General features: G+C 38.7%; 56 protein-coding genes (2 of these 56 cut by a window edge). 26 read left to right on the forward strand and 30 right to left on the reverse strand.

Annotation, left to right across the window (positions count from 1 at the left end; genetic code table 11):
• Nucleotides 1-1,004: the 5' portion of a 3-phosphoserine/phosphohydroxythreonine transaminase gene (serC, locus tag ACSVDJ_RS16815; protein WP_439167411.1), read on the reverse strand. 79 nt of this gene lie to the left of the window's left edge; only the first 1,004 of its 1,083 coding nucleotides appear in the window; the start codon lies at nucleotides 1,002-1,004; the stop codon falls past the left edge of the window.
• A gap of 577 nt (nucleotides 1,005-1,581) precedes the next feature.
• Between serC and ACSVDJ_RS16820 the strand changes: the two genes are divergently transcribed.
• From ACSVDJ_RS16820 to uraA, 3 genes are all read left to right on the forward strand, one after another.
• Entirely contained in the window at nucleotides 1,582-2,976 is a 1,395-nt protein-coding gene (locus ACSVDJ_RS16820) for an alanine/glycine:cation symporter family protein (protein WP_439167916.1), read from the forward strand.
• Between the two features lie 32 nt (nucleotides 2,977-3,008).
• On the forward strand, nucleotides 3,009-3,209 hold the full coding sequence (locus tag ACSVDJ_RS16825; protein ID WP_439167412.1) for a hypothetical protein: 201 nt from the start codon (nucleotides 3,009-3,011) through the stop codon (nucleotides 3,207-3,209).
• 142 nt (nucleotides 3,210-3,351) lie between these two features.
• A complete protein-coding gene (gene uraA / locus ACSVDJ_RS16830; protein ID WP_439167413.1) occupies nucleotides 3,352-4,620 on the forward strand; it encodes a uracil permease in 1,269 nt (422 codons plus the stop codon).
• A gap of 93 nt (nucleotides 4,621-4,713) precedes the next feature.
• On the opposite strand, the gene ACSVDJ_RS16835 is transcribed toward uraA, so the two are convergent.
• Nucleotides 4,714-5,574, reverse strand: coding sequence for a CvfB family protein (locus ACSVDJ_RS16835; RefSeq protein ID WP_439167414.1), 861 nt, complete (start codon nucleotides 5,572-5,574; stop codon nucleotides 4,714-4,716).
• Between the two features lie 306 nt (nucleotides 5,575-5,880).
• Here ACSVDJ_RS16835 and yxzF point away from each other — a divergent pair, with 306 nt between their 5' ends.
• The gene (gene yxzF / locus ACSVDJ_RS16840) at nucleotides 5,881-5,973 is read left to right on the forward strand and encodes a small protein YxzF (RefSeq protein ID WP_518620692.1); all 93 of its coding nucleotides are present in this window, start codon (nucleotides 5,881-5,883) and stop codon (nucleotides 5,971-5,973) included.
• A gap of 41 nt (nucleotides 5,974-6,014) precedes the next feature.
• On the opposite strand, the gene ACSVDJ_RS16845 is transcribed toward yxzF, so the two are convergent.
• Nucleotides 6,015-7,508 carry a S8 family serine peptidase gene (locus ACSVDJ_RS16845; RefSeq protein ID WP_439167416.1) on the reverse strand — a complete coding sequence of 498 codons (1,494 nt, stop codon included), beginning with the start codon at nucleotides 7,506-7,508 and terminating at the stop codon, nucleotides 6,015-6,017.
• A 272-nt stretch (nucleotides 7,509-7,780) separates the two neighbouring features.
• Here ACSVDJ_RS16845 and ACSVDJ_RS16850 point away from each other — a divergent pair, with 272 nt between their 5' ends.
• From ACSVDJ_RS16850 to ACSVDJ_RS16865, 4 genes are all read left to right on the forward strand, one after another.
• Nucleotides 7,781-7,939 (forward strand): hypothetical protein, encoded by a 159-nt coding sequence (locus tag ACSVDJ_RS16850; protein WP_439167418.1) that lies wholly within the window; start codon nucleotides 7,781-7,783, stop codon nucleotides 7,937-7,939.
• Between the two features lie 157 nt (nucleotides 7,940-8,096).
• Nucleotides 8,097-8,777 (forward strand): response regulator transcription factor, encoded by a 681-nt coding sequence (locus ACSVDJ_RS16855; protein WP_439167419.1) that lies wholly within the window; start codon nucleotides 8,097-8,099, stop codon nucleotides 8,775-8,777.
• Entirely contained in the window at nucleotides 8,774-10,780 is a 2,007-nt protein-coding gene (locus ACSVDJ_RS16860; RefSeq protein WP_439167421.1) for a sensor histidine kinase, read from the forward strand. Before ACSVDJ_RS16855 ends, ACSVDJ_RS16860 begins: the two co-directional genes overlap by 4 nt.
• Nucleotides 10,781-10,868: 88 nt before the next feature.
• On the forward strand, nucleotides 10,869-11,153 hold the full coding sequence (locus tag ACSVDJ_RS16865; RefSeq protein WP_439167423.1) for a late competence development ComFB family protein: 285 nt from the start codon (nucleotides 10,869-10,871) through the stop codon (nucleotides 11,151-11,153).
• Nucleotides 11,154-11,206: 53 nt separating this feature from the next.
• Here the strand turns inward: ACSVDJ_RS16865 and ACSVDJ_RS16870 are convergent, their stop codons facing one another.
• Nucleotides 11,207-12,577 carry an aspartate kinase gene (locus ACSVDJ_RS16870; protein WP_439167424.1) on the reverse strand — a complete coding sequence of 457 codons (1,371 nt, stop codon included), beginning with the start codon at nucleotides 12,575-12,577 and terminating at the stop codon, nucleotides 11,207-11,209.
• A 261-nt stretch (nucleotides 12,578-12,838) separates the two neighbouring features.
• Here ACSVDJ_RS16870 and ACSVDJ_RS16875 point away from each other — a divergent pair, with 261 nt between their 5' ends.
• The 6 genes from ACSVDJ_RS16875 (at nucleotide 12,839) to ACSVDJ_RS16900 (ending at nucleotide 17,463) form a co-directional block, all read left to right on the forward strand.
• Nucleotides 12,839-13,564: a hypothetical protein gene (locus ACSVDJ_RS16875; RefSeq protein WP_439167426.1), complete on the forward strand. Its 726-nt coding sequence runs from the start codon at nucleotides 12,839-12,841 to the stop codon at nucleotides 13,562-13,564.
• 14 nt (nucleotides 13,565-13,578) lie between these two features.
• A complete protein-coding gene (locus ACSVDJ_RS16880) occupies nucleotides 13,579-13,965 on the forward strand; it encodes a GntR family transcriptional regulator (RefSeq protein WP_439167427.1) in 387 nt (128 codons plus the stop codon).
• 2 nt (nucleotides 13,966-13,967) lie between these two features.
• A complete protein-coding gene (locus ACSVDJ_RS16885) occupies nucleotides 13,968-14,870 on the forward strand; it encodes an ATP-binding cassette domain-containing protein (RefSeq protein WP_439167429.1) in 903 nt (300 codons plus the stop codon).
• Nucleotides 14,871-15,064: 194 nt separating this feature from the next.
• Nucleotides 15,065-15,523 carry a competence protein ComK gene (locus ACSVDJ_RS16890; protein ID WP_439167430.1) on the forward strand — a complete coding sequence of 153 codons (459 nt, stop codon included), beginning with the start codon at nucleotides 15,065-15,067 and terminating at the stop codon, nucleotides 15,521-15,523.
• Between the two features lie 242 nt (nucleotides 15,524-15,765).
• Nucleotides 15,766-16,308 carry a sigma-70 family RNA polymerase sigma factor gene (locus tag ACSVDJ_RS16895; RefSeq protein WP_518619466.1) on the forward strand — a complete coding sequence of 181 codons (543 nt, stop codon included), beginning with the start codon at nucleotides 15,766-15,768 and terminating at the stop codon, nucleotides 16,306-16,308.
• 171 nt (nucleotides 16,309-16,479) lie between these two features.
• Nucleotides 16,480-17,463, forward strand: coding sequence for an S-layer homology domain-containing protein (locus tag ACSVDJ_RS16900; RefSeq protein WP_439167433.1), 984 nt, complete (start codon nucleotides 16,480-16,482; stop codon nucleotides 17,461-17,463).
• 25 nt (nucleotides 17,464-17,488) lie between these two features.
• Here ACSVDJ_RS16900 and ACSVDJ_RS16905 read toward each other — a convergent pair whose 3' ends face one another.
• The 3 genes from ACSVDJ_RS16905 to ACSVDJ_RS16915 all read right to left on the reverse strand — a co-directional run bounded on the left by ACSVDJ_RS16905 (nucleotide 17,489) and on the right by ACSVDJ_RS16915 (nucleotide 20,783).
• Nucleotides 17,489-18,310, reverse strand: a complete 822-nt coding sequence (locus ACSVDJ_RS16905) for a YihY/virulence factor BrkB family protein (protein ID WP_439167434.1) — start codon at nucleotides 18,308-18,310, stop codon at nucleotides 17,489-17,491.
• Nucleotides 18,311-18,331: 21 nt separating this feature from the next.
• On the reverse strand, nucleotides 18,332-19,258 hold the full coding sequence (locus ACSVDJ_RS16910; RefSeq protein WP_439167918.1) for an alpha/beta hydrolase: 927 nt from the start codon (nucleotides 19,256-19,258) through the stop codon (nucleotides 18,332-18,334).
• Nucleotides 19,259-19,406: 148 nt separating this feature from the next.
• Entirely contained in the window at nucleotides 19,407-20,783 is a 1,377-nt protein-coding gene (locus ACSVDJ_RS16915) for an O-antigen ligase family protein (RefSeq protein ID WP_439167435.1), read from the reverse strand.
• A 300-nt stretch (nucleotides 20,784-21,083) separates the two neighbouring features.
• Between ACSVDJ_RS16915 and ACSVDJ_RS16920 the strand changes: the two genes are divergently transcribed.
• Both ACSVDJ_RS16920 and ACSVDJ_RS16925 read left to right on the forward strand, forming a co-directional pair.
• On the forward strand, nucleotides 21,084-22,361 hold the full coding sequence (locus ACSVDJ_RS16920) for an AAA family ATPase (RefSeq protein ID WP_439167437.1): 1,278 nt from the start codon (nucleotides 21,084-21,086) through the stop codon (nucleotides 22,359-22,361).
• Between the two features lie 321 nt (nucleotides 22,362-22,682).
• Entirely contained in the window at nucleotides 22,683-23,009 is a 327-nt protein-coding gene (locus ACSVDJ_RS16925; protein WP_439167439.1) for a helix-turn-helix domain-containing protein, read from the forward strand.
• Between the two features lie 87 nt (nucleotides 23,010-23,096).
• Here ACSVDJ_RS16925 and ACSVDJ_RS16930 read toward each other — a convergent pair whose 3' ends face one another.
• Nucleotides 23,097-23,228, reverse strand: a complete 132-nt coding sequence (locus ACSVDJ_RS16930) for an anti-repressor SinI family protein (protein WP_439167441.1) — start codon at nucleotides 23,226-23,228, stop codon at nucleotides 23,097-23,099.
• Nucleotides 23,229-23,615: 387 nt separating this feature from the next.
• On the opposite strand from ACSVDJ_RS16930, the gene relB reads away from it, so the two are divergent.
• Both relB and ACSVDJ_RS16940 read left to right on the forward strand, forming a co-directional pair.
• Nucleotides 23,616-23,927: a type II toxin-antitoxin system RelB family anti-toxin gene (gene relB / locus ACSVDJ_RS16935; protein ID WP_439167442.1), complete on the forward strand. Its 312-nt coding sequence runs from the start codon at nucleotides 23,616-23,618 to the stop codon at nucleotides 23,925-23,927.
• 540 nt (nucleotides 23,928-24,467) lie between these two features.
• On the forward strand, nucleotides 24,468-25,613 hold the full coding sequence (locus ACSVDJ_RS16940; RefSeq protein ID WP_439167444.1) for a response regulator: 1,146 nt from the start codon (nucleotides 24,468-24,470) through the stop codon (nucleotides 25,611-25,613).
• Between the two features lie 66 nt (nucleotides 25,614-25,679).
• Here ACSVDJ_RS16940 and ACSVDJ_RS16945 read toward each other — a convergent pair whose 3' ends face one another.
• Together ACSVDJ_RS16945 and ACSVDJ_RS16950 are read right to left on the reverse strand one after the other, a co-directional pair.
• Nucleotides 25,680-28,697, reverse strand: a complete 3,018-nt coding sequence (locus tag ACSVDJ_RS16945; RefSeq protein WP_439167446.1) for a hybrid sensor histidine kinase/response regulator — start codon at nucleotides 28,695-28,697, stop codon at nucleotides 25,680-25,682.
• 124 nt (nucleotides 28,698-28,821) lie between these two features.
• Nucleotides 28,822-29,289, reverse strand: coding sequence for a hypothetical protein (locus ACSVDJ_RS16950; RefSeq protein ID WP_439167448.1), 468 nt, complete (start codon nucleotides 29,287-29,289; stop codon nucleotides 28,822-28,824).
• Nucleotides 29,290-29,517: 228 nt separating this feature from the next.
• On the opposite strand from ACSVDJ_RS16950, the gene ACSVDJ_RS16955 reads away from it, so the two are divergent.
• Together ACSVDJ_RS16955 and ACSVDJ_RS16960 are read left to right on the forward strand one after the other, a co-directional pair.
• Nucleotides 29,518-30,546, forward strand: a complete 1,029-nt coding sequence (locus ACSVDJ_RS16955) for a YARHG domain-containing protein (protein ID WP_439167450.1) — start codon at nucleotides 29,518-29,520, stop codon at nucleotides 30,544-30,546.
• Nucleotides 30,539-31,393 carry an N-acetylmuramoyl-L-alanine amidase family protein gene (locus ACSVDJ_RS16960; protein ID WP_439167452.1) on the forward strand — a complete coding sequence of 285 codons (855 nt, stop codon included), beginning with the start codon at nucleotides 30,539-30,541 and terminating at the stop codon, nucleotides 31,391-31,393. Before ACSVDJ_RS16955 ends, ACSVDJ_RS16960 begins: the two co-directional genes overlap by 8 nt.
• Before the next feature lie 23 nt (nucleotides 31,394-31,416).
• Here ACSVDJ_RS16960 and ACSVDJ_RS16965 read toward each other — a convergent pair whose 3' ends face one another.
• Nucleotides 31,417-32,379, reverse strand: coding sequence for an S-layer homology domain-containing protein (locus tag ACSVDJ_RS16965; protein ID WP_439167454.1), 963 nt, complete (start codon nucleotides 32,377-32,379; stop codon nucleotides 31,417-31,419).
• Between the two features lie 228 nt (nucleotides 32,380-32,607).
• On the opposite strand from ACSVDJ_RS16965, the gene ACSVDJ_RS16970 reads away from it, so the two are divergent.
• The 6 genes from ACSVDJ_RS16970 to ACSVDJ_RS16995 all read left to right on the forward strand — a co-directional run bounded on the left by ACSVDJ_RS16970 (nucleotide 32,608) and on the right by ACSVDJ_RS16995 (nucleotide 39,130).
• The gene (locus ACSVDJ_RS16970) at nucleotides 32,608-33,402 is read left to right on the forward strand and encodes an ABC transporter ATP-binding protein (protein WP_439167455.1); all 795 of its coding nucleotides are present in this window, start codon (nucleotides 32,608-32,610) and stop codon (nucleotides 33,400-33,402) included.
• Nucleotides 33,399-34,427 (forward strand): FecCD family ABC transporter permease, encoded by a 1,029-nt coding sequence (locus tag ACSVDJ_RS16975; protein ID WP_439167457.1) that lies wholly within the window; start codon nucleotides 33,399-33,401, stop codon nucleotides 34,425-34,427. Before ACSVDJ_RS16970 ends, ACSVDJ_RS16975 begins: the two co-directional genes overlap by 4 nt.
• Nucleotides 34,420-35,451: a FecCD family ABC transporter permease gene (locus ACSVDJ_RS16980; protein WP_439167459.1), complete on the forward strand. Its 1,032-nt coding sequence runs from the start codon at nucleotides 34,420-34,422 to the stop codon at nucleotides 35,449-35,451. Before ACSVDJ_RS16975 ends, ACSVDJ_RS16980 begins: the two co-directional genes overlap by 8 nt.
• An 11-nt stretch (nucleotides 35,452-35,462) precedes the next feature.
• On the forward strand, nucleotides 35,463-37,016 hold the full coding sequence (locus ACSVDJ_RS16985; protein ID WP_518619479.1) for a helix-turn-helix domain-containing protein: 1,554 nt from the start codon (nucleotides 35,463-35,465) through the stop codon (nucleotides 37,014-37,016).
• Nucleotides 37,017-37,133: 117 nt separating this feature from the next.
• Nucleotides 37,134-38,090 carry an ABC transporter substrate-binding protein gene (locus ACSVDJ_RS16990; RefSeq protein WP_439167461.1) on the forward strand — a complete coding sequence of 319 codons (957 nt, stop codon included), beginning with the start codon at nucleotides 37,134-37,136 and terminating at the stop codon, nucleotides 38,088-38,090.
• Entirely contained in the window at nucleotides 38,090-39,130 is a 1,041-nt protein-coding gene (locus tag ACSVDJ_RS16995; protein ID WP_439167462.1) for a serine hydrolase domain-containing protein, read from the forward strand. The genes ACSVDJ_RS16990 and ACSVDJ_RS16995 overlap by 1 nt, the downstream gene beginning before the upstream one ends.
• 108 nt (nucleotides 39,131-39,238) lie before the next feature.
• Here ACSVDJ_RS16995 and ACSVDJ_RS17000 read toward each other — a convergent pair whose 3' ends face one another.
• The 19 genes from ACSVDJ_RS17000 to ACSVDJ_RS17090 form a co-directional block, all read right to left on the reverse strand.
• Nucleotides 39,239-39,487, reverse strand: coding sequence for a hypothetical protein (locus ACSVDJ_RS17000; protein ID WP_439167464.1), 249 nt, complete (start codon nucleotides 39,485-39,487; stop codon nucleotides 39,239-39,241).
• A gap of 51 nt (nucleotides 39,488-39,538) precedes the next feature.
• Nucleotides 39,539-39,751 (reverse strand): hypothetical protein, encoded by a 213-nt coding sequence (locus tag ACSVDJ_RS17005; RefSeq protein WP_439167466.1) that lies wholly within the window; start codon nucleotides 39,749-39,751, stop codon nucleotides 39,539-39,541.
• Between the two features lie 108 nt (nucleotides 39,752-39,859).
• Entirely contained in the window at nucleotides 39,860-40,381 is a 522-nt protein-coding gene (locus ACSVDJ_RS17010; RefSeq protein WP_439167468.1) for a VanZ family protein, read from the reverse strand.
• A 111-nt stretch (nucleotides 40,382-40,492) separates the two neighbouring features.
• Nucleotides 40,493-41,521: a UDP-glucose 4-epimerase GalE gene (gene galE, locus ACSVDJ_RS17015; RefSeq protein ID WP_439167470.1), complete on the reverse strand. Its 1,029-nt coding sequence runs from the start codon at nucleotides 41,519-41,521 to the stop codon at nucleotides 40,493-40,495.
• Complete coding sequence (gene rfbB / locus ACSVDJ_RS17020) at nucleotides 41,518-42,561, reverse strand: dTDP-glucose 4,6-dehydratase (RefSeq protein ID WP_439167471.1); 1,044 nt, start codon at nucleotides 42,559-42,561, stop codon at nucleotides 41,518-41,520. The genes galE and rfbB overlap by 4 nt, the downstream gene beginning before the upstream one ends.
• A complete protein-coding gene (locus ACSVDJ_RS17025; protein ID WP_439167472.1) occupies nucleotides 42,562-43,635 on the reverse strand; it encodes a DegT/DnrJ/EryC1/StrS family aminotransferase in 1,074 nt (357 codons plus the stop codon).
• Nucleotides 43,636-43,641: 6 nt separating this feature from the next.
• A complete protein-coding gene (gene rfbA, locus ACSVDJ_RS17030; protein ID WP_439167919.1) occupies nucleotides 43,642-44,511 on the reverse strand; it encodes a glucose-1-phosphate thymidylyltransferase RfbA in 870 nt (289 codons plus the stop codon).
• Nucleotides 44,512-44,536: 25 nt separating this feature from the next.
• Nucleotides 44,537-46,093 carry an oligosaccharide flippase family protein gene (locus ACSVDJ_RS17035; RefSeq protein WP_518619485.1) on the reverse strand — a complete coding sequence of 519 codons (1,557 nt, stop codon included), beginning with the start codon at nucleotides 46,091-46,093 and terminating at the stop codon, nucleotides 44,537-44,539.
• The gene (locus ACSVDJ_RS17040; RefSeq protein ID WP_439167475.1) at nucleotides 46,048-47,016 is read right to left on the reverse strand and encodes a glycosyltransferase; all 969 of its coding nucleotides are present in this window, start codon (nucleotides 47,014-47,016) and stop codon (nucleotides 46,048-46,050) included. Before ACSVDJ_RS17040 ends, ACSVDJ_RS17035 begins: the two co-directional genes overlap by 46 nt.
• On the reverse strand, nucleotides 46,979-48,280 hold the full coding sequence (locus ACSVDJ_RS17045) for a glycosyltransferase family 4 protein (RefSeq protein WP_439167477.1): 1,302 nt from the start codon (nucleotides 48,278-48,280) through the stop codon (nucleotides 46,979-46,981). Before ACSVDJ_RS17045 ends, ACSVDJ_RS17040 begins: the two co-directional genes overlap by 38 nt.
• Complete coding sequence (locus ACSVDJ_RS17050; RefSeq protein WP_518619488.1) at nucleotides 48,277-49,617, reverse strand: hypothetical protein; 1,341 nt, start codon at nucleotides 49,615-49,617, stop codon at nucleotides 48,277-48,279. The genes ACSVDJ_RS17045 and ACSVDJ_RS17050 overlap by 4 nt, the downstream gene beginning before the upstream one ends.
• Nucleotides 49,618-49,627: 10 nt before the next feature.
• Nucleotides 49,628-50,857 carry a glycosyltransferase gene (locus ACSVDJ_RS17055; protein WP_439167479.1) on the reverse strand — a complete coding sequence of 410 codons (1,230 nt, stop codon included), beginning with the start codon at nucleotides 50,855-50,857 and terminating at the stop codon, nucleotides 49,628-49,630.
• Nucleotides 50,858-50,864: 7 nt separating this feature from the next.
• Nucleotides 50,865-51,941, reverse strand: coding sequence for a glycosyltransferase (locus tag ACSVDJ_RS17060; RefSeq protein WP_439167480.1), 1,077 nt, complete (start codon nucleotides 51,939-51,941; stop codon nucleotides 50,865-50,867).
• A 5-nt stretch (nucleotides 51,942-51,946) separates the two neighbouring features.
• Nucleotides 51,947-53,074 (reverse strand): non-hydrolyzing UDP-N-acetylglucosamine 2-epimerase, encoded by a 1,128-nt coding sequence (gene wecB / locus ACSVDJ_RS17065; RefSeq protein ID WP_439167481.1) that lies wholly within the window; start codon nucleotides 53,072-53,074, stop codon nucleotides 51,947-51,949.
• A gap of 2 nt (nucleotides 53,075-53,076) precedes the next feature.
• The gene (locus tag ACSVDJ_RS17070; protein ID WP_439167482.1) at nucleotides 53,077-54,186 is read right to left on the reverse strand and encodes a capsular polysaccharide biosynthesis protein CapF; all 1,110 of its coding nucleotides are present in this window, start codon (nucleotides 54,184-54,186) and stop codon (nucleotides 53,077-53,079) included.
• Entirely contained in the window at nucleotides 54,119-55,204 is a 1,086-nt protein-coding gene (locus tag ACSVDJ_RS17075) for a polysaccharide biosynthesis protein (RefSeq protein WP_439167484.1), read from the reverse strand. The genes ACSVDJ_RS17070 and ACSVDJ_RS17075 overlap by 68 nt, the downstream gene beginning before the upstream one ends.
• A 1-nt stretch (nucleotide 55,205) precedes the next feature.
• Entirely contained in the window at nucleotides 55,206-56,411 is a 1,206-nt protein-coding gene (locus tag ACSVDJ_RS17080; protein ID WP_439167486.1) for a glycosyltransferase family 4 protein, read from the reverse strand.
• A gap of 438 nt (nucleotides 56,412-56,849) precedes the next feature.
• Complete coding sequence (locus tag ACSVDJ_RS17085; RefSeq protein WP_439167921.1) at nucleotides 56,850-57,551, reverse strand: CpsD/CapB family tyrosine-protein kinase; 702 nt, start codon at nucleotides 57,549-57,551, stop codon at nucleotides 56,850-56,852.
• On the reverse strand, nucleotides 57,544-57,671 hold the 3' portion of the coding sequence (locus ACSVDJ_RS17090) for a YveK family protein (protein WP_439167487.1). It continues 616 nt past the right edge of the window; 128 of the gene's 744 nt are visible here — the last part of the coding sequence; the start codon falls outside the window, past its right edge — the gene reads right to left on this strand; the stop codon is at nucleotides 57,544-57,546. The genes ACSVDJ_RS17085 and ACSVDJ_RS17090 overlap by 8 nt, the downstream gene beginning before the upstream one ends.

The following is a 57,671-nucleotide window of genomic DNA, read 5'->3' on the forward strand; positions in this document are numbered from 1 at the left end:
CTTGCTCTCATTCCACCGACCGAACGATGACCTTTTAACGTTTCTAAACCTGCTGCTTTTGCTTCCTTCACAAACGCCGCATCTAATTCCGCGGATGGTGAAACGAAAGGAATGTTCATGAGTGAACGGCTATCTTTTTTCACCGGAGAAGTGAACATCTCAGACTCTTCTAAGAAGCTGTATAGAATCTCCGCCTTTTCTCGGTTGATCTTCTCCATTGCTTTCAAGCCGCCAAGCTCTGTTAACCATTCAAACACAAGCTTTGCCATATAAATGCCGTAAGTCGGAGGCGTGTTGTATAAAGAGCCGCTCTCACTATGCGTTTTATAATCAAGCATCGTCGGAACGCCTTCTTTCGCAAAGCCAATTAAATCTTCACGAATAATGACCACTGTTAATCCAGCTGGACCGATGTTCTTTTGTGCACCCGCATAAATTAAGCCAAACTTCGACACATCGATTTCTTCCGATAAAATATTAGAAGACATATCTGCTACAAGAGGAACATTTCCTGTATCAGGAATTTGTGTGAAAGCTGTTCCTTCAATTGTGTTGTTAGTTGTGATATGTACATAATCAGCCTCTGGATCGATCATGCTTGTATCCATCGCTGGAACATAGCTGAAGTTTTCGTCTTCAGAGGAAGCGATGACACGAACTTCACCATACTTCTTCGCTTCTTTAATCGCCTTTTTAGACCAAGATCCTGTGTTCACATAATCAGCTTTTCCACTGTTACGTAACAAGTTCATTGGAATCATCGCAAATTGTTGAGACGCTCCCCCTTGGATAAATAGCACCTTATAATTCTCTGGAATGCTCATTAGTTCACGAAGTAGTTGCTCCGCTTTCGTAATAATATCTGTAAATAAGCCCGAACGATGGCTTAACTCCATTACAGACATACCGGAATCAGCATAATTGACCAATTCTTTTTGAGCTTTTTCCAACACTGGTAGCGGAAGCATAGAAGGTCCCGCTGAAAAATTATACACTCTTTCCATGTTAACACCCTCATTCGTTTCTTATTTGTATATCAGAAAATTTCACGTATTAATATCAATGAATTATAAATTATAAACACCTACTTATCAAGAGGAAGAAAACTAAGGTCAAAGCCGAATTCCACCTTGTTAACGCTTACAAAATTGATTTTATCGCATTCCATAAAAGCGAACATTTTTTATTTTTATTTATTATTCGTTCGTATTTAACGTTTTTTTCTTACATTTCATCGAAATAATATTTATTGTTTGAATAATATTATGTGAAATAGTGAACAAATACTTCGAGAGAAAAAAATCAATTTTCCGTCCAGTACTAGCAAAGTTTTTTTCATTATTGAATCTTGCTAATTTTATAACTTCTATCGTTTTTGTGGCAGGATTTTAACATTTTGATATAATAAAAGAGCTTTAATTGTTGATTTCGACAAAACTAAATGTTTTCTTTTTTACTTTTCGACAATTGTCTAGTTTTTTCAAAATGTTAAAATATATTTATCAATAACAGTGAAAACGTTTTCAATTATCGCAATCTTAGAAAAACATCTCAATGAGGAGGGGATGAAAGGTGTTAGAAATGTTACAAAAGATCAACAGTGTGCTCTGGGGAACACCAAGTTTAATATTACTAGTCGGAACCGGTGTCTTTCTTACTTTTTTTCTGAAAGGACTACAGTTCCGCCGCCTACTTTACGCTTTCAAGCTAGCATTTTCTAAAGAGAAAGAAGAGGATGCAAAGGCGGAAGGTGACGTAAGTAATTTCAAAGCCTTAATGACGGCACTTGCTGCGACCATCGGAAACGGAAATATCGCTGGGGTAGCCACTGCCGTTACACTTGGTGGACCAGGGGCAATTTTTTGGATGTGGGTCGTTGGCTTATTAGGAATGGCAACGAAATATGCGGAAGCTTTATTAGCAATGAAATACCGTGTCAAAAATGCTAATGGTGAATACTCCGGCGGGCCGATGTACTATATCGAACGAGGGCTCGGTCGGAAATGGAAATGGTTAGCGATGGCCTTCGCCATGTTTGGTGCATTCGCTGCCTTAGGAATCGGAAACAGTGTACAATCTAACACAATCGCTGATGTCATGTCGAAAAGCTTTCATATCAATGGGTGGATCACTGGCATCATCCTTGTCGTATTAACGACTTTAATTATTTTCGGTGGAATTCAACGCATTAGTACGGTAGCTGGATTTTTCGTACCAATTATGGCGGCGCTTTATATCGGTGGATCTTTATTAATTATCGCTATTAACTACGATCAAATTATTCCTTCTTTTCAATTAATCTTCCATTATGCTTTTAATCCCATTTCTGCTGTTGGCGGTTTCGCCGGAGTCGTTGTAGCTGAAGCGGCTCGCAACGGAGTATCAAAAGGGATTTTCTCCAACGAAGCAGGTCTTGGTACGGCGGCACTTATCGCTGGAAATGCTCGTGCTGATCACCCAGTGAAACAAGCACTTGTAGCGATGACTGGGACATTTATTGTGACGATTGTCGTTTGTACGATGACAGGCCTCGTTCTTTTAATGACCGGCTTTTGGGACCCGACAGGCGGAACACTTTCCGGTGTCACTCACAATGCAAGCCTTGAAGGTGGAGCATTAACAACTGCAGCCTTTGGTTCTGTCCTTGGTACGGCTGGTGAATGGATTGTGTCTCTATCCGTGATCTTCTTCGGATTCTCAACGATCGTTGGCTGGTACATGTACGGAGAAAAATGCTTCGAATACATCGCTGGATTAAAATACATCTCTGCTTACCGTATCGTCTACGTAACAGCAACAGGAATCGGAGCTGTTGCAAGCTTAACAACCGTTTGGGCATTCGCCGACATGGCTAACGCTCTTATGATGATCCCAAACTTAGTCGGTATCCTACTCCTTTACAAAGTCATCGTCAAAGAAACAAACAACTTTTTCCAAACAAAAGCGTATAAAGAAGAAAACAAAAAAGTAAGTTAAATCGAAAAGCGGAAGGCGCTGATCAGCGACGTATGGACTGGAACATTCCGATCGAGATAAAGGAAAACGAAATGCGAAGCCAACTTGGTCAGCCGCGACAAGCAAAAGACGAGCCGTCCAAAAGGTTGTTCTTTAACCTTTTGGACGGATTGGCTTTTGACCTCGAGCGGCTAGTTGGCGGAGCTAGACAATTAGAAATGCGGATGCAGGAATTTCTGAATATTAATCAATAACAAGAACAGCGTTGTAGAGCTTTAGCTTTCGCAACGCTGTTTTTATTTTTTTAAAATTAATAAATTTATGTAGAAAGCTGTCGGACATTGCTGTATAATATGATCAATTTGTGTTCAATATTACGTTTAAAGGAGAGTTTGTATGCGCACTTATCAAGTTGATGAACGACCACCAGCGTTAGCGATGATTCCGCTTAGTTTGCAGCATTTGTTTGCGATGTTCGGCTCAACGGTTCTTGTACCGATTCTTTTCGGTGTGAACCCAGCAACGATTTTATTAATGAACGGCATTGGAACGTTGATTTATCTCGTGCTATGTAAAGGTCAAATTCCTGCTTATCTTGGCTCTAGTTTTGCTTTTATCTCCCCCGTTACGATTGTGTTAGCGGATAAAGGCTATGGTGCCGCTCTCGGTGGATTTATCGCTGTCGGAATTATTTTTATTCTCATCGCTTTACTCATTCGCTTTGTCGGGACAAAATGGATTGATGTCGTGTTCCCTCCTGCGGCAATGGGAGCAATTGTTGCCGTTATCGGACTCGAACTTGTCCCGGTTGCTGCTCAAATGGCAGGTCTCATTACCCCAGATCCAACAAAACCGTGGACACCTGATTCAGCTACAATTACTGTTTCACTATTGACACTCGGTATTACGATTATCGGAAATGTAATGTTTAGAGGTTTTATGAAAATTATCCCCATTTTAATCGGGATTGTTTCCGGCTATATGATTGCTTATTTTTACGGACTAGTAGATTTCCAACCAGTTCGTGACGCTAAATGGTTCGCCCTACCTGATTTTTACAAACCTGAGTTCGACTTAACTAGCATGGCGATTATTATTCCAGCAGCACTTGTAGTCATCGCGGAACATATCAGTCATCTAGTCGTAACAGAAAAGATTGTAGAACGCGATTTAATGAAAAAACCAGGGCTTGGTGTTTCACTCTTAGGTAACGGAATTTCAACTGTCATTTCCGGATTTGTCGGCTCAACACCTAATACGACATACGGTGAAAATATCGGGGTCCTTGCCTTAACGAAAGTATATTCTACATGGGTTATCGGTGGCGCGGCTGTCATGGCAATTATTTTATCTTTCGTCGGCAAACTAGCAGCGCTGATCTCTACGATTCCAACAGCCGTGATGGGCGGCATTTCGCTCCTGTTGTTTGGCGTCATTGCCGTTTCAGGTCTACGTATGCTCGTTGAATCAAAAGTCGATTATTCAAAAGCGACCAACATGATTTTAACAACGGTTGTACTCGTAATTGGTTTAAGCGGTGCCTCTCTAACATTTGGCGAAAATTTTGCCTTAAAAGGAATGGCATTAGCGACTGTAGTTGCCATTTTACTAAGTGTATTCTTCACCATTATTGATAAGCTTAAACTCTCTAATGATTATGAATAAAAGGCTGCCCTCGGGCGGCTTTTTTGTTTAGTAAACGATGCCTCCTGCTAGGCGCAAAAAAAGCTGCCGAAGGGTCCCTCCGACAGCTTGCTACTATTCTTTTACGATATGAGTCCATCCGTCCTCTTGATACACTCTTCTCTCTTTCATCAGCTTGCCAAGCGCTCGCTTGAAAGCGCCTTTGCTTAGACCGAAGCGGCTCTCAATTTCTTCTGGGAGGCTTTTGTCGCTATACGGCATGGAACCGCCGCGTTGCACAAGATACTCATAGATGTCTTCAGCGTCATCCTTTTGTACTTCTTGTCGACGCCCTAGAAGAGACACGTTAACAGAGCCGTCTTCTTTGACATCAACGATTCGACCATCAACTTTTTGACCGAGGCGCGGCTCTACTTTACGCTGAGAATCGTGAATGAAGCCACGATAGCCTTCAGCGGTAATGATAAATGTGCCCGCTTTTGTTGCACGGTACACGATACCAGTAATATCTTTATTGAAATCCTTTTTAGAAGCGGTTGCAAACTGCTCCTGCATCACTTCTTCTGTTGCTGGTTTCGCAAATAAACGGTCGTTACGATCAAGCTTCAGCGTACAGTAGAGAAGGTCGCCAACCGTCGGGCGAACCGAGAACATAAATGGCAAATCATCTACTGATACAAGCATGTCTTTTGTAATCCCAATTGAGACGAATACGCCTAGTTTCTCTTCTATACCAACAACTTCCACCCAACCGTAGTTGTCTAAAGTGATTAGTGGCTTCTTCATCGTAGCGGCAAGTCGCCCTTGATGATCTTGAAATAAAAACACCTCGATTAAGGCATCTGGATCAAAGTCATCCGTCATTTCCGAGTGATGCAATAATACGCTTTCCTCGCCATCTGTTAAAAACCAGCCAAACGGCGCTTCGTTTTTCACCTCAAGCGTGCGAATCGTTCCAGCTTGTAAGTTCGTCATATATAATAAATCCTTCCTTTACCTTTAATTAATAATCAATTTACCCGAATCTGCCTTCATTATAACAGGAATTAAGAATACTATGCTCGAATTTTATCCCGCATTAACGGGCAGTAAGATCCCTACCTCAAAAATTCAGCGAAAAGCAAAGAAGTTAGGTGGGGGATCAACTGCCCGTAAAAGCCCGATTGGTTCAACTAATAATCAGTGGGGGATGAAGAAAACCCCCACTGATTAAAGTTTCACTTTATTGTTTAGAGCTGTCCTATTCAGGGAAAATAATAGTGAGGTGACGAAAACGTGAAAATCAAGTCGATTGTAAAAACCGCAATTAAATACGCGCCCGTTGTTTATCCGATCGTTAAGAAAATACTCAACAAGCGCAAAATAGTAAAATAAACGAAAGGGCTGTCTTCAAACAAAGGAGACAGCCTAAGTTTTTATTTTTGAACCACTTTTACAGCGGCTGTCTTGACCATTGATTGACGGTTATCTGCCACTCGGAAAACGATTCTATACTCACCCGGCGCTACGTAGGAACCATCTTGTCGCTTACCACTCCAATAAACAACGAATCCGCCTTTTTGCGGCAATTGACTCCGGATCAAAGTATTCACACTTTTGCCGTTAGCATCCTCTATAGATACAGAACCTCTCATACTACCACGAACTGATAAACCAGCCCTCACATTTTTTCCAGCTTTAATTTGTGTCGAGGAAAGTGAAATATTACCCATTGGTTCTGGTGTCATTTTTAAAGCTTGATACGTATCAATTCGCCCCATTCCGTAGTAGGAGTCCCATCCCTTTTTCCCTAAATCACGTGTGGATGAATAAATGATTTTCACCACTTGATTAGGTGTTAAGAACGGATTTTTCGATAAAATTAGTGCCGCTTCTCCTGACACAATTGGTGTAGCCATAGACGTGCCATCCATATAAGCATAGGCATTATCAATAACCGTCGACAAGATTCCTTCACCTGGTGCAGATACATTAATATAACGACCGTAATTGGAAAGATAAGCGATTTTATCCTTGGAATTTGTCGCACTTACTGAAATGACGGATGAAAGAGAGGCTGGATAAAGCGGCTGATTCGTCGACTCATTTCCAGCAGCAGCCACGATGACCGCCCCTTTTTTATAAGCATAATTGACTGCATATTCCACGATGCTACTGTAGCTATAACTGCCAAAGCTTAAATTCAACACATCTGCTCCCTGATCAGCCGCATAAATAATCGCTCTCGATATGTCATAACTTTCGGCATATTCTCCGTCAAATACATTGATCGGCATAATTTTTACACCTGGAGCAACACCAGCTGTACCGGTACCGTCCATGGCAGCTCCAATAATCCCCGCTACATGCGTGCCATGATCATCCGGTGGAAATGTCGTACTGTTTGTGACTGCGTTATATGGCTTTACGAGTCGGCCTTTAAATTCTGGATGTCCCATATCTACCCCACCATCAATCACCGCAACCGTTAATTGTGAATTCCCACGTGTGCGATTCCAAGCATAAGGCGCATTGATTTTTGAATGAAACCATTGGCGGCTATAATAGTAGTCATTCGGTTTGTATTCAGCCGTCATTCGATAGTTTGGTTCTGCACTTATAATCTCTGTCTCTTGCATGAGTGCCTCTGCTACTTCTTTTAACTTGTGATGGTCCTCAATCATCACATTAACGAAGAGCCCATTTTGCAACGTCGACTTCTCTGTTAATTCATGTTTTTGATAAATCATTTCTCGCTCCGCTTTTGTCAACAAGCGTTCAAAGTGAATGATGAGCTCACCTTTTTCATAGTTTCCTTGAATAGCTTGCGGATTTAATTGTTCGGTAGCTTGTACGTGAGCCGAACTGAATACTGTAAAAGCCATCGCTACACTTGCCAAAATTGATGTTGCTAATCTTTTTTTCTCCATAAAGATCCTCTCCTAATTATTAAGCTTTTCTGAAAATTATAGAAGGAATATGCGCGAGTGTATAGAGCATTTGAATAAATTATTTGACTAACAATTACATTTTACATTCAATCCCAGTATTTCAATTTCATTAGGTCATTTAATATGTTATAATAATATAGAATATCTTTTTGGTGCTATTGTGACTAACATAGTTCCTTTTTCTTGTTTTTCCTTAATCATTATCGGGTATATCAAAATGTACCTACTACTTAGAACGGGGATGAAGAAAGATGAATGCAAAGAAAATTATTACTTATGGCGTGTTACTAGCGATTGTGTTACCGAAATTAAAAGAGCGTTTACAAACAAAGGAATTGCGCAAATCTTATCAGGAGTCACACCGAGTGCATCGCAATCATACGAGCATTTTAGACAGATTGTCTCAATAAGCTTGCCTTTCCTTCAGCAAAGAAATGAAATGAGAAGAAGGCTGACCTCTATTTTTAGGTTAGCCTTCTTCTTTTTTAGTTCAAATGGATCATTCGATCATTCACGAAAAATTGGTAATATTATAGTAAAACTTTAATTAGAGAGGAAGTAGTCAACATGGAGCGTAAGCGAATTCTACTAATAGAGGATGAAGCAACGCTTGCTGAAGTAGGTATTATGTATTTAGAAGCCGCTGGATATGAAGCTCGTTGGGCAGCAAATGCAGAAACGGGTTGGGAAGAAATACAGCTTTTTCAACCTGATTTAATTTTGCTTGATATTCAGCTCCCAGGAGAGAATGGTCTTGCTTTAGCCAAGCGATATCGCAAACAGTATGATGGTATATTAATATTCATTTCTGGATTCAGTGAAACGTCAATCAAATTGCAAGGGTTTGACAGCGGCGCTGATGATTATATTACAAAGCCTTTTGATCCTCAAGAATTACTCGCACGAATCAAAGTCCACTTGCGGAGACGTCCGGACGAAACAGACAATAACAAGTTGGTATTTGGTACGCTCACGCTCGATTTAGAAAGTATGGAAGTAAGAAAAAATAGAGAGCCTCTCGAACTGTATGTGAAAGAGAGACAATTACTATTTTTCTTGGCGCAGCATCCAAATAAAGTCTTTAGTTCAGAGCATTTATTTAACTCCATTTGGGGAATTGATTCTGAAAGCGACGCTAACACAGTATTTGTACACATTAGCAATTTACGAAAAAAAATTGAAGACATTCCGAAAAAGCCGCGCTATATTCAAACCGTTAGAGGCTTCGGATACAAATTCATGCCATGAAGAGACAAGGAACATATATTTCTGTCACTCTAGGCTTATTGCTTTTATTATTCATGTACAGCCAATTCACTCAACCTACTCATATTTCTTTTGAAGCGCAACAAGGCGTTTTAGATCTTCAACAACACTCCTTTGAAACTACACCAATCATCGGGTTAGATGGCGAATGGGCTTTTTCATGGAAAGATTTCAGTGGACAGTCTCCGATCTATGTAGATGTACCAAATGAATGGACAAATTATAAACTAAACGGTCAAGGTGTACCTCCAGATGGTTATGCGAACTATCGCCTAACTATGAAACTAAATCCAGAATACGTTGGAGAACGTCTTGGTTTTTACCTCCCAGAAATCGGATCAAGCTATATTTTCAAAGTAAACGGTGAAACGCTTTATGAAAACGGTGTCGTCGGCACAACAAAAGAAGATTATGTTCCAGCCAATCGCCCATCCTTTATCGCCTATCAACCAGACCAAGAAGTATTGCAGATTGATATTTTAACGGCTAATTATATGTTCTATCATACTGGCTTGTGGCAAACGATCGAATTTGGTAAAGAGACTGTGTTACTCCCTCAATATAGTTTACGCCTAATGAAGGAATCGTTTATTATTGGTGGAATGTTGATTTTAGCGATTTATCATATCATTTTTTATGTGAAACGTCGCAATGATCTGTCGTCGCTCTACTTTAGCCTTGTTTGCTTGGCCGTAGCGATTCGAACGTCCACTGCTGGTACGATTCAACTTGACCTGTTATTCCCATTTTTAAGCTGGACGACGATTTTAAGAATTGAACATGTTAGTACCTTTCTTCTTTTTATCGCTTGGTATAAATATTTTCATTATATGTTAATACAACCTTTGAAGCCTATTTATCTTAAAGTAGTCACTTTCATCTGTGTAACGAGCGCATCCATGTCTTTATTTCTACCATCAAGCATATTTACATACACAAAATTGCCTTTCGCCTTTTTCGTACTTTGTGTGTTTATCTATATGATTATTTTGTCCCTTCGTTCTATTAAGAAAGGCGTAGCTGAAGCATATTGGAATCTCGCTGGTTTAATATTAATCACCTATGGTGTCCTCAACGACCTATTGATTCGACTAGATATAATAGAAGGAATGTATATCGCTCCAACTAGCGTCCTCTGTTATATCATTATTCATGTAGCTCTGAACGCAGCGAAATATGCTCGTTCCTATGCAATGGCTGAGCAACTGTCCGATCAGTTGAATATTTTAAATAAACAATTAGAGAAAAAGGTACAAGAGCGAACAGTAAAATTAGAAAAGGCTTATCAAGAACTAGAGGAAGCAGAAAGTGCCAGAACTCATTTAATTTCAGCAATTTCCCACGACCTCTCTTCTCCGCTATCAGTACTGAAAATGATAGCTAAAGGGATGCTAGATGGCATTCTTCCTTTAGGTGAAAGAAAATATATCGATAACCTTTATAAACAAGTGGGCTTTATGGAAAAATTATTAGCTGATTTGAAACAGCTCGTGCTAATGGAGGAGAAACAACTTTCTTTTCAGTTTCAACGCGTTGATTTTGAGGAATATATATATAAACTATTTCAATCGTATGAAACAAAAATTAAGGCGGAACAATTAACATTTGTTTATCAATCTTCGTTAGAGAAAGAAAAGCGACACGAAGTATTGATTGATCCGATTCGAATCGAGCAAGTTTTTTCAAACTTATTATCAAATGCAGTGAAATTTACTCCACCTGGTGGAATGGTGAAAATGTCGGTTTGGAGAGGTGACGATACGATCTCCTTTCAAATTAAAGACAATGGTATCGGCTTTTCAGAAGAGCATGCAGAAAAACTATTTGAACGTATGTACCGCACTACCCCGGTTCGTATTGAAAAAAACAGCACTGGCTTAGGTCTAGCTATCGCTAAAGAAATTACTAAAGCTCATAAAGGAATCATCACCGCCCACAGCCAACTACAAAAAGGAGCTGAATTCACTGTAGATTTACCAATTTAAAGAAAATATAGTAATTATGTTTAAAGTTTCTTATTTTCATCCGATATAATAAATAGGTATACTTAACTGAAGAAATGGAGGTCGATGTATGACCGTCAAAAATGCCATGGAAGATATCGTTCAAGCAATGATTACAGAGCATAAAAACAACTTAAAGCTAACCTGCACGTGCAATCGTTGCCTAGCAGATTTATTAGCTCTTTCACTCAATCATCTTCCACCAATGTATGTAGTTGATGATAAACATAAGCCGTATGTCGCAGCAAAATACATGGTCAACACTCAAGAACACGCCAATATTTTAACAACTATTGCCCGTGCAAGTGCTAAAATAGCCAACAATCCACACTGCCAAAATTATAAAAACCAGTGATGAAAGTTCCCTCTTTCTCACTGGTTTTCTTTTACTGTAACGGTTTAATTCAGTCAAACACCTAGTACAGCGCTTGTACTGAAAAACTCTTTATATAGTTCTTTTAAGACGTTGTCTGTATCTTTTTCTTGGATACCAAATACAAGACTGACTTCGGATGATCCTTGGTTAATCATTTCGATATTAGCACCAACGCGAGAAATGGCTGTCGTTGCTCTCGCTGTTAAACCACGTGTGTTGTGCATTCCCTCTCCTACAAGGACAACCATCGCAAAACGATGTTCGATATACACATCATCGACTAACAACTCTTCCCGGCATCTCGAAATAATTCGAGCTTCTTTCTCTGGCGTTAATTGATGACTACGCACAATGACAGATAAATCATCAATGCCAGATGGAGTATGCTCATAAGAAATATACTCGTCTTCTAATATTTGCAACAAGCGACGACCGAATCCAAGCTCACGGTTCATTAAGTACTTACTGACATAAATTGTGGAAAACCCACCATCTGCGGCAATACCGATGACAGGGCTATTCGAATATTCACGTTCAGCAACAATCATCGTTCCTTCTGCTGACGGGTTATTTGTATTTTTAATGCAAACCGGCACAGAACGCTGGAAAGCTGGCATTAATGCTTCATCATGGAAAACGGAAAAACCAGCATAAGAAAGCTCGCGCATTTCTCGATACGTCATTCGCTTAATTTCAATCGGGTTGTCTACCACTTTCGGGTTAGCCGCGAACACCGAATCCACATCTGTAAAGTTTTCGTATAGCTCCGCACCGATCGCAGCAGCTAAAATCGAACCTGTAATATCCGAGCCACCACGAGCAAATGTCATCATCACGCCATCACGTGAATAGCCGAAAAATCCAGGGAACACGACAACCCCTTTACGATCACGCAAATTACTTAAATTTTCATACGCTTCCGGTAAAGCACGAGCCCGCCCCGGTTCATCGCTAACAATTAGCCCTGCCTCTTTCGGATTGACATACTCCGCTTCCATACCGATACTTGAAAAATAAGCAGCAATCAGCTTCGCATTATTATCTTCCCCACTCGCTTTAAGCTGATCGACAAATAAATCGCGATTATTACGATTGACCGTTACCCGTCCACGAAGATCTTCTTCAATCACTTTGACAATTTGCTCATCCAAGCCAAGTTCCTTAGCAATATCAGCATAGCGGTCCACAACCGCTTGTAATTCCTTCTCCGCTTCTCCGGTTGAAAGAGAAGCCTCGGCTAAATTAATGAGTAAATCCGTTACTTTAATATCATCACTAAAACGCTTTCCTGGAGCAGACACAACGACAATTTTGCGTGTTGCATCCTCCCCAACGATCGCAGCCACTTTTTTGATCTGCTCGGCACTGGCCACAGACGTTCCACCAAATTTACAAACCTTCATCCAAATTCCACTCCTTGCTCACTGTTTAACTTTCATGATGAAAAAGATTTATTTGAAAGATTATACCACTCCTACACACAAAAAAGAAGAAATAATCTGATATTTCCCAAATTGAAAGAAATAAAGTGAAACTTTGACTCTCTTATCACTGGAACGTAATAAGAATTAGATGATGGAAATTAATGCTTGCATTTTTCAAAACAAGCGCTTATGATGTGTATATAAACACATATACACATTAACACTAGGAGGTTGTCTACTATGAATTCTGTTTGGCGTGATGCTTGGTGGTTGAGTAGGTTTGAATTCGTGAAAACAAAGGGATTATTCAAACTCATCATTTTTGCCCTCGTTTTTGTATTTCTGCTAACAGCACTCTCCAATGGTTCTGTTAACTTGGCAACAAAAATAATTTTCGATTGGCTCTTTATTGTGGCTGTAACCTCTCTACCGTATTCCTTCCGCTCAAAAGAAGACCAATTAATAAGGGTGTCAGGAGATTTTTGGGGCTGCAGTTCTTTCAACTTTTTACAGGAGCAGCCCATTCCAGAAGAAGTGTTGCTAAAAAGCCGTTTTCTTTCTAACTCTTTTCAATCGCTCATTGCAAATGTGATGTTAATTGGATTATTGCTCGTTTTACCGTCGAGACTGAATTCTACCCTGTCATTAGGTGAATCTATCGCTTTCCTATTTTTTTGGCTTCTAATTGGTCTAATGATGAGCTCGCTTCTCTCAGCTAGTGACGTGGGCGATGTAATATCCATGACAAAAATAATCGTCTTTTCAATTATTATCTACGGATCGATCTTAGCAATGACGATAACTTACTATTTTTATGTAAGAACTAGCTTAGTCGAAGGCTCCATTTTTCTGATCAAAAATTACCCAGTAGTTACATTAGTATGTGCAGCACTTTTAACAATCGGAAGTTATCTTTACTGGTATCAATACGCCGTAAAAAAAGTCCAGACCATAGATTATTTGTAAAGGGGGAGATTACCATGACATTACCAATTCACATCTCCCAAGACAGTCGGGAACCGATTTATCATCAAATTGAAGCTCAAATAAAGGCGCTGATCTCTGGAGGCCAATTATCAGCTGGAACTGCTCTACCTTCTATAAGAGTACTAGCGAAAGAATTGGGATGTAGCGTGATTACTACGAAAAGAGCCTATAATGATTTGGAACAAAAAGGATTCATTGAAACGATTCGAGGGAGAGGAACTTTTGTGGCAGATGTAGCACTAGCAATCAAAGAAGAAGTAAAAGAAAAAACCGTCCATCAAGCGATTGAACGGGCCGTTGAAGTAGGATTGCAGCATGATTATTCCTTGCAGGATATCGAAAAAATGTTCACCCTCATAATCAATAAAAGGAGAGATTAACCGTGAGCGTGATTAAATTCGAACAAGTATGTAAACAAATTGGGGAATTCGAACTCGGACCTGTTAACGTCGCCATTCCCGCTGGCAGTTCCGTTGCCATTATTGGTGATAACGGCGCTGGCAAAAGTACGCTGCTCAAAATGATCATGGGATTGGCCAAAGAAGACCGTGGACATATCCAGCTTTTTGAGCAAAATCGAGTGTTAGGAGACAACAGTTGGAAAGAGCGAATCGCTTATCAGCCTCAAACAACGTCTGGCTGTAGCAGCTTGAAAGGATCGGAAATGAAAAAGCTCATTGCCCATTTTTCTTCTTCCTTTGATGAAGAACGGTTCTCTCACTATGTCCGTGAATTAAATATCCCACTGAATAAACGATTTGATAAGCTATCACAAGGGGTACAAAAAAAATTAATACTTGCGTTAACATTAGCTCAACCACAGGATGTAATGATTTTTGACGAACCGATGGCAGCTATTGATTTAATGGCTCAAAAATTAGTGATTGATGAAATGGTGCAGTTAATGGATGAAGATTTGGAAAGAACCATTTTATTTACGAGCCATCAACTTCACGATATTCGTAAATTTGCCGATTACCTTTTATTGATTCGCCAAGGAGAATTTTTAGGCATGTTTGAAAAAGACGACTTAGCCTCTAAGTTCACTAGATTCTGGTTAGATCAACCTTTGCAACAGCCCATTTCACATGTCATTCATACAAGCGATGATGGACGAGAAGTCATTTCCTACAAGGAAAACATCACGGAACAAGAACTAAATAAAAGCAATGCTCACATTATCCGCAAAGCTAATGTTGGACTCGATGAGACTCTTCCCGCCATTTTATCTGGAGAGTTCGACTTAAAAAACTGCCATACCCAGCATTATGCTGGAATCATCTAATTCAAAAAGCCAACCAAAATTCTGGTTGGCTTTTTTCAGTATGATCTTCTTTACTCAATGGCTCTCTTACAGCCCGTTAACATAGAATAAATAACACAACATTAAAAAATTTACATACTTTTAATATCATCGACTGGAATAATTTACATATGATAGTTACTATAGTATTAATCTCAAAGAAGGGGGAGTTTTTAATGGTTTTTGTTGAGAGTTATCTGCCTTCTGCAAGTACAATGGGCCTTGTAGAGCATCATCAAGAGGGTTATCATACAATTATTTACGACGAGAAAGGGACGTATTACACCGACGAGACCGCAAAACAATTGTTAAATAAAGCCTGCTTACACCGTCTTTTCACCTATGAAGGCCGTCTACAAGCAATTCGTAAACAATTAAACTATTACAGAAAAACGCCATTGTTAATTTGCCACGAAGAATTAATCTATACCTTTCCTACGATTTCACCTGACGAGTCTGGCTGCTGCTGGATATTTCCACGCCATGTACAATCCCATTCTTCAAGTAAAGGAAAAATGGTGGTCTGTTTTAAAAATGGCGTCGAATTGTCCTTGAATTGTTCTCCTCATGTTTATTACAAACAATTAGATCGTGCCACAAATTGCATTACATACATGTTGAAGAATAAAGATTGACGATTTCCTCTATATTTAGAAATCACTTTGCACAAAAGTCTTGTTCATTAACTAGAACGAGGCTTTTTTATGTTTCCCTTCAGATTTTCTTCACTGTCCTATACAGCTTTTACTGCTTTCTTATAAAAAAGGAGGTTTCATACGTTTACTTAGGACAAACGTCGAATATTAGGTAATATTTTACATTTATTTCTCTACCTTTCCTTTATTTTATCTTTTCGCCTAACAAAGAAAATCCCTCTATGCTTGATTCAACCCGGGAATTTACGGTAAGCGCGCTTCCAGTCAGGAAGAAAACAGTGGAGGGTTTTGAGAACGTTTATCATCAATTTTCACCAATGATTTATCATGTAATGAAGTCCCTGCATATTTATAAAAATCAAGACGAATTTCAACAAATTGGGCGAATCGCACTTTGGGAAGCTTATGAAAAGTATGACGAAGAGAAAGGTACCTTTTCTAGCCTTGCCTACTTGTATATTAAGGGTCGAATGATCGATGAGTTAAAAAAAGCTAAACAAAGAGAAGAAAAGGTCGTCTATACTAACGGGCTGTTTTGGGAAGAGAAACCGGACGAACGAAGTGATCAATCATCAGAGCTCGAAGCCTTACTCACTTACGCCAGCCTTCTAACGCCCCGTGAAAAAATTTGGCTGATTCGTACATTTTATCACGGTATGACAACCACCGAAATTGCTCAATATGAACATGTTTCGCCTTCTACCGTCAAAAAGTGGCGGAAACAAGTGATGAACAAATTAAAGCTGCATCTAAGGACCAAATGAAAATAACTTAGCCTATTCTACCCTCTTTTTACTAGCATGATAAGAAACCTCTTTTATCATGCTAGTAAACTAGTTAAAAATTACTATTTTGAAAATTTTTGTAGATATTTCTTTCTCTCATTTGTTAAAGTAATGATGATGATAATTCTGAAAATTGAGAGGTGTTTATATTTGAAGACAAATTTTAAATCTTTATTAATGGCCGTTTTAGCCATCATACTTTTCGTTCCAGTAGCTTCTCCATCCGCAACGGCTCTAGAAGGTAGCCTAAGTGGAAAGTCTATTTACAATGACGACCAAATGGATTATCAAGCAGCCAACTCTACTACGTTTCGAGATGTGCCAAGAACATATTGGGCGAAACAAGAAATTGACTTTCTTGTTCAAAACGACATTATCCAAGGCTACAAAAATGGAAATTTCGGTGTGAAAGATCCTGTAAAGCGTTGGCAAGCAGCCATTATTTTAGCAAGAGCTTTAGGAATAGAGAATGACCCAGCTCCAAATCCTGGATTTCGCGATGTTCCAACATCTCACCAAGCTTATAATGCTATTGCTGCATTAACTAAATACGGTGTTTTCAGCAAAGCCTCTTCCTTCAACCTGAACGGTAAATTAACAAGAGCGCAAATGACGAAAATTTTAACAGAAAGCTTTGGTTTACGCTATAATTCACCTACTAATTTCAAAGATGTGAAAAGCAATGCCTGGTACTATAAATATGTTCAAGCGGTAGCATTCAACGGAATAGCTAATGGCGATAAAAAAGGTTACTTCCTTCCAAACAAAGCAACAAGTCGTACAGAATTTGCTGTTTTTATGGCTCGCACGCTGAATGAACAATTCCGTTCAGGTGTTCAAGTTACTGTCACAGGTACACAATTCCAATCGGATGGTCGCTTGAAAATGAACGTTGTGCTTTTCAATAATACGAGCAATAAAGTTTTCAATATTAAAGGTAAATATACACTTCATATCAACAATAAAGTTGTCGCTCAATCTACTTCGTTACGTGAATATAAAGGTTTAACTCTTGCACCAAAGCAGAAAAAAGCAACAGCTTTCTACTTCTCTCCTAGCGAAGTAAAAAATCGCATTAACTTTAATAACACAGCAGAGCTTGCATTTGAGCATCAGTGGTACTATTACCAATAAAATGAAGGCGTGATCCTGATCGGGATCACGCCTTTATTTTATTCATCTTTTCATACTCCGCATTGATCAAGCCTCCAAACAATAACACTACAGAGGATAAATAAAACCACAGCATCAAAATAATGATCCCAGCTAGCTGACCATAAATGCGCGTGTAGTTAACAGAGCTAGCATATTCTCCAAATACGACAGAGGCCACCTGCCAACAGCTAGACGCGAATAAAGCGCCTGGGATCACGTATCGAAGCGGCTGTTTACCATTCGGCAAAATTTTATAAAACAAAAGAAAAAAGAGGAATAAAAACAGCGTCCCTAAGCCCCACTTCACTACCGCCCAAGTTTTAAAATACGGTGTCAGCCCTTCAATGGTGCCGGTTATTTCCGTAGAGATTAGTACATGAAGCAGTCGCTCTACAAGAGGGATCATAAAGGAGAGTGGAACAAGAAACATAAAGATTAAAGTGACGCCTAAATCACGAAACAACCCAGTGAAAAAAGAAAGTCGTCGCTGAATCTTATAAGCATCATTCAGCGAACGAACGAGTGATTGAATCGCCATTGAAGATAACCAAAATGTAGAAAGGAAGCTAATCGAAATCGTCTGCCCTTGGCCTCGTACCACAATCGCTTGAACGTTGTCCTTAATCAAGCTATAGGTGTTTCCTGGTGCGTAAGGTTCAAGAAACCCTAAAATATTGCCTTCTTTAATCGGCAGAAAACTCATTAAAGACAACATAAAAATCAAAAAAGGAACGACAGACAACAACAAATAATAAGCCGTTTGTGCTGCCTGGTCAAAAAAACGCTCAGCAAAAAAACGGCGTACTACCACTTGAACTAGCTTCATTCCCTCCCACTACCTTTCTTCTTACAGCCGCGCTTGGAGCCAACTTGCAACGTCTTCAATGACCTCTTGACTATTGGTTTCGTTAACCATTTCATGTCGTCCTTCTTGATACAGCTTGTAATCAATAGTAGTGAAACCTTGCTGTTTGTATTGATCGATTACACGGAGAACTCCTTTAGAGTACTCACCAACAGGATCTTGATCGCCGCTAATGAAGAAAAAAGGTATGTCTTTTTCCATACGGCTCACCTCGCCTGGCTGATGGATTGTCTCTAAACCAGTGAATAAATCATAAAAGAATCCCGAGGTTGGAATGAATCCGCAATAAGGATCATCCACATATATTTGTACTTGCTCGCGATCTCTAGAAAGCCAATCAAACTTAGTTTGAACATCTGTGAATTTTTTATTAAAATCTCCAAATGATAACTTATCTAATAACGGACTTTTCGTTCTTTTTCCACGTATTCTCATTTCAGCTTTAGCTAACATTCTTCCCATCTTCCCTAACAGTCCACGATCACTTCCCGTTCCGGAAATAATCACACCATTGACCGTTCCAGAAAAGCGCTGCAAATAGCGACGAACTAAAAAAGAGCCCATGCTATGCCCCATTATAAATATGGGGATGTCAGGGTGCGTACGATGAATCATATCATTAATTTCTTTTAAATCATCCACAACTCGTTCAAACCCATTCTCCTCAGCAAAAAAGCCAAGTAGGCCGCTTGTTTCCCCTGTTCGTCCATGCCCACGATGATCATTGCCATAGACGACAAACCCCATCGATACTAAATGCTCAGCTAACTCACGATATCGCTTACTATGCTCCGTCATCCCATGAGCGATTTGCAACACCGCTTTAGGCTTCACCTCATCATTCATCCACTCCGTCAAAAACACTTCATGTCCATCTGACATCGTTAACCAACGTTCCTCTTCCAACACGCCACTCCCTTTCCAAACTGCAAAATGCCTTTTTAGAAGGAAGATACCTCTTTTTACATGGCATGTCAAATAAAGTGAAGCTTTCAATATTCACTATTAGCGTCTTGATACAAAAAAGCTCGCAACCTAAATTGCGAGCTTCTTTTCTTTATTCAATTATATCGCTATCAATGAGTAGCATAGACAATATAGCCGCTACATAAATTGACACAGCCGGTGCAGTAAATACATGCCCAGCAGTAGCCCCTATGCCAACAGCTAAAATAAATCCTACGCCATACATCACATAGGGAATAGTAAATGTTTGTTTTATATTAACAACGAAATACCAGATAAAACGAAGCGAATAGTAGATAAACGGTGCCATGAGATACAAGAATCCAACGATACCTAATGAGAAAAAGAGATCATGGAAATCCATTTCAATCATTTTAGGCTCTTTTCCTGGCTCTGGCATTTCATAATTTCCAGCGAAACCAAGACCAAACATTTTCTGGAGAAGAGGTGCGTCCGCAAAATCTTTTTTGTAATCAGCTAAATATTTTTCTCGACTACTAAAGACAAGATTTTGTAATTGCGCCTCTGAAATTTTTGGCTCTTCTTTCTCTTCTTGTATTTCAATTTCACCCGTTACTTGGTCTACTTTCTGCTCTTCTTTCTGGATTTTAATCCCCAATAAATCGACATGTGCATACATATTATTAAATACAGGCGTAAATGGTGTGGAAACAGCTAATACAGCTAGGAGACCAAGAGAAACGAGCATATTAACACGCGTTTTTCTCATACGTCCTGTTGTCAAATAGATGATAAATAGAGACATACAAGCGGCGATCAACACTATGACAATCCCACCGTAACCAACTTTCGTTCCGAGGAATAACATAGATATAGACAGCAGGATAAATGGCAGCCAATAAAAACTATTCTTTAAAGAATCTGTTTTTTCAATAGCGTACAAAGCTGTCATTGGTAAGATAATGGCCATAATTGCCCCAATTTCATTTCCAGCAAAGAACCAACCAGTGTATCCAGTTTTAGTATGAGAATAATTAGACAAGCTTGTTCCCGTGAAATAAGAAACAATAAACACCACACTAATAAAAATAGAGGAATAAAGGAAATAACTCGTTGTTTTTTCCACAACTTTTATCCGTGACTGTTTCAATTGTAAATAAATCATGCTAAAACCTAAAAATAGAATTGGAAAATAGATGACCTTGTTATAAAACTTTAACTCTTTGAATAAAAAATACGGATCTTTCAAGTTCATATTAATAGCAATATTTATAATGAGCAAAATAGCTAAACCAACTAAATAAAATATATACTTTCTAGCTCCACGGTGCTTGAAGGATAATTTTAATAAGAGTAATAAAATAATGCCCATGAATAATACGCGAAGAATTACACCGACGGTAATATTCAAGTTAAAGATTAAAATAGATGCCGTTGTCATTACATCAATTACCGGCTGCAAGACTAAAAAGGCTAGCAGCACCAAAAGTGTCCTATGATTCAACATGTAGATTAGTTCCTCTTTCCTTTCGATTTCCTTTTCCGACAATAAAGTATTAGTTATTGTGTATGTATGTCTTAAATGGCTCATTATATTATAGCACGAAATGCTTTTCAGCTTATCAAAAAGTAAATTCAGATTATAATTGAGAATACATTGTATCATTTTCTCAACTAAGAAACCATATATTTACTAGCATTACTTTCAATAATTTTTGATTATTAATTTTACGAAATTGAGGATATTAATTAAATTAATGTTATAATATGGTTGGATTTTTTGTACCACTACGAAAGGACGTTATTTATGAAAACACCTCAAACATTAATTCCATTTGAAAAAGTCTTGAAGGATAAAACTCCTCATTACTACGATTATGCCGTTAACATTCATGAAATAAAAACGTTATTGTTAGATAAAACTGGACACGACTTTCATATGTATTCACATAAGGGAGAGGAGGATCTTTGGGAAATTGTTGAGCAAGTGTTGGCTCGTCAACCTGATGATATTCAAATCCTTGCCCACGTCTTTGATTGTTTAGAAACGAAGACTATTCAATATTCTACCATAACAGGTGAAAACAAACATGTAATTCAACCATCTCTGAACAACTCAATTTTGTATTTCCCTGCTTACGAGGTAGCATTAGCGAAGCTTCCTATTTACCAAAGCCACGAGGATTACGAAGAGGATTTTATTTTTGCTGAAAGTGATGAGCGCTTACTTGCATTTATTGATTACCTGTATAAACAACAAAAAGAATTTATGAAAGGGTACATCAACATTTTTACTGATACAGAAGATGGCGTCGAAAAGCTCCATGAGAAAATCACTCATCAAGTGAACCGCGAAGACGTCCTACTAGAAGAAGAAATCAAAACAGAAATCTTTCGCTCGATTGATGAATTTTTTCTGAATAGTGGCGGCTTCTTTAAAAAATATAATATCCCATACAAACGAGGAGTGTTACTTTACGGAGCACCTGGAAACGGTAAAACCACACTGGTGAAGTCGATTGCTGGAAGCACCTCTGCACCTGTCGTTTACTGGCAAATTACCGAATACACGACGAGCTATTCGATTAAAGAAGTATTCTCGACAATTACGAAAATGGCTCCAATGATTCTTGTCATTGAAGACATTGATTCCATGCCTGAAGAATCTCGCTCCGTCTTTTTGAATACGTTAGATGGCGCGGTTTCAAAAGAGGGGATCTTCTTAATTGGGACGACGAACTACCCGGAAAAAATTGATCCAGCATTGATTAACCGTGCTGGCCGCTTTGATCGTGCCTATGAGATTAAACTACCAAATGAACAAGCACGTGGCCAATATTTAAGAAAAAGAAAGATCGATCAATTCATGTCTGAAACAGAAATGGACCGCCTAGTAAAAAACACAGCTGGTCTCTCGATCGCTCAGTTGAACGAACTATACATGTCTATCGCCTTGCAATGGCATTATGAAGAAAAAGTCAACATCGACAAAATCACCGAGGACTTACTAACGAACAACAAAAAAACATGGCGCCAAGATTGGGATATGGACCCCCACAAACCAACAATGGGCTTCGGACGATAAAGTGAAACTTCAATCAGTGGGGGGGTTCTTCATCCCCCACTGATAAAAAGAAGAACAAAGGCTAACGTCGCAACGTCCTGTTGCAACGCCTTTGTAACCTGCATCGTGCAGGCCCGAACCAATCGGGCTTTTACGGGCTGTTGATCTCCCACCTATATGTCTGCGCTTTTTCTACCATATTGAGGTGGGGGTCTCACAGCCCGTTAATGCGGGATAAAGAAAATTTCTCACGGTTATTAGTTTTTTGTAGTTTCTTGTCGTGTTATGATAAAATAAAGTACAAGTATTTACTTTTATAAGTAAGCGGTAAGGGTGATATATATGGCTATCGGTAAGCGTATTCGAACATTACGAATGGAACGAGGACTGTCATTAACGGAATTAGCTAGTCGCGCAGGAGTAGCTAAGTCCTATATCTCTTCTGTTGAGCGTGAAATCCAACTAAATCCATCCATTCAATTTCTAAGCAAAATATCTGCCGTATTAGACGTTAGTGTCGAGAAATTAATAAACGATGACAATAACTCGACTGAAGTTGTTGATTCAGAATGGCTAGCATTAGCGAAAGAAGCAATGGACTCTGGCATTAGCAAAGAGCAATTCAAACAGTTTTTAGAGTTTCAAAAATGGCAAAAAACACATAAATAATACACTGCTTTACTAATTGAAATAACATGATCTTCCATGTGAATGACTCCCCATTGTTCACATGGAAGTGTTTAAGGAAAAGCAAACTTATTTGGCCTTTTGCAAACTAAACTTTTCTTCTTCTATAAACTGCTTCACTTCTTCAAGTGTCAACCCTAACTTTTTGGCTTCTAACATCAAATCAATCCACTCTTGGTCAATGAATAGAACGTTTCTCATGAAAAACCCTCCTGATTCTAGGTGGCTCAGCCATCCTAACAGATTTCACTTAGACTAGTAGCTTTCATCCGCTTGACTCCATAAGTTCGCTATTTTCATACCTCTTAATATCCTATCAACACAAAAAGTTTAAATATTCTATTTTTTCAGATTTATATATTCAATCATTTTCCTCAAATTTCATTAGACGATCGTTTACTCTTTAGGCACCCAAAAGGAAATGATTTCATAAATAGCATAACATATACTACTTATTTAAATAATAGGAAATAATAACTAATATTCCTTTATAGTGAACAAAAATTAAAAATTTTTATAAAAAAACCGTACATTTCGATCTTTGGTGCGTTATAATGAACAAAAAGGAGCTGAAGGGAGCAATAATAGATGATCGGAGTTCGTATTAAACAATTAAGAGAGCAAAAAGGTTATTCTCTCACCGGACTGGCAAAGGCAGCCCAAATTTCTAAATCTTATTTATCTAACTTAGAAAGGCAAACAAATACAAACCCCTCCTTATCCGTTTTGTCAAAAATCGCTACAGCTTTAGATGTCACAACGAATGAATTAATTGAACCATCATCAGCAAAAGCAGACGAACATGAATCGCCCCACAAGAAAGTTAGAAAAGCAGACCTGCTAGAATTCCAGCAATTCATGCAGTCTCGAAAACAACAAAGAAGGAATACATCTGATTAACTAGTAAGTAGCGAGGAACTTCCTCGCTTATTTTTATGCCGTCACTCTTTCATACTTCACTAGTCTATCCATTGCTTTACTTTATCAATAGAAAAATCGATCTTCTTAGCTCCTAACATTATCAAAGTCCTAATCTAGTTATATCCCTATTCCAGATCCTTATTTTACAGAATATTTCTTAAAATTAGTTTAAAAAAGTGGAGTATCCCTAAATTAATACTATTGTCATAGTTTAAATAGAACATAAAAATCTTTAAAAATAAAAAAGACCTAAATATCATTAGCCTTTTTAATATACGTCACATCTTTTTAGGAGTGCAGCAATATAAGAAACAATCCATTTAGTACATTTTATTCAGTACAGGGAAATAATATGCATAACGAATGGCACATTTCCCATTTTTAAATGATTATATGAACAATGTACACTATACATCTCAACAAATTTTCAACATTTTGGTTCATGTTTTTTTCAAAAAAATTAGTATAATAAACTACAATTGGTTGATATTAACTCGCATATCAATAGTAGGAGGAGCTATGAATATCATTCTTGTAGACGATGAAAGCTTGGCGCTGGACTATTTAGAAAGCCTGCTGAAGAAAGTTGGCGACTTCAAAACGATAAAGAAATTTGATAACCCTCTGCTCGCAAAAGAAGTGATTGTGAATGAGGAGGTAGACGTTGTTTTCTTAGACATTAATTTACCAGAAGTCAATGGGATTGAATTGGCTGAAATGCTAATCGAAAAGAAACCGAATTTAACGATTATCTTTTGTACAGCGTATGAAGAATATGCTGTACAAGCATTTGAACTGAATGCACTAGATTATGTCGTTAAACCTGTGTCGATCGAACGATTAACAAAGACGATGAATCGAATACAAACACAAGTACCCACTGAAACAAATAATAGCAAAGTTGATGACGACGGCTTCCTTTACATGAACATGTTTCAAACCGTATCTATTCAATCGAAAGAACGTTCTTTCCCTACACTCTCTTGGCGCACGAAAAAGGCAGAAGAACTCTTTCTGTATTTATTGCAGCATCGGAATCAGCTCATCCATAAATCTATGCTTACTGATACTCTTTGGCCTGAACACGATGAAGAAAAAGTGTACAACCAGCTTTATACAGCAGTTTATTATGTAAGAAAAAAACTAAAAGATTTCGGAGAACATTTTCAGCTAAAAAACACCTCAGATGGATACGTACTTACTTTAAACAAGGTTATGTTAGATGTGGAGGAGTGGGAAACACGATATCAATCCGCTCCATCGTTACGCGAAGAAACGCTCAACTACTATACCGATTTACTTACTCTTTATACTGGTGACTATTTGCATGAGTATGATTATTGGTGGGCAGAAAGTAAGCGTGAAAAATATAAGCAGTGGTGGCTTTTGACGATCTATAAGCTCGCTCACTGGCATGAGGAGCATCAACAATTCGATAAAGCTGTCTTGTACTTTTCACAGCTTGTGCGTAAATACCCTGAAGAAGAAGTCGCCTGCTTCCATTTAATGAAACTATACGATGCTAGTGGCCATCACTTACTCGTTGATCAACACTATGAGACATTGGCTACTTTTTTACAAACTGAATTGAACACAGAGCCGAGTCCTTATATTACCGAATGGTATCTTGACTTTAAAAAAGAGCAAAAAAAGACTTTATCATGAATGAAAACTAATAAAAAAGATAAGCTAATAACTACTATCTGTAGCCGATTAGCTTATCTTTTTCACTTATTTTCTAGGAATCGTAAAGCAGACCTCGGTTCCCTCATTTTCAACGCTACGAATATGTAATCCTTCCCCGTAAAGTTGCTGCAGTCGCCTATTCGTATTAAATAAGCCGATCCCTCTTGATGAATCATTTTGTCGACTAAGCACTTGCTCTACGCTCTTCTCACTCATCCCCATTCCATCGTCTTTTATACTTACTTCAGTATGAGTTTCATAGTCAACGATTTTAATCCAAACCGTTCCACCACGTGCTCTTTGTAACACGCCGTGCTTCACCGCATTTTCGACGAGCGGTTGAATGGATAAGGGAGGGATCTCCACCTTTAACTTTTTATCAACTTCCCAATGAACTTGCAGCCGATCACCAAATCGCTCTTTTTCAATATAGAGGTATGAGCGCAACAATTGCAGCTCATGCTCTAACGGCACAAATTTTTGTAAATTTTTCAGATCAAAACTCGCTCGTAAATACTGACCGAAATGTTCGAGTAGCGACACCATTCGAGAGGGGTCTATCGTACTTAAGGACGCAATCGTGTTTAATGTATTAAATAAGAAATGCGGTTGAATTTGCGCCTGAAGTAAGGCTGCCTCCATGCGAATCCGATCACCGATGGCTAATTTTAAATCAATGAGGGCTTGCGTCCGTGACTTTAACTCTAAAGCGTTCAGTGGCTTCATGACATAGTCATTCGCTCCCGCCGCAAAGCCGGCTGCCACATCTTCTGGCTGACTTCTGGCTGTTAATAATAAGATCGGTAATTCTAAAATGGAGGAGCGTTTCCGAATATTTTCTGCTAACTCATATCCAGACATATTCGGCATCATCACATCAGAAATCACTAAATCATACTCTTGTTGATCTAATAATGACAACGCTTCTTTCCCGCTCATTGCTGTCACGACCTCATATTGTCTAGATGATAAAATACTGCTCAACACTTTCAAATTGATCGGATCATCATCTACAGCTAATATCCGTGCCTTTGCTCCAGTGGTCGATTGGATGTTGCTTGGTATGGAATTCTCTTCCTTACGTTCATTAACTGAACAAAGCTCGCTTATCCTTTCTTCTTTGGCCTGCTCTTGAATTGAATCCTCGGCAAGTGGCAGCGTAAAATAGAAATCCGACCCTTGATGAGGAACAGAGTCAACAGCGATCGTGCCTCCATGTAAAGCCACCAGCTGTTTACAAATGCTCAACCCAAGCCCTAGGCCCCCACCGATATCTAGAGTATTCAAATTTCCTCGTTCGTAAGGGTCAAATACTTTCTTCTGCACCTCTTCATCGATGCCAATCCCTGAATCCTTCACATGAATAACAGCCATCTCATTCTCAATGCGAGCCGAAACAACAATCGTTCCTTCATTTGTATATTTAACGGCATTATGCAACAAATTAAAGAGGATTTGAACAAGTCGGTCTTTATCTGCCCACACCAGAGGAAACGAATCAGGTATATCAGATACCATTTGCACCGGCTTTCCTTCCATTAAAAACTTTAACATATCAATGACACCAACTGTCACCGCCTGCACCTTCACCCTTTTTGGCTGTATACGCATACCGTTCTCTTTTAAACGAGTCACGTCGAGAAGATCATTGAGCATAAAGGACATTCGACGACCAACTGTAATCAATAGCTCTAGATTTTTCTTATTTTCTTGATCCAAGGAGTCTTTTTCGCTATCTAATACTGTTTGAGCAATGTTGATGACCGCATTCAATGGATTTCTTAATTCGTGAGAACTGTTTGCTAGAAACTCATCCTTCGCCTTATCCGCTTTCTTCAATTCATCGACCAATTCCTCTACTTGTGTTGTCGTCATAAAGAAACGTTTGAACCAGAAAGCGGCTACACCGAAAAAGGAAAGAATAATATCAAATGGATAGTAAGGCAAAGTTGGCCAAGCATATGTCTTGATCAGCCCCCACGTTGCGCTTGAGAGCATACATAGTGAAGAAAATATTAGCCAGGAAACTTCTCTCTTCTCATGAAAACCCGGTGAGAAGACGAGCAAAAATATGAAAATCACGATATGCAATACAAGAAAGCTTAGAAAGATCAGAACTAGAATATTAGACTGTGGAGGCATCATTAACACCACTAATGCATACACCCCATAAAAAATTGCCATTCTCTTCACGATCTTATCGGCTTTATCATCCGACAGAAATTCTTTTACAAATTGCAGTAAAAAAAAGGCTACACCTAAATAACTTAATTTAATGAACCTCATAAACCATTCGTAATTCATCGGTAACCATTGAAGCAAAACTTTACTATCTTCAACTAATGTAGCTACTGTCATACAAAACAGGACAGCGGTAAAATAAGACACGTCTTTTTTCCTCTTAAAGAAAAAGCAAACATACACAGTACCAAAACCATGTAGCACTAGCACAACCGCAACGATCACTTGCAACGCTTCATCGAACTTTTGCTCATTAATAACGGAATCAGCAAAGCCAAAATTTATTGATTTTTCAATGTCCGCCGTGCTAGGCTCTTTAAAATTGGACACTTGTAATACGATGTCAATTTCCTCTTGATTAGAGGAAAACAAAGCCGTGTACGGTAATACTTGTCCTCGATGCGTTGCTTGGCCTGTATCTGCTATTTGACGACCGTTAATAAACAACTTTGACACCATCTCAGATGATTGCACTCGAATCCCGTATACTCGTTCTATATCTGATGGGAGTAAGATCTTTAATCGATACGTACCAAATGTATAAGGTACATCTTCATTTTCTTTTTTAGGAACGGGGACTATCATCCTTTGCTCTTGCGGTAGTTCCTCTAACTGAGGCGTCCATAACACCTCAGGAAAAAACGCCCATTCTCCATCTAAAATGAGTGTTTCACCATCAGATAACTCGCAATCCCGAAGATCTAACACTCCTTGATGAGCTACAGGTTGCTCGGGCCCCATTTGATAAGCGATCCATATCATCCGAATCCCTGTTAATACGAGCAAGGTGATAAAAACAAACAATAGTTTCTTTATTTGCATGTATTGGAAATTAAACAATGTATTTTTTCATCCTTATCCACGCTTGACGTTTTCCTCTATTTTAACATGGCTGTTTGTTTTTAATAGAAACAAAAAAAACTAACTCTACCTATACTTTTCTCCGTTACTCATAATCCCACAAAATCAACCATTTCCCCTTACGTTCCGTCACAAACACCTCTTGATGCAAAGAAAAATTCCCGAATCTTCCTTGATACACTTGCGTCACAGAGATTTGATACACCGTTTTTAATGGTGAAGAACTCTCTGTGTCTTTCCAATTCTCGATCTTCTTCACTTTTCCAAGCGAAAAAGAAAACGTCTCTACCCCAAAATGACTCATAAATACATGAGCACGCTCTTGAATGTAATCTCCTTTAGGAAAGCGCTCCTTCATCAACGGATGAAACAATCCCCACGACTCCGAAAACCGTCCCTCCTGCTCAAACTCGTAAAACGAACGGACTACCCGCTCCGCCTGTTCGCTAGGCGATACCCTGAGCGTACCAATCACTCCCCATACCACTACGCCCAAAACAAAGATGACCAATAATCGTCCACTCCACTGATGACGCCGAAACCCTCTCCGCAATACATCATCTCCCTTGGGGTTAGACTCCCACCGTGTTAAAGCGTTTAGTGTGTCATTACGGCTCTAATGATTACAATCATTTTATTCAATGATGAAGTGTTTTAGTATAGATTAGCTAATTGGGTGAAGTAAAAGGCTATCAATAAATGGTTTTATTTAAGGGTAATATTGTGAAAATTTTAATATTTTAGTAATATGGATATATCAAAACTTAGGGAGGAAGAATAGATGAAGGTGTGTGAAGGCTGTGGACACCGCTCAGAGCAAGATAGTGCTTTTTGTTCAGAATGTGGAACTTCTTTAAAAGACCAAATAGAAAAGTCGATTAATCGTGAAGATACAAAACTTTCAAAAAGAAAATTTCAAAAGAATAAAACACTGATTGCTTTTACACTCGCTGCTGTTCTTGTCATTTTTTTATTTACTAGTTATCAAATGCTATCTAAGAAATATAGTGAAGAAGCTGTCATTGATCAATTCATCACGGCCCTTACTCAAAAAGACAAACAAACACTTAAGACATTAATTGTACCTACAGACTCTCGTATCAATGTTAATGAAGAAAGTCTAAATGCCTTATTTGCACTCATTGATAAAGAACCATCATTAATCGAAGACATCAAAAATTCCCTTCATAACGAAGGACTTGGTAATCAATCATTTTACTTACGAGAGAACGGTAAGCATTTTATGATTTTTACCAAATACGCAATCGACACATCTGGCTATTTTGTCAACGTTGGTAGCACTGGTGACAATACAACGATTCATTTAAACGATAGTGAACTCGGCGTGTTGGACTCATCTGAAGATACGAAAGAATTCGGCCCGTTTTTAACAGGTCTCTATTCCATTAAAGGTCTAAGCGGAAAAGAGAAAGACGAGGTGATTATCAATCTAGCAGGTTCCAAAACAGAAACGACCGTTGTCTTAAAAACAGGAACCACAGAAACGGAGGAAGTGCAAAAAACGATTGTCAAAGAAGTCATTCGAGAAGTCACTCCAGAATATGCCTACTATATTCTTCCTCATAGCGACTATACATACTTGACTTATAGCGATATTGCAGGTTTAACAAAAAAAGAGCTTCGCCTAGCGAGAAATGAAATCTATGCAAGACATGGTTATATTTTTAACTCTAACGACTTACAAAACTATTTTAGCAGTCAATCTTGGTATGTCCCTAACCCTAGCTTCAATGGGAATTTATCCAGTTTAGAAAAAGAAAACATAGATTTCATCAAATCCTATGAATAAAAACAAGATGAAATGGCTATCCTTTACGATTATTTTAATCGCGATGTGCTCTTCCTTTCTGCTACTTCAGTTAGACGCTCAATCTAAACAAGGGTTGTTAAATGCACTCTTTAAGAAAGAAAATGAACAAGTGAACAAAAAATCGTTTGAACAAGCAACAACAACTAATCCAGCCTCTCATATATCTATGGAAAAAGAAGAACCTTTCATCATCTGCATTGATCCCGGACATCAATCAAAGGCAAATTTAGAACAAGAACCGATCGGGCCGGGTGCAAAAGAAACAAAATATAAAGTATCAGGAGGCACAACCGGAGTAGCCACCAACACCCCGGAACACGTGTTAACCTTACAAGCATCTACCTTGTTAAAAAAAGAATTAGAAAACAAAGGATTCCAAGTCATCATGACGCGAACTTCAGCAGATGTAGATATTAGCAATAAAGAACGAGCAGAAATAGCAAATCAACATAACGCAAACTTGTTTGTTCGCATCCACGCTGATGGGGCAGAAAATGCTGAGGCGAGCGGATTTTCTGTTCTTGTTCCAACAAAAGAAACACCTTACACAAAATCCATTTTTACAGATAGCGAGCAAGCCGCCAAACTGGTAGTGAGCAATGTGTCAAAAGAAATCTCACTTCACCAGACAGGTGTTCTATACAGAAATAACCTATCCGGCTTTAACTGGTCCAAAGTGCCTGTCATTCTTACTGAAATTGGATTTATGACCAACCCAGAAGAAGATTTAAAACTGGCTGATCCAACTTATTTAACAAACCTTATTCAATTAATAGCCAATGGAATTGAGCAATATGCTGAAACGAAAAAATCCAGCACCCTTTAACAGAGGTGCTGGATTATGATTGGTTATTGAATTCCTTTAGACATATGGTAAATTTTAAAAGCCATTTTGTTGAATTCTAAAGCTTCAGGTGAATTTAGTTGTTTATCGCCTATATAAGGACTTTCACTTGGACCGTTATAGAAATAATGATAGTCGCCTTTAACTTTTAAAGGTGTATAAGGTGCTCCTTCATGTTCCGGCATCTTAGACTTATGAATTTTACGAATCTCTGCTGCCGATAAGTCCCGCTTCAAATTCGTTCGATCCTTATAGTAAAATTCTGTGACATATACGCCATCTTCTATTTTCTTATCTTTAATGACGATTTTTTCTTTCATATAATTTGGCAATTCAATTTTGTAAGTAAGAGTCTTGCTATAGTAAGGAAATGTTTTAAATTGATCGTCCTTTGCCTTAGCTAGGAAGCTGGCAAACTGCGCTCTAGTGACAACGGTATTTGGTCTAAATGTGCCATCAGGATAACCAAGCGTAATACTGTTGTTCGCCAATGCTTTAATAGATTGATAAGCCCAATGTTGTGAAGGAACATCCTTGAATGAATGTTTTCCAGAAGCTTTCAAATCAAACCCCTTCGCTAACATGTGAGCCATATAATCTCTCGTGATCGGTTTATAGGGTTTTAAATAATTACTGTCTTTAGGGAAAAGCCCTTCATCCATTACAGCAGCTACATATTTATAGTTTCCGTGCGAAGATGGCATGTCTTTAAATCCAGGGTTCGGTCGGTTAGACAATTCTAAATTTAATGCCCGAGCCATCAAAATCATCGCTTGTACACGAGTCAATTGACCTTGTGGACGAAAGGTCCCATCAGGATACCCATTGATAATCTTACTTTCCGTCAAATATGTAATTTCATCATAAGACCAATACATTTCATTAACATCCTTAAATGCTGCAGAAGCTACTCCAGTACCACTAAAAAACAACATAATAGAAAAAACAGCTATTAAACACTTCTTCATATAATTACCTCATTCGATCCAATTATACCATATTCAAACATAAAAAGGAGGTTACTAGTAATATTTTCATTAAATATCCTATACATATTGTAATTCTTTAATTAATTCAGCCAATTGATCTTGTGAATAAAGTTGACAGTAAAATAAAATGCCTCTAGACTTACAATTGATAATGATCTTCAATTAGTTTTGGATTTCCTACTTAAATTATAAGTAAGGAGATAAATTATGTTTGAAACAAGTAATTTAACCGTTCATTATGGTAAAAAGGAAATTTTAAAGGATTTCTCTCTATTTTTTCCAGATAAATCTATCACATCTATTATTGGACCAAATGGCTGTGGTAAATCGACTCTCGTAAAGACATTGGCTCGAATTATCCAACCTACAAAAGGTGCTATTCTGATTGATGGGAAGGATTTGCAAGAATTACATACAAAAGATATCGCAAAAAAAATTGCTATGCTTCCCCAATCTGCACAGGCCCCAAGTGGAGTAACAGTAGTTCAGCTTGTATCATATGGACGTTTCCCACATCAAAACCAACTCTCGGCCTTAAAGCAGGAAGATTATGAGGCCATTCATTGGGCGCTCAATGTTTGTGGTTTAGATGACTTAAAAGATACAAAGGTTGATCAACTATCGGGTGGGCAGCGACAAAGGGTATGGATCGCTTTATCATTAGCACAGCAAACCGAGATGCTTATTTTAGATGAACCTACAACATATCTTGATATGTCCTTTCAGCTTGAACTCCTTACACTTTTAAAAGATCTGCATGAAAAACAACAATATTCCATCGTAATGGTACTCCATGATTTAAATCATGCCTCCCGTTTTTCAGATTATTTAGTGGGGATGAAAGATGGAAAGGTGATTGTCCATGGTACTCCTGAACAAGTAATGACAGAGGAAAATATCCAATTGCTTTTTAATATAGAGGCTAGTATTGTCACTTGTCCGTACAGTGGCAAGCCACTTTGTCAGGCTTTTAATTTAAACCAAACGGGTACACGTCTATGAACAAGATAATTCATGAAAAAGTTGTTATCTACCCTTGGCGTGCAATTTCGATGATGTTAATAAGTTTACTTCTGCTCGTTATTTCAAGTGTGATCTCGATTGGAACAGGGGCTATCGAAATACCATTTCAAACTGTCATTGAGGCAATTTTTCAAATGGATAAAGCAGTTACTGAGCATCATATTGTTTGGGATCTTCGACTGCCACGAGTAATTGGAGCTATTTTTGTCGGTATATGCTTTGCTGTTTCAGGCGCTATCATGCAGGGAGTTACCCATAACCCATTAGCAGATTCGGGACTACTCGGGATTAATGCGGGATCTGGCTTTTTTATCGCCATTATATTTGCTTATAGTCCTGTCGTGTCGTTCAGTATGCTACTAGGTGCATCGTTTATTGGTGCAGCTTTAGGAATATTATTAGTATATGGATTAAGTTCTTTAGCGTTGGGGGGATTAACTCCCATGCGATTAATATTGGCCGGGGCAGCAATGACTGCCTTGCTTACAGCGCTTAGTGAAGGGATTGCCATGTACTTTAATATTGGACAAAGTTTGGCCTTTTGGTTTGCTGGAACGATCTCAACAGCAAAATGGGAGCAACTTGACATATTTATTCCATGGGTCGTCGGAGCATTATTCATTACCATGTTCATTAGCAAACAGCTTACCTTACTTTCACTTGGGGACGAAATGGCGATTACGCTCGGGGTGAATATTAATTTAATTCGTATTTTAACGATGCTAGCTGTGCTCATTTTGGCAGGAGCAGCGGTATCAATTGTTGGGGCTGTCGGTTTCGTTGGCTTAATCATTCCCCATATTACACGTATGTTAATCGGTAATGACTATCGTTGGTTAATTCCGACTTCCGCCATTAATGGTGCATTACTAGTTGTACTCGCTGATTTAGCAGCTCGAACATTAAGCCCTCCTCATGAAATTCCGATTGGTGCACTCATTGCCATTCTCGGGGTACCATTCTTCCTTTACTTAGCGAGGAAGGAGGATATGGAATATGATTGATTTTTTGACTGTAGCCCAGCAGAAAGAATTACGGAAAACGAAACGCTATTTTTTATTACTAGCTTTTCTTATTATCATAACATTGATTATTAGTTTAAATGTTGGCGTCAGTAAACTAACATTTAATGAGCTATGGCAAACGTTATTGGGAAATGGCACCGCTAAGCACAAGCTCGTATTATTTGACTTTCGCTTGCCACGCATGACGTTATCCCTTTTAGTCGGAGCAGGATTAGCAGCATCAGGATGTGTGTTGCAGGGAATTACAAAAAACGATCTAGCAGACCCTGGTATTCTAGGAATCAATGCGGGTGCTGGTTTATTTGTTCTTATTACCTTAACGTTGTTCCCCGTAACAACAAGCCTTTCGATTTTTACGATGCCTATATTGGCTTTTATCGGTTCGATTATTACAGCATTTTTAATTTATATTTTGTCCTATAAAAAGGGACAAGGTATTCACCCTGTTCGGCTGTTACTTACTGGTATTGCCATCGCTACAGGGATTAGCTCTGTTATGATCGTACTCTCGTTACATGTTAGCTCCGAACATTATCAGTTTGTTGCTAATTGGCTAACAGGGAGTATTTGGGGAACAGATTGGCCTTATGTTATTGCTGTATTACCATTTATTTTATTTTTTTTCGCTTATTTATTTTATAAGGTACAGATTTTAAATATGATTCAACTTGGCGATGAGCTGGCGATTACATTTGGTGTAAGGTTAGAAAGAGAACGGCGACTTCTATTGATCATTGCATCAGGATTAGCCGGTGCATCGGTTGCGGTAGGTGGCGGCATTGCCTTTATTGGTTTAATTGCTCCGCATATTGCAAGGCAACTTGTAGGAAACGATTATAAATACCTTATCGGTGCGACAGCGCTAGTTGGTGCGTGGCTTGTACTATTTTCTGATATGCTCGGCCGCACTATTCTTCAGCCTGCTGAAATACCCGTTGGCATTGTCGTTGCCGTTGTTGGTGCTCCTTATTTCATGTATTTATTAATACGCTCGAAGTCCTAAAGAAGGGAGGAATGATGATGCACTTTTTTCAAGCAGAAGAAGGACATTTTCATTTTCAACACATTGTTCATATCACAAGTAAGCACGATAAGAAGTTACAGTATGAATATACGCAAAACGATGCTCTCATATTTTGCAGAAAAGCCAAAGGAAATATTTTAATAAACGATCAAGTTTTCACTATTCATTCACCGAGTGCATTTTTCATTCCTGTAAAGTCCTTTGTCCAATTGAATGTGAAACTTGATCAAAATGAAGACCTTTATATGATCTTCTTCAATATGTATTCAACTTCACAATTTGAGCCTGAAAAGTACTTACTTCAGGCTCATTCTGTTATTTTCGGCTTACTGCGGCAACTATACTTGCAAAATCAATCAACGATAGCGATGCGTCATTTACAAAATAGTGTATTGTTGGCACAGTTAATATTAGAACTCGCTATTGATGTAGGGCAGAATCAGCATGAAAACAGTATTGAAATAATAAAGCAATACATTGACGAGCATTACGCAGAACCAATTCAAATCCCACAGTTGGCTATGAAATTAGGAGTTAGTGAACCGTATTTTATGGAACATTTTAAAAAGCAATATGGATGTACAGTCATTGAATATGTAACAAATAAAAGAATGCAAGAAGCAAAAAAATTATTAGCGACTGGGAGATTTTCCGTAAAGGAAGTAGGATCTATCGTTGGATATAACGATGAATTTTATTTTAGCAGGCGATTTAAAAAAATAACGACTATCTCACCCTCTCATTTTGCAAAAACGAGAAAAAGAAAAATAGCTATTTTAGATAGCTCCATTTTTAATATTTTAACACCTATTTACTATGTTCCCACCACAGCCCCGATTCATCCGACATGGCGTTCTTATTATTATAATAAATATGAGCTTCAAATTGCACATCAACTTCTCATTGGAAGAGACGAAGCGGTATTAACAACGAATGTGAATAGTTTAATTACGAGTGGAAATCAGTATGATTATATTATTACGATCCAACCTATACCGCAAAATCTCCGGGAACCACTAGAAAAATTGGGTAATATAATTGAAATACATTGGGAACAACCTTGGCGTAAGCAATTATTATATATTGCTAATGTTTTAGGAGAAAACATGCTAGCAAATAAATGGATTGATAACTATGAATCATTAGCAAAAAAGGCAAACAAGCAACTATCTGCAAAAGTAACCGGCCCACTTTTGTTTTTATTAGTGAAGGGAGATCATGCCTATATCTATAGGGATCGAAACATTCATGAAGTTGTAGAAGACGACTTACAACTGAGTATCGTCCATCCTTTTGACGACGTAATAAATGAGCAGCTTTGCATAGAACAAATAGCAAATAGTCAACCATTTGCTATTTGTGTTTTATTATATGATGATGAGGAGTCTTGTAATACATGGAATACAATCCAAAAAGATGATAATTGGCTTGAAATTATAGCGGTACGCGAAAATAGAGTCTATATGATTTCACCATTTCCGTGGCGTGATTATGGAGCACAGGCCCATTTCTTAATGCTAGAACAATTATTCGGATATTTATAATACAAGGAAGCACCTGAGAATAGTACATGGATTTTCACGAACAACTTTTATATATTGATAATGAAATTCATTACTAATTAATATCATTATCAAATTTTTATGAAGGGACGTTCGAACATGAAGTTGAAGTGGTTGGCACTATTAGGACTACTATTATTATTAGCTGCTTGTAGCAATCAGACAGATAAAGAAGGAGCAAAAAACAAAGAAGGTGATGTGGGAAAAGAGACAAAAATCATTACCTATTTAGGTGAGGAATATGAAGTACCAGAAAACCCAGAGCGTGTCGTTTACTTGAATGCTTTTGAATCACTCGAAGATGCTGTTTTACTAGGTATTGAACCATACGCATCCAGTGCAATTGGAGATGAAAATGAGCCTTTCCCAGACTTTTTTGCCGATGTAACGAAAAAAACATTACCGATTTTAACTTATAGCGATGAAAGTTTAGAATATGTTCTTGAACTTAATCCTGATTTAATCATTAGCTCAGATATGGAGGACCCAACGGTTTTCAAACAACTTAAGAAAATCGCCACAACGATTCCAGTGTCGCATTTCGGGCCCGACTGGGATAAAAACTTAACACTCCTAAGTGAAATCTATAATAAACAAAGTGAAGCATCTAAATTAATCGAACAGTATAATAAAGACAGACAAGAAGCGGTCAACTACTTAGAAAGTTTTAAAGATAAACAAGTGTTAACAATACGTATCCGTGGCGGAGAAATGATGCTCTATCCTGAGAATGTATTTTTAAATGATATTTTCTATGGAGAGCTAGGTTTAAACACTCCAGACATTATTAAGCAAACGACAGAGCAAAGCGCCATTTCGCTTGAGCGTTTATATGAAGTAAATCCCGACTATTTATTTATTCAATATGATATCTATGAAAACGATATGGATGAAACCATTTTACAGAAGCTAGAAGAAAGTGAAATTTGGAAATCATTACAAGCGGTAAAAAATGATCGAGTATTTGTTAATAAGGTAAATCCGCTATCAATGGGCTCCCCAACATTATTTGGACGCTATGAAATCTTAAACGCCGCTCGGGACCATATTAAATAATGGAGCGGCTACACGATCATCTTAATCAATTAATAAAAGAAAAAAATTTCTCTGGAAATGTATATATTGAAAAAAATGGTGCTAAATTTTTTTCTAAAAGTGCAGGTTTCGCAAACATTTTGACATACGAGGAAATTACAGAGCAATCTGTGTTTGAAGTTGCGTCAGTAACAAAGCTCTTTACTGCACTAGCTACCATAAAGCTTTGTGAGCAAGGGAAACTTCAGCTATCAGATTCTTTACATCGTTATTTAAACTTGCCCTATGATGATGTAACTATTGAGCACTGCTTAACACATACATCAGGACTTCCTGATTATATGACATTGTTCGATGAGCATTGGAAACATAATACAATCGCAACAAATGCAGACGTACTTAGACTATTAAGAGAGTACAGTCCTCCAATGCATTTCCCGGCAGGAACACAATATGAGTATAGCAACACAGCATATGTACTTCTTGCTTCAGTTATAGAAAAAGCGAGCGGAATACGATACAAAGAATTTTTACAGCATTACATTTTTGAAGAAGCGAATATGAAGCAATCTACCATTTTTCATCGCCGTTACGATAAAGCCAGCCTTCCTTTTTTAGCATATGGCTATATTTATAACGATAAGGAAGGTACATTTTATTTGCCAGACGAATCATCTCCATATCGATTTGTACAGATACTAGACGGAATTGAAGGCGATGGTATGCTCCATACAACAGTGCTAGATTTAGCAAATTTCGCAACTGCTTTTAGACAGCACATGCTTTTATCCACTTACTGGCAAAGAAATATGTGTAAGCCACATATTTTAAATAATAATAAACTTCCTTGTGGCTATGGATTTTATATTAATGAAAGTCCATTAGGAAAAAAACTAGCGCACGGTGGCGGCTGGCCAGGCTATCGTTCAAGCTTTTCTATGTATGAGGAGCAGGCAATAACGATAGTTGTCCTCAGCAATGTAGAGCACCTAGAAAATGAAAAGCAACTATCAATACATGACATGGTAAGCGATATCGAATGGCTGTTACACGAAAACTAACCTCCCGATCGTTCAATTAGAATACCTAAAGGAAACCTTTTAATATAGGCGTCAAACCATCACCCCTACCTAGGAAATGATGGTTTGACGCCTATCTATTTTAAAAGCTTAAGTTCCTTTTCCCTTCAAATATGAACGATAGACCGATTCTTTGGCGTCAGGCGAAGCATCTATGCTTTCATCCTCCTTGCGATAAGTCAACATCGATTCACTATCGTTCATCGTGTTTCCTTTATCTCGTGCGGCTCGCTCCAGTCCATACGTCGCTGAGCAGCGCCTTCCGCTTTTCTTGTCTAGCTCTACCTCCTTGGGGCTCGAGTCAGATGCCTGCCCGACTTCATGGCTGAAAAACGCCATTTTGCCGGTCCGTCATCTGCTTGTCGCCCTAGGACAGTCGGCTCCGCTTTTCTATTTCAATACTCGTAAAATTCCTTCTGCCGCAGCAATTCGAGTAGAAGGGTCGTTTGACATTAGTTCTTTCTCTAACACTTTCCAAGCACGATCGGCTAGTTCTTTATGGTTCTCTGAATCGCTCTTATTAAATAACAACCGATCCAATTCAATCCGATCAAATCGTTGTTGAAAATGAGATATAACAGACACTTCTTTTTCTGTGACCATAACAAAAGCCCCCTCAAAAGTTCGACATACTCCCCTCTGTCTATATCATCATTTTACAACAAACGAGAAACTTTATAAAGAACTTTATGTTCATTATAAAGAACTTTTTTACAAAAATTCGTCTAGCTTCACCGTTTCTATCTTCTCTTTACGTCGCTTCCACGAGTAAACAGGCACGACTATGAGTAACGCAATCAATCCACCAGTCAAATCAAGCAACACGTCTGTCACGAGCGGGCTTCGTCCACCCGTTAGCATTTGGTGAAACTCATCAACAGTAGCGTATAAGCCTGTACCAATGAACGCCCAAACAGCAGATCTCCGCACTTCATCCGGTCGCCAAATAACTAGCACCCCAAATAAAGCAACTGCCAAACACCCAAACAAAAATAAATGAGCAAACTTACGAATAAAAAACTCAATAAAATAGTAATAACCAATAGACTCCACTGAAATAACCGCCCCGGCATAAGAAAGCTCTAAACGCCCCAGCAAGTCAGCAAAAGGCTCCCCCGGAAATAATCTTCTCATAAGCGGTACAAGTGACTGTTGGTCATACGTTTGCGAAGAAAAACGAAAAATGACTCCTGCTACCAATGCTAACAAAGCAACTCTAAAAAAATTCTTCAAAGTGAACTCCTTTAAGACTTTTCTATATCTTAGCAGATAAGAAAATTGGATGCATATAAAAAGTCTTACATTTTTACACACAAAAAAAGAGCGGGTTGGACCTTCAACACTTTAAAATATTGAAGGTCCAACCCCACTGTTACTACTAATGTATTGTTGCCACCTCCATGCATCACGGCACATATCCGCTAGTGTTTTCTCAGCTTTCCAGTGTAGTTCTCGTTCAGCTTTTGAAGGATCTGCATAGCACGAGGCAATATCTCCTGAACGACGGTCAACAATGCGATACGGCACTTTTGCACCAGTAACCTTTTCAAACATGTGAACAACGTCAAGCACACTATACCCCTTTCCTGTTCCGAGGTTATAGGCTTCGATGCCATTTACACGTTTCACTTTTTCCAACGCTTTAATATGACCTACGGCTAAGTCACTGACATGAATATAATCACGGACGCCGGTCCCATCCCAAGTAGGATAATCTCCGCCATACACAGAAAGCGCCTCTCGCTCTCCAATTGCTACTTGCGTAATGTAGGGCATTAAGTTACTAGGAATACCTGTAGGGTCCTCCCCTATCTCCCCGCTTTCATGAGCGCCGATTGGATTAAAATATCGAAGCAAAGCAATACTCCACGCCTCATTCGCTCGATACACATCCTGTAAAATTTCCTCAATCATCAATTTCGTTCGTCCATATGGATTTGTCGAATGTAGCGAAACCTCTTCCACTACAGGGACTTGTTCAGGAACGCCATAAACGGTTGCTGACGAACTAAAAACGAGACGTCGTACCCCGAATTTATCCATCACTTTGCATAATGTAATCGTTCCGCCGATATTATTCTCGTAATAAAATAAAGGTTGATCCACTGATTCAGAAACGGCCTTCAACCCGGCAAAGTGTACGACTGCTTCGATTGAAAACGTTGCAAATACTTTCTCAAGTGCTTGCTCATTCCTCAAATCGATTGCCCGAAATGGGATGGGACGTCCTACTAACTTCTCTAATCGTTCAAGCACTTCGATCCGACTATTGGAAAGGTTATCAACAATCACTACATCATACCCTGCTTCTAATAAAAAAAGAGCCGTATGACTTCCAATGAAGCCGGCTCCTCCCGTCACAAGTATCGTCATCTCACATCACTTCTTTTCAAAGAACATGCTTCTACATAATAGGCAATCGTTTCTTTTATCCCTTGATCAAACAAATACTCTCTCTCAAAGCCTAGCTCTCTTCGCAATTTTGAGTCATCAATCGCATAGCGAAAGTCATGCCCCGGTCGATCAGCAACAAAGGCAAGCAACTGTCGGTAACTAGTGATTCCTTTCTTATTCATCCGAACAGGTTGTTCTTGATCAAGGATGTCACAAATCGTTAATGCGATTTCCATATTCGTCTTTTCACAATGGCCACCAATAAGATACGTCTCCCCTGCTTTTCCAGCAAAAAATACTCGTTCAATCGCTCGACAATGATCAAGCACATATAACCAATCACGGACATTTTGACCATCGCCATAAATCGGAATCGTTTCTAATGCCAACGCTTTTCGAATGATCGTTGGAATTAATTTTTCCTCATGTTGCTTCGGTCCGTAGTTGTTCGAGCAATTGGTCGTCACGACATTCATCCCATACGTATGGAAGTAGCTCCTTACCATCATATCGGAGGAAGCTTTACTCGCCGAATACGGACTATTCGGTGCATAGGCTGTCTCCTCTGTGAAAAATCCTTCCGTCCCAAGCGTACCATACACTTCATCTGTTGAAATATGGTGAAACCTCGCCTGTTGAAACGCTGACTTATATTGACCAATTCCCTCCATCCAAAATGTTCGAGCTGCCTCCAGTAAGTTAAGCGTACCTAGTACATTCGTTTCCACAAAGCTTCTCGGATCGCGAATTGATTGATCAACATGCGACTCGGCAGCCAAGTGAATCACTCCGTCAATTTGATGTTGTTCAAACAGATGCTCCACTAGAAACCGATCACAAATATCACCATGAACAAATGTATGGCGCGAATCATCCATGACCTCCTTTAAATGATCCAAGCTTCCTGCATACGTTAATTTGTCCAAATTTACGATATGAATATCTTGATGCTGCTTTAACATATGCTGAACAAAATTAGAACCAATAAACCCGGCACCACCTGTCACTAGTACATTCATTTATACCCTCTCCAATATGCATGTCGCTATTTTTTTCACATCTTCTATTTCTAATTCATGATACAAAGGTAAACATACGATCCTTTTCGCTACATCTTCAGAAATCGGACATGAGCAAGAAGCATTTAAATAGGGCAACGTATTTAAGGATGGATAAAAATATCTCCTTGCATAAATTTGCTTCTGACTTAGTCGCTCCATAACAGAAAGCAATTGTTGCTCCGTTTGAAACATCACTGGATAGTAAGCATAATTGTAGGAGATATCATTGGAGATAAATGGTCTTCCCACTCGATTCTCTAATAAAAGATCATACATTTGACATAAAGTCTTTCTTTTCATCATCAATTCATCGACGTACTTTAAATTACACAACCCCATCGCCGCGTGAAGCTCTGAATTTTTGGCGTTCGTCCCTACTAACCGATAATCCTCTCCCACAAACCCGAAGCTTCTCAACAATTCGATCTGTTGGTCGAAATCCTCCCCCTTATGATGAATGATCGCTCCGCCTTCCACTGTATGAAACAGCTTCGTCGAATGAAAGCTAAGGGTCGATACGTCCCCATAATTCAACACCGATGTCCCTTTATATTTCACCCCAAAAGCATGGGCAGCATCATAGATCACTTTGAGGTTGTGTTTTGCAGCAATTTCCTCGATTTTCTCCACATCACAAGGAACCCCAAATACATGCGTGGCTAAAATCGCTTCCGTCTCATCCGTAATTGCAGCTTCTATTTTTCTAGCATCGATACACAGCGTCTCTGGATCAATGTCAACAAAAACCGGCTCGCAATCCTCCCACAAAATGGCTGTAGTTGTTGCTACAAACGAAAACGGAGTCGTGATCACTTTCTTCTTTATTTGTAGAGACTTGATCGCTAGTTGAAGAGCCATCGTCCCGTTATTAACAAAATGAAGAGACGGAACATGCAAGTAAGTCATCAGCTCCCGTTCTAACTGTTGAACAAACTCCCCATTGTTGGTCAGCCATTTCGTATCCCACAGTTTAGAAATGAATTTGTTGTACTCTTCCATCGGAGGTAAGAAAGATTGCGTCACTGGAATCATCCTCGATCAAAACCTCCCCGTAACCAATTCATTTAAATAGGTACGATATCCATTTTTGTACTGAGCAGCAATATCCAATAACTCCTCAGCTGAAATCCATTGGTTACGATAGCTAATTTCTTCTAAGCAAGCGATTTTAAACCCTTGTCTTTTCTCAATCGTTTCTACGTACTGTCCCGCCTCTAATAAGCTTTCAAATGTTCCCGTATCTAGCCAAGCAAACCCTCGACCAAGCAGTTCCACTTTCAATTGCTTCCGTTTCAAGTACTCCTTATTAATATCTGTAATCTCTAACTCCCCTCGCTCCGATGGCCTCACCTGTTTGGCAATCTCAACGACTTGATTATCGTAAAAATATAAGCCCGTCACCGCATAATTTGATTTTGGCTGATCAGGCTTTTCTTCTATTGATATTGCATTAAGATCGGCATCAAATTCAACAACACCAAAACGTTGAGGATCAGTGACTTGATAACCGAACACAACCGCTCCTTCTTTCAATTGTGCCGCTCGTTTCAACACAGGAGAAAATCTCCCACCGTAGAAAATATTATCCCCTAACACAAGACAAACTGAATCCTCCCCAATAAATTCCTCTCCAATAAGAAAAGCATCCGCTAAGCCGCGCGGATGCTCTTGCACTTCATATTTCAGTTCAATGCCCCAAACCGATCCGTCCCCTAGTAAGCTTTTAAAAAGAGGGGCATCTTTCGGTGTAGAAATAATCAAAATCTCCCGAATCCCCGCTAACATCAAGACAGATAAAGGATAATAAATCATCGGTTTATCGTATACAGGTAACAGCTGCTTAGATATCGCTTGAGTAAGCGGACTTAACCTCGTTCCATTCCCACCAGCTAATATAATCCCTTTCATTCCAATCACCTTTCTTGTTATCATCTTAACGCCCTTTGCCTTTTAAAAGAACAGAGAATGGTTTTTTCTTTACTATTGCTTGAACCATTGGCGCTATCAATTCATAAATCATTGTGAGCTCTTTGATTTTAAACATTCGACTAAAGGCAATATATAGAATAACACCTGTACTAATTTGTACACCAAGCTTGAGGATCGGCTCATCAGGCAACATACTGCCTAACAAATATACAACCCCCCCCATACTTATTGAAATCAACAGCATCGGAAATACGTCCTTCACTTGATCCATAACAGAATAAGATATCTCGCGCGCTGAAAAATAAGCATTTAAATAAAAGGACAAATACGAGCTTACAATCGCCGCTCCTATTAAACCGATAATCCCTAAAGAAAGAAATAAGGAAATGGCGATTAATATCGTGATCAACACTTTCTTGATGACTTCAAGAATCAAGAATAGATCAGATCGTCCCTTCACTTGCAGCATATTTAAATTAATCGCATGCAACGGATACAACATACCGGCAACACACAATAATTTAAAATAAATAATCGATTCGAACCATTGATCTCCAAAAATTAACGGGATCAGCGTATCAGCAATCGCCATTAATCCAATCATGACAGGGAACATAAGATAAGCAGATGTCCGAATTATTTTTTGAAAGCCTAAACTAAGACGCTCTTGCTCCTCTTGGATACTACTTAAAACGGGATAGGTCACGCGCTGCAACGCACTCGTAGAAGAAATAACAATGACATCACTAAGCTTCGATGCATTCGTATAATATCCTAACCGAGAGGCTGGGTACATTCGTCCGATAATCACAGCGTATACCTGACTATAAATCGTATCAATTAAGCCTGAAATTAATAACTTAGAACCGAAGCCAAACAGCCGTTTAAACGATTGAAAACTAAACACAAAGGACGGCAGCCACTTATTCGAGAACCATAATAACACCGTTTGCATCGTTTGCAATGTTAAGCTTTGCGCCACTAAACTCCAAACGCCAAAACCAAGTAGAGCGCAACTGATCGCTACTACGCTAGCGATCACACCCGATAACACATTGATCTTTGTTTGGGTTCGAAAGTTAATTTGTTTAGTCAACATAATCCGTTGAATAATCCCTAAAGAATGAATAATCAGCCCAAACGACAATACTCGCAAAATAGGAATCAGCTGTTCTTCATGAAAAAAGCTGCTGATCAGCGGTGCTAATCCATTTAATAGACTACACATCACAATGGCGATCAACAATTGAAAGAAGAAAACCGTCGAATAATCCTCTTGACTAGCGTTCGTTTCACGCACCAATGCCTGTGTAAATCCACTATCAATGATCGTATTCGATATAGCAATAAATATAATCACCATACCAATCACACCGAAATGCTCCGGTGTTAACAGTCTCGCTAGAATCATTAAAACCAAAAACTGAATGCCTTGGCTCATAAACATATCCATAAAGCTCCAAAGCAAACCGAAAATCGTTTTTCTTTTTAATTGATTTTCATTAGACATCAGCTTCACTTCACTTTTTGCAAAGTAGAATAAATCCGCGGGAAATAACATCTAGAATAGATTTTCGCCTTCTCTACTGCATTTAAGCCATCAAATAATTCCTTAAATCTTTCGGCTTTCAATTTATTTAATTCACCTTTTAAAATATGGATTTGAAACTCAAATACTTTTTTCACTTCATCAATATCTCTTTCATATTGAAAATTGGAGTATTCATTAAAATAATCGTACAAGTCAATAAAGTGTTGATTATGTTGAATTTGCTTCTCTACCGTATTGTTATCTTTATTCCACCTAGTTGTTGCAGAGTTTGGCAAACCAAAACGATAGGCACATGTTGTTTCATCCATAAAATAGGCGTACCCATGACTGGTTGTAATCAACTTGACAGAGTTATCATCGACGATCACTCGAAAATACCAGTCAGGACGATCATCCATCAAATGTTTTGGGAATAAGAATGAAGCAGTTGGAATATAGCCAAGTAAGGCCAGTTCCCCCGCTAAATATTTATGATCTTTACCATAATAATAAGGTTCATTGTGTTTCAGCCATGGAATAACCGCTCTCCCTTGCAATTGCTTCTTTTCATCCGCTACCTCACCATTTGTAAAGCAAAATGTGCATTCAGGATGACTTTCCATATAATCAACTTGCTTTTGTAATTTATATGGATCAAGCCAATAATCATCCCCCTCACAAAAAGCGATGTATTTACCTCTTGACTGTTCATGAAGGCGAATTAAGTTTTTCCTCGCTCCGACATTATGTTCAGAAGTGATTAATCGAATATGATCCGGATATAAACGAACATATTTCTCTACAATTTCTCTTGTACGATCGGTACTACAGTCTTCTCCAATCAACACTTCAAATTCAAAATTCGTCTTCTGCATCATAAAGCTTTCAATGGCATCCGCAATATAATTTTCGTGATTATACGTGGCGCAGTGAATACTGACTAATGGATTCATCTAAGTCCTCTCCTTTCAGATCAACCATTTGAAAATAGATGTCTAATAATCGTTCATGATTAAGCTCTCTGTTATGCAAGGCCATTGCTTTTCTTTTCGCATTTCTAGAAAACTGTAGCGCTAGCTGATCATCGGCAAAGATTTCACATATGTAATGTGCCAACATATAAGGTGCATCCGACGGGTACACAAACCCTTCTTCCTGATGTTGTAACAAATCCATTACCCCTCCAACATTTGACGCAACAGAAGGTACACCAAGCAGCATCGCCTCCCCTAATGAATTTGGGCTGTTTTCAATGGAAGATGGACATGCAAATAGATGCGATCTCAAAAAACGAGCGCACATTTGGTTTTCATTTAACATTCCTGTGAAAATTACCTTACTTTGCAAACCTTTCTTTTCGATTAATTCCTTTATATACTTTCCATAGGAAGAGAGCTTTAATTTTTCCCGCCATGTATCCGACTTTGTAATATCTGGCCCTCCTACATAAAGCTTGGCATTGGGAAATCGTTTCAACACAAATGGCATCGCCTCAATCGCAAAGTGTAAACCTTTAATCGGATATGACCCTTGACTCAAAAAAATGGAATATCGCTCACAATGATCGATATCCCATTCATGCTGATAAAATTCATTTCTTAACGTTTCGTTGCAATAATGATACGTAGCCGCTGGATTGATAAAAGATGTGCAAGCTCGGTCCCATGTCGTCCGCCCAATAATATGCTCAACCTTTTGAATCGCCTCCACTTCCCACTTGCCACGTGCGATAAAACGCTTTTGCTGTTGTTTAATATTATCTTGTTTCAGTAAATCTCTTAACGTAAAGTGCGATTGTACATGCTGAGGCAAACCTAATGTGTAATGCTTAGCAATCACAGATACTAACCCTTGAATAGAAATAACGACTTGAATACCTGCTACTTTACAAATATTCACCATCGCCAACGTATGCGCCAATTCCGTTCCAAAAATATGGACAATATCTGGTCTCGCCTGCTCAATCACTTCCTCCAAGCTTTGTGTTTGATTAGGTGATTCGATAGGAGCAAATGGATAATATTGAATGCGCTCGCCTCGAAGCTTCTGCACACCACTCACTCCACTTTTCGGAAACGCAACCGATAGCTTGGTATCAGAATGATCCGAAAGCGCTTCGGAGGCATGGACTAACCAGCCGCCAAAAGGTAAGGCCTCCTCCTGTAATAATCGACTCGCCTCAGGCAAAGGGATATTAACAAGCCATAGAATGTTCATTGGTTCCTCCTTCCCCGTAGTACTTTATTTCGACTGAAAGCGTATGGTAGGAATGGAATGGTTGGAGCGATCATAAACAGCACAAACCCTAATTGATAGATATATATGACTGGATTAATAAATCCGAAAACAACAAACGCAGTTTGAGCAATAAGCAGAAATGGGAGAAATGGATGACCAGAATAAAACGAGAGATTCTTCTTGAAATTTAAAAATACCCCTATAAATAAGGGTAAAGCACCAAATAGTCCATAGTAAGCCATTAAATCTAACCACCCAGAATGCTCTCCAACCTCAGCATTAAATTCACTACCTAAAGGGCCATATATTCCAAACAAAGGATTTGCTAGAAACGTTTTAAAAGATTGCAAATAAAGTTCACTACGATAAGCAGTTTGTTCACCCGCTCCACTTCCTATGAACCCTTGTGCTAAATCACTTAATTTCGTATTTAATGTGTCATTTTCCCTAAATAATTCAGCAATATCTAACAAAAAGTAACCAATTAATTCTTTCGGGAAGAATAGCAAAAAAAACACTAGCAGAAAAATAAGAAAAAATAGCGTTTTTTTCCCTTTAATAAACAATACTGATATGATACCAGTAAATAAGATCATGACTGCAATAGTGTACGATGCCTTAATCACCATCATAGAGATGGAAACTAAAGTAACTAAAGTAAACATTTTGCAATAAATATTTATATAGTAAAGTTTACTAAACAAAAGGTAACAACATACAATACCGATGAACACCCCACTATAGACAAAACCAAAACCACCTATTCCAGCTGTTTTAAAGGAAAGTGGATCAACAGCTCCCGTAGCTAACATTCTAGATGCTAATGGATACTTTTCTAAGCCGATATACGTTTGTATAGAGCCCACGAAAAACAGAGTTAAGGCAAGAAAAGAGATCCTCCCTAACATCACGTAATCTTTCTTATAATGCATATAATAATGATTAATAAATGCACCTACTATAAATAAAATAAAGGTAATCTGTATAAAACGAGAATCAATATAGCCATACCTAAAATTACCTGTTAATATATATGGGATAAATGTAATTAACCAAATACCTAGAAATAATAGATCAAGCGGCCATTTTTGAAGCAACCATCGAAAATCCGATGTATAGATCCATACAATTAAAAATGCACCAAAATAAACAAACCCTGCTCGATCACTAAAGTAGGGCCAGATCATCCACATACACATCAAAATAGCCATAAATCGGTTTATCATATTTAGTGGGTCAACATTAATAGGCAATGGTTGAAATTTAATGTTCGCTATCTCTTTCAAAGGTGTTAAATTTGATTTATCTGACAACATAGTAGGATCCTCACCTCATTAATTTTCCACCCGTAACTTCTTGTTGTATTAACTGAATAATGGTAGAAGTTTGAATTACACTGGTTTTATTCCCTAAAACAAACTGTCTAGCCCCTTCTCCTTTCATCCTCAACTCACTTTTCGGTTTATTAAGAATGGCGTGCATTTGATCATTTAAACTTTCTGCAGGATCAATGATATATAAATAGTCGTGATACTCTTGTGGAATACATTTGAGATTTGTTGTCATAAACGGTGTCCCAGAAACCATATACTCAAACGTTTTGGAAGGAAATGAATACATAGTGTATTCATCCTCAGGATTTCGTGCGTTAATTAATAAGGTCGCCCGCTTTTCATACTCAAACACTTCAGAGCGCGGCTTAAAGCCAAAAAATTTCACTCTTTTATCTCTTATTGCCAGCTGTTCAATATACTCTCTCATATCTCCATCGCCAAACAGCCAAAGCTCTAAATCCTCATCTTCCATTTGTTCAAATGCATCTAGAATATTCTTCACTCCATATTCAAAAGCGAGCGTGCCCGCATACATAACAGCCTTCTGCTTAGGAACTTCCGATAAATCCAAATCATTATTAAAAATACCTTCCATCACGATGAAAGGTTTGTTTTTAGGATTCACTTTTTGATTCATCGGCTCAGTAAATAAAACATAACCATCATATTGATGTTCAACAAAGTTCACTAGTTTCATATAAAAAGGCAATACCATTTTTTTGAACCATGGCATGTTTTGTTGCCTTTTCGAGGTCAATATATCACTTGATAGATCGGTAAAAATATTCACTCGCTTAATACGCAATAGTTTCGAAGCTACAAATATTCCTAAAGATAGGGGTGTATAATTAAAGGGTGTCAAAATCACCTTTTGCTTACTGTTACGATGTTTTATCCCCCAAGTGAACGTACGGATCATTCCTTGAAAAAAAGCGTAGACTTCTTTGGCTAATGGCAAGTTCAAATTAGATACATATTTAACCATATATTTTTGGTTTAATGGCTTTGTTTTTCTTTTAAACATTAGGGACTTCCCTTTTGGATAATACGGTTCTTGGTATAAGTAATGTAGTTCCATTTCTATCTTTTCTTTTGCTGAAAAGCCATCGACTAAAGCTTTTTCAAACATGAACTGTGCAACTTGTGAAGGTGTACCGTTGTTATGACATACTTGATTAAACCATTTCTTGTCACAAAGACTTCCAAAATATAATATATTCATGTCACACCTACGAGATTAAAGTTTTTGTTAACAGGTTTTCTTCCGTTTTTTGCTGTTGAACCTCAAGCATAGGCTTATATCCTATTTCTGCTTGAAGATATTGCTTCATTAACAAACATAGTTCCATTGGGTTAAATGGATCGAAAAATTTCCCATTTTCGTAACCTTTAAGTATTTCTTGGGAAAAACTCGTATTAGATGCCAATACAATCCCCTTATGCAAGCGCGCTTCTAACAACGGCAAGCCAAAGGTTTCAATATAAGAAGGAAACAGCAAGATCGATTTCGTATACAGATCAAATACTTCCTTTCTCGTTTTCGCTCCTTCAAAGCGAATAGGAAGCTGTTCTTCTTGTACTTGCCTATAGAGATTAGCTACATGTTCGTTTTCATTTCCATTTAAAGTGAATATAATCTCGTAATCTTGATTAGTGACACGCTTTAATTCTCGTGCAGCATCAATAATTAGCTGATGATTTTTATACTCCATCGCATTAGCTGGATAGAAAAAAGTTGTTAAGGACCGTTCATTTGGCTCAAAGTAACCGTTGACCGCTATATTAATGTTGGGCGGGATCACTTTAATCTTGCTGCTTTCAACTTGAGTTTTCTCGATACAAGCTTGCTTCATCCACTCTGTTTGCACGATGGCACGTTTAGCTTTCTTGATCGATTGAATGATGCTTCTACCGATAATATTTTGATACACCCAAAATAATCGATTGTCTCGAAAAGAAAATTTGTAATCAACAAACGGTAAAGATTGATGCACATAAAGAATTTGCTCACATTTCACTCGGGGTACTATCACATTTTGCAAAGAAAATACTTTATCAGCTTGATATCGCTTCACGAGTTGAGGGGCGATGACTTGGTCAAAATAAAAACGATGCCCCCAGCTTTTCTTAACCCATGGAAATCGCAGCACCTTGATACGATCTGTTTCTTGTAATGTTGCTGTACTAAGTACAAATATCCACTGAATATTTGTATCGTTCCTATCTAGCACTTCATGATAAAAATCATTTAATACAGACAAGGCTCCCCCGTGTTCAGCTGCAACATTAAAGACCATAATACGCATTGGTCTCACACCTTCCCCCAAACATCCCGATTAATCATCCCCGTATAACTCTGAATAATCTTCACAACCTTCACAGACACGTTCTCATCGTGGTAATCATTGGCCACATATGTCTTTTCGTTGTTCTCTCTCATCGCGCGACTTAGCTCAACTGCTTGGATGATTTCTTTCTCGGTAATGCCACCGATCACGACCGTTCCTTTATCTAATACTTCTGGACGTTCGGTGGAGGTGCGAATTAAGACGCCTGGAAATCCAAGAATGGCAGATTCTTCGGATAACGTGCCACTATCAGATAACACCGCAAATGCATGTAGCTGTAGCTGGTTGTAGTCAAAAAATCCAAATGGGCGCAATTGACGGACGAGTGGATGAAAGTGGAATCCTCGCTCCTCAATTTTTTTCCAACTGCGCGGATGAGTGGAATAAATAATCGGCAACTGATACTTTTCAGCGATATGGTTGATTGCATTCATCAACGATAAAAAGTGCTCTTCGTGATCAATATTTTCTTCGCGATGGGCTGAGATCAAAATGTATTGTCCTGCTTCTAGCTTCAAATGGTCTAGCACTGGGCTGTCGGTAATGCTCGCCATATGTTCGTGTAACACTTCAGTCATCGGTGATCCCGTCACAAAGATATGTTCTTTGCGAATGCCCTCTGACAACAAGTACCTGCGACTATGTTCCGTATAGGGAAGGTTGACATCGGATACGTGGTCGACAATTTTGCGGTTAATTTCTTCTGGTACATTTTGATCAAAGCAGCGATTGCCTGCTTCCATATGAAAAATCGGGATTTTCAGTCTTTTCGCTGCAACAGCCGACAGACAGCTGTTCGTATCTCCAAGAATGAGCAAAGCATCTGGCTGTTCTTTTGCCAATACTTCATACGATTTAGCGATAATCTTGCCCATTGTATCTCCAAGGTGTTCACCGACTGCGTCTAAATAATAGTCAGGCTCACGCAAGCCGAGCTCTTCAAAGAACACTTGATTTAATGTATAATCCCAGTTTTGTCCTGTATGAACGAGAATATGATCAAAATAGCGGTCGCACGCTTTCATCGTTTCTGATAAGCGAATGATTTCCGGCCTTGTACCGACGATCGTCATCACTTTCATTTTCGTCATATCTATACCTCCAAATAGTACGTATCTGGCTGTTCAGGATTGAAAATTTCACAAGCCCAAAATAGCGTAATCACTTCATCGTCACCGACATTTTCAATCGAATGCGTGTAGCCGGCTGGAATATCAACGACCTCTGGAACCTCGCCATCCACTTTGTATTTGATCACTTCATCCGTATCAATTTTGCGAAACTTGATGAGCGCTTCCCCTTGAATGACAAGGAATTTCTCTACCTTCGTATGATGCCAATGATTTCCTCTTGTGATTCCTGGCTTCGTCTTTGAAATAAAGATTTGTCCCATGCTGTCTGTTTTCAGAAATTCCGCGAGCCAGCCGCGTTGATCGACATTTTTCTTTAGCTTATAAGAGAAATTATCTTCTTCTAAATACGATAAAAATGTGGCATATAGCGCTCGGTCGAAATCACTTTTCAATGAAGGCATCACTAGTGTTTCTCTATTTCTCTTAAAGGCATAAAGCTTGTCAGCAAGCTCGCCAAGCGTAACTTGATAGCTGACAGGTACATAACAGAAAGTCTCCTCTCTCGTTGCCTTACCTTCTAATGCTCGTAAAAATTCGACCAACACATCATCTATGTAGCATAACGTCAGCTCTGTACTAGGATCATTCACTTGAATCTCTAAATCTCTAGCAATATTATGACAAAAAGTAGCAACGACGCTATTGTAATTTGGCTTGCACCATTTTCCAAAAAGGTTAGGCAAGCGGTAAATGTGAAATGGACTATTCATTTCGTCACCGTGAGCGAAAATAAGCGCTTCTGCCGCCCTCTTACTTTGACCATATGGATTGTCTTTTTCCGCTTGGATCGATGAAGTAAAAAGGACAGGCGCAGGGTTACTATTACTTTTTAAAGACTCTAATAATTTAACTGTGAACATGAAATTCCCTTCCATGAACTCTTTGTCATCTTGCGGTCGATTGACCCCTGCCAAATGAAAAACAAACTCACATTCCTTAGTATATTCGTCTAAAAGAGCAGGGTCTGTTTCACGCGTATATTCGAAAATGTCGGTATAGCCGTTATTTTTCAACTCCGCCACTAAGTTCTTGCCAATAAATCCGTTTGCTCCCGTTACTAGTATCTTCATGATTTCCCCAGCCTTTCAATTCTTCTTGGATAAACTCTAGCGTCAGCAACTTCTGTTTCACTTGTTCGATAGTTAACCGCTCTGTATTATGAGAGTTATATTCTTCTGCGATCATGAGCATTTGGTTTCCTTTGGCAAAGTACTTATCATAATTGAGATCTCGCTGATCAGCGGGTACTCGAAAGAATCCTTCTAGATCATTCGCTACGACATGCTCTTCTCTCGTTAGAAGCGTTTCGTATAGCTTTTCGCCGTGGCGAGTACCGATGACTTGAATTTCATTGTCTGCGTTAAATAATTCTTTAAGTGCTTGAGCTAAGTCGCCGACTGTACTGGCTGGCGATTTTTGCACCATAATATCTCCCGCTTTCGCCTGATGAAAGGCAAACACAACCAGTTCCACAGCTTCCTCTAAACTCATTAAAAACCTCGTCATATTTGGGTCGGTAACGGTCAATGGCTTCCCACTTTTAATTTGCTCAACAAATAACGGAATGACGGAACCGCGAGAAGCCATCACATTGCCGTATCTCGTCCCACAAATTAACGTTCGCTCTGGAGAAATTGTTTTCGCTTTAGCCACAAACACCTTTTCCATCATCGCTTTGGAAATTCCCATTGCATTAATCGGATAAGCGGCTTTATCCGTCGATAAACAAATCACTTTCTCAACCCCATATTCGATTGCAGCTGTTAGCACATTTTCCGTTCCGATAATATTTGTTTTCACTGCTTCAAGCGGAAAGAACTCACAGGAAGGTACTTGCTTTAGAGCTGCTGCATGAAAAACAAAGTGGACACCATGCATCGCATTTTTCACACTAGCTAAGTCACGCACATCCCCTATATAAAATTTGAGCTTGTCATTTTTATAACGTTTTCTCATATCATCCTGTTTTTTCTCATCGCGAGAAAAAATGCGAATTTCTTCAATATCCGAATCTAAAAACCGTTCCATCACCGCATGACCGAACGAACCCGTGCCACCAGTAATCATTAATGTTTTGTCTTTAAACACTTCATCTCACCCCCGCTAATACATGCTTTAACAAAATATCTGCTACTTTCCTCACATCATAATGCTGCTCCAAATATATCCTTCCGTTATCGCCCATTTCTTCTCGCAATCGTTTATTCATCGCAAGTTTTACGGCATACATCATAAAGCTATTGAGATCACCACTTTCACACCAAAAGCCACTGTTGGATTCTTCCAGTACATCCTTTAAATCTGTCTGTCGATCCGTCGCCGCTAACACCGGAAGCGAGTATTCCATATAAGACAACAGCCGTGACGGAAAGTTTGGAATCGTAAACCTGTTGTCTAAAAAAATCAAACCAACATCCGCGATTTGTAACAATTGATCGTATTCCTCTTTTGGGAGATAAGGCAACAACGTGACATGTTTGTTATTGAGTACTTGAAGCGTAGAGCGCACCTTTTCATATTCCGTTCCAGAGCCGATAATTAGTAAGTGACCAGCATCAAATTGAGCAACGACCTCTAATAAAAAGTTGATTCCTTGTGGCTTACCTAAATTCCCTCCATAAATAAATAAAGTGGAATGTGGAGGAATTTGATATTTTTCCAACAGATGGTTCTCTTTTGTTTTCCTTGTGATTCTGTTGATTGGATCAATACAATTAGGGAAAATCTCTAACTTTTTCTCATCGATCTCGTTATGCCTCGCAATATAGTCGACATTCGCTGGCGACATGCAGCCAATGTGATCCGACAGCTCATACAGCTTTTTTTCTTTATTTCTAAAATATCTCCACATTAACCCGCCTTTTTGCATTAACTCAATATCAACCGCATTTTGAGGAAAAATATCTTTCAATAGTAAATACGTCTTGCTTTGATGATGCTCCTTAAAATATCGCACCACCTTTTCAAACGTAATTGGCGGAGTTGAATACATCACTAAATCAAAATCAACGTTCCCAAAATGCTCTTGAATCGCTTGAAGATATTTCCTCTCTATACTTAAAGTAGACAACCCTTTTTCGATCACATTCGTTTTTGTGATATTCCCAGTTTTTACTTTTAATAGATAAATATAATCTTCTCTCACTAACTCTGTCGGCAAATTCTTTCTTTTCTCCCGCGGAGTCACCACATACATATGGATCCCTCTATAAGCAAGCTCTCGAACAAGATCCGTGTAAATCCCCCTCTCACTCACACTCTCCATACTCGACAACGTCAAAAACAACACATTCACCCCATCACCCTCTTCCCTCAACTAAAATCACATAAAAAAACTACTAATAAAAACGCACAAAAATGAGCTTTTATTAATAGTTTTGATCGAAAAGCGGAGCCGACTGCTCAGACACGAAAAGCAAATGACAGAATGACGGAATGGCGTTCTTCAGCCATGCAGTCAGGCTGGTATTTGACTCGAGTGTCTAGGAGGCGGAGCTGGACACTCGAAAAGCGGAAGGTGCTTGCTCAGACATGAAAAAACATTCAAAAAATGGGCATCTAACCCGACCTCACGCTATACTACCGACGACTTGCGTCTAAGGCGAGGATTCATACTCGCCCACAGTATAACCGAGTGCCTCCATTGATAATGGTGAGGAGACATTACCAGTTACTGCTTGTCTTTTAAAGAATGTTTAACGAAAATCCTCTTTTCATAAACATGTATCCCGCTCTACTTTTTGTTGTAATAATAGTCGTAGCCAACTTTCTTGCTGCTCATATTATTTAGCACGACACCAAGTAATTTCGATTGGGCTGATTGCAATACTTCCTTTGCTTTCATCGCTGTATCTGCGTTTGTTTGTCCACTGCTCACAACGAGAATAGAGGCATCACATTGGTTCGCTACCACTTGTGCATCTGTCACTAATAACACTGGAGGAGTGTCAAATATAACCACTTCATATTGTTGGTAAGCTTCTTGCATAAACTCTGCCATCATATAAGATCCTAATAATTCGGCTGGATTGGGTGGAATGGGGCCAGAACATAAAATATGTAACTGATCAAGCTGTGATGGTTGCATAGCAGCAGATAATGCTTTTTGCTTCGTTAAAACGTTCGTTAAACCCACATTATTCACTATGTTGAACGTGTGATGCATCGTTGGCTTTCGCAAATCAGCATCCACTAATAACACCTTTTTCCCTTGCTGAGCAAAGACGATAGCTAGATTGGCTGCTGTTGTAGATTTTCCTTCTCCTGGACTTGGGGATGTCACCATTAACGAACGAATTTCTTGACCGACAGAGGAAAAAGTAATATTGGTACGAATCGTACGATATTGCTCGGAAATAGGTGATTTAGGATTTAACAACGTCACTAATTTACGTCGGATGACATCAAGGTCACTTTTTTTTCGTTTGTTAAAAATCAATGGATTCACCTCTTACTAGCTTGTTTTTTGCACGAAGGTTCTTCATTTGTCCCTTAGTTGTTGCAATCTCGGAAATCATGCCAATGACTGGTAGACTAAGGACTTGTTCTACATCTT

Source organism: Bacillus sp. Hm123, from assembly GCF_051842975.2.
Lineage (GTDB): Bacteria > Bacillota > Bacilli > Bacillales > Domibacillaceae > Bacillus_CE.

What these genes read in the sequence shown, in the direction of transcription:
- ACSVDJ_RS16820 (WP_439167916.1), top strand. Translation starts at nt 1,582, where the DNA reads ATGTTACAAAAGATCAACAGTGTGCTCTGGGGAACACCAAGTTTAATA.
- ACSVDJ_RS16825 (WP_439167412.1), top strand. Translation starts at nt 3,009, where the DNA reads ATGGACTGGAACATTCCGATCGAGATAAAGGAAAACGAAATGCGAAGC.
- uraA (WP_439167413.1), top strand. Translation starts at nt 3,352, where the DNA reads ATGCGCACTTATCAAGTTGATGAACGACCACCAGCGTTAGCGATGATT.
- ACSVDJ_RS16835 (WP_439167414.1), bottom strand. Translation starts at nt 5,574, where the DNA reads ATGACGAACTTACAAGCTGGAACGATTCGCACGCTTGAGGTGAAAAAC.
- ACSVDJ_RS16845 (WP_439167416.1), bottom strand. Translation starts at nt 7,508, where the DNA reads ATGGAGAAAAAAAGATTAGCAACATCAATTTTGGCAAGTGTAGCGATG.
- ACSVDJ_RS16850 (WP_439167418.1), top strand. Translation starts at nt 7,781, where the DNA reads ATGAATGCAAAGAAAATTATTACTTATGGCGTGTTACTAGCGATTGTG.
- ACSVDJ_RS16855 (WP_439167419.1), top strand. Translation starts at nt 8,097, where the DNA reads ATGGAGCGTAAGCGAATTCTACTAATAGAGGATGAAGCAACGCTTGCT.
- ACSVDJ_RS16860 (WP_439167421.1), top strand. Translation starts at nt 8,774, where the DNA reads ATGAAGAGACAAGGAACATATATTTCTGTCACTCTAGGCTTATTGCTT.
- ACSVDJ_RS16865 (WP_439167423.1), top strand. Translation starts at nt 10,869, where the DNA reads ATGACCGTCAAAAATGCCATGGAAGATATCGTTCAAGCAATGATTACA.
- ACSVDJ_RS16870 (WP_439167424.1), bottom strand. Translation starts at nt 12,577, where the DNA reads ATGAAGGTTTGTAAATTTGGTGGAACGTCTGTGGCCAGTGCCGAGCAG.
- ACSVDJ_RS16875 (WP_439167426.1), top strand. Translation starts at nt 12,839, where the DNA reads ATGAATTCTGTTTGGCGTGATGCTTGGTGGTTGAGTAGGTTTGAATTC.
- ACSVDJ_RS16880 (WP_439167427.1), top strand. Translation starts at nt 13,579, where the DNA reads ATGACATTACCAATTCACATCTCCCAAGACAGTCGGGAACCGATTTAT.
- ACSVDJ_RS16890 (WP_439167430.1), top strand. Translation starts at nt 15,065, where the DNA reads ATGGTTTTTGTTGAGAGTTATCTGCCTTCTGCAAGTACAATGGGCCTT.
- ACSVDJ_RS16895 (WP_518619466.1), top strand. Translation starts at nt 15,766, where the DNA reads ATGCTTGATTCAACCCGGGAATTTACGGTAAGCGCGCTTCCAGTCAGG.
- ACSVDJ_RS16905 (WP_439167434.1), bottom strand. Translation starts at nt 18,310, where the DNA reads ATGAAGCTAGTTCAAGTGGTAGTACGCCGTTTTTTTGCTGAGCGTTTT.
- ACSVDJ_RS16915 (WP_439167435.1), bottom strand. Translation starts at nt 20,783, where the DNA reads ATGTTGAATCATAGGACACTTTTGGTGCTGCTAGCCTTTTTAGTCTTG.
- ACSVDJ_RS16920 (WP_439167437.1), top strand. Translation starts at nt 21,084, where the DNA reads ATGAAAACACCTCAAACATTAATTCCATTTGAAAAAGTCTTGAAGGAT.
- ACSVDJ_RS16925 (WP_439167439.1), top strand. Translation starts at nt 22,683, where the DNA reads ATGGCTATCGGTAAGCGTATTCGAACATTACGAATGGAACGAGGACTG.
- ACSVDJ_RS16930 (WP_439167441.1), bottom strand. Translation starts at nt 23,228, where the DNA reads ATGAGAAACGTTCTATTCATTGACCAAGAGTGGATTGATTTGATGTTA.
- relB (WP_439167442.1), top strand. Translation starts at nt 23,616, where the DNA reads ATGATCGGAGTTCGTATTAAACAATTAAGAGAGCAAAAAGGTTATTCT.
- ACSVDJ_RS16940 (WP_439167444.1), top strand. Translation starts at nt 24,468, where the DNA reads ATGAATATCATTCTTGTAGACGATGAAAGCTTGGCGCTGGACTATTTA.
- ACSVDJ_RS16945 (WP_439167446.1), bottom strand. Translation starts at nt 28,697, where the DNA reads ATGCAAATAAAGAAACTATTGTTTGTTTTTATCACCTTGCTCGTATTA.
- ACSVDJ_RS16955 (WP_439167450.1), top strand. Translation starts at nt 29,518, where the DNA reads ATGAAGGTGTGTGAAGGCTGTGGACACCGCTCAGAGCAAGATAGTGCT.
- ACSVDJ_RS16960 (WP_439167452.1), top strand. Translation starts at nt 30,539, where the DNA reads ATGAATAAAAACAAGATGAAATGGCTATCCTTTACGATTATTTTAATC.
- ACSVDJ_RS16965 (WP_439167454.1), bottom strand. Translation starts at nt 32,379, where the DNA reads ATGAAGAAGTGTTTAATAGCTGTTTTTTCTATTATGTTGTTTTTTAGT.
- ACSVDJ_RS16970 (WP_439167455.1), top strand. Translation starts at nt 32,608, where the DNA reads ATGTTTGAAACAAGTAATTTAACCGTTCATTATGGTAAAAAGGAAATT.
- ACSVDJ_RS16975 (WP_439167457.1), top strand. Translation starts at nt 33,399, where the DNA reads ATGAACAAGATAATTCATGAAAAAGTTGTTATCTACCCTTGGCGTGCA.
- ACSVDJ_RS16980 (WP_439167459.1), top strand. Translation starts at nt 34,420, where the DNA reads ATGATTGATTTTTTGACTGTAGCCCAGCAGAAAGAATTACGGAAAACG.
- ACSVDJ_RS16985 (WP_518619479.1), top strand. Translation starts at nt 35,463, where the DNA reads ATGATGATGCACTTTTTTCAAGCAGAAGAAGGACATTTTCATTTTCAA.
- ACSVDJ_RS16990 (WP_439167461.1), top strand. Translation starts at nt 37,134, where the DNA reads ATGAAGTTGAAGTGGTTGGCACTATTAGGACTACTATTATTATTAGCT.
- ACSVDJ_RS16995 (WP_439167462.1), top strand. Translation starts at nt 38,090, where the DNA reads ATGGAGCGGCTACACGATCATCTTAATCAATTAATAAAAGAAAAAAAT.
- ACSVDJ_RS17000 (WP_439167464.1), bottom strand. Translation starts at nt 39,487, where the DNA reads ATGGCGTTTTTCAGCCATGAAGTCGGGCAGGCATCTGACTCGAGCCCC.
- ACSVDJ_RS17005 (WP_439167466.1), bottom strand. Translation starts at nt 39,751, where the DNA reads ATGGTCACAGAAAAAGAAGTGTCTGTTATATCTCATTTTCAACAACGA.
- galE (WP_439167470.1), bottom strand. Translation starts at nt 41,521, where the DNA reads ATGACGATACTTGTGACGGGAGGAGCCGGCTTCATTGGAAGTCATACG.
- rfbB (WP_439167471.1), bottom strand. Translation starts at nt 42,561, where the DNA reads ATGAATGTACTAGTGACAGGTGGTGCCGGGTTTATTGGTTCTAATTTT.
- ACSVDJ_RS17025 (WP_439167472.1), bottom strand. Translation starts at nt 43,635, where the DNA reads ATGATTCCAGTGACGCAATCTTTCTTACCTCCGATGGAAGAGTACAAC.
- rfbA (WP_439167919.1), bottom strand. Translation starts at nt 44,511, where the DNA reads ATGAAAGGGATTATATTAGCTGGTGGGAATGGAACGAGGTTAAGTCCG.
- ACSVDJ_RS17035 (WP_518619485.1), bottom strand. Translation starts at nt 46,093, where the DNA reads ATGTTATTTCCCGCGGATTTATTCTACTTTGCAAAAAGTGAAGTGAAG.
- ACSVDJ_RS17040 (WP_439167475.1), bottom strand. Translation starts at nt 47,016, where the DNA reads ATGAATCCATTAGTCAGTATTCACTGCGCCACGTATAATCACGAAAAT.
- ACSVDJ_RS17045 (WP_439167477.1), bottom strand. Translation starts at nt 48,280, where the DNA reads ATGAACATTCTATGGCTTGTTAATATCCCTTTGCCTGAGGCGAGTCGA.
- ACSVDJ_RS17050 (WP_518619488.1), bottom strand. Translation starts at nt 49,617, where the DNA reads ATGTTGTCAGATAAATCAAATTTAACACCTTTGAAAGAGATAGCGAAC.
- ACSVDJ_RS17055 (WP_439167479.1), bottom strand. Translation starts at nt 50,857, where the DNA reads ATGAATATATTATATTTTGGAAGTCTTTGTGACAAGAAATGGTTTAAT.
- ACSVDJ_RS17060 (WP_439167480.1), bottom strand. Translation starts at nt 51,941, where the DNA reads ATGCGTATTATGGTCTTTAATGTTGCAGCTGAACACGGGGGAGCCTTG.
- wecB (WP_439167481.1), bottom strand. Translation starts at nt 53,074, where the DNA reads ATGACGAAAATGAAAGTGATGACGATCGTCGGTACAAGGCCGGAAATC.
- ACSVDJ_RS17070 (WP_439167482.1), bottom strand. Translation starts at nt 54,186, where the DNA reads ATGAAGATACTAGTAACGGGAGCAAACGGATTTATTGGCAAGAACTTA.